The 57,671-nt window shown below is 69.5% G+C and carries 48 protein-coding genes and 1 pseudogene (1 of these 49 running past the window's edge); 19 read left to right on the forward strand and 30 right to left on the reverse strand.

All coding sequences use genetic code 11. From position 1 onward, the window contains the following. Window positions 1–11: 11 nt before the first annotated feature. The 3 genes from HBK84_RS11550 to HBK84_RS11560 are packed head-to-tail and all read right to left on the reverse strand — an operon-like array spanning window position 12 to window position 1,036. The gene (locus tag HBK84_RS11550) at window positions 12–233 is read right to left on the reverse strand and encodes a hypothetical protein (protein ID WP_370520543.1); all 222 of its coding nucleotides are present in this window, start codon (window positions 231–233) and stop codon (window positions 12–14) included. A gap of 16 nt (window positions 234–249) precedes the next feature. Continuing rightward, on the reverse strand, window positions 250–456 hold the full coding sequence (locus tag HBK84_RS11555; protein WP_121544373.1) for a hypothetical protein: 207 nt from the start codon (window positions 454–456) through the stop codon (window positions 250–252). A gap of 4 nt (window positions 457–460) precedes the next feature. After that, window positions 461–1,036 (reverse strand): hypothetical protein, encoded by a 576-nt coding sequence (locus HBK84_RS11560; RefSeq protein ID WP_167318957.1) that lies wholly within the window; start codon window positions 1,034–1,036, stop codon window positions 461–463. A 128-nt stretch (window positions 1,037–1,164) separates the two neighbouring features. Here HBK84_RS11560 and HBK84_RS12715 point away from each other — a divergent pair, with 128 nt between their 5' ends. After that, on the forward strand, window positions 1,165–3,681 hold the full coding sequence (locus HBK84_RS12715) for an alpha/beta fold hydrolase (protein WP_206069157.1): 2,517 nt from the start codon (window positions 1,165–1,167) through the stop codon (window positions 3,679–3,681). A 177-nt stretch (window positions 3,682–3,858) separates the two neighbouring features. Here HBK84_RS12715 and HBK84_RS11570 read toward each other — a convergent pair whose 3' ends face one another. Beyond that, window positions 3,859–5,199, reverse strand: coding sequence for an acyltransferase (locus HBK84_RS11570; protein WP_167318958.1), 1,341 nt, complete (start codon window positions 5,197–5,199; stop codon window positions 3,859–3,861). 266 nt (window positions 5,200–5,465) lie between these two features. Between HBK84_RS11570 and HBK84_RS11575 the strand changes: the two genes are divergently transcribed. The 6 genes from HBK84_RS11575 to HBK84_RS11600 all read left to right on the forward strand — a co-directional run bounded on the left by HBK84_RS11575 (window position 5,466) and on the right by HBK84_RS11600 (window position 11,078). Beyond that, a complete protein-coding gene (locus HBK84_RS11575; RefSeq protein WP_167318959.1) occupies window positions 5,466–7,130 on the forward strand; it encodes a sensor histidine kinase in 1,665 nt (554 codons plus the stop codon). Between the two features lies 1 nt (window position 7,131). Further along, window positions 7,132–7,788, forward strand: a complete 657-nt coding sequence (locus HBK84_RS11580) for a response regulator transcription factor (RefSeq protein ID WP_085108578.1) — start codon at window positions 7,132–7,134, stop codon at window positions 7,786–7,788. An 8-nt stretch (window positions 7,789–7,796) separates the two neighbouring features. Beyond that, window positions 7,797–8,966, forward strand: a complete 1,170-nt coding sequence (locus HBK84_RS11585) for a DUF4097 family beta strand repeat-containing protein (protein WP_240918999.1) — start codon at window positions 7,797–7,799, stop codon at window positions 8,964–8,966. A gap of 127 nt (window positions 8,967–9,093) precedes the next feature. Beyond that, window positions 9,094–9,405, forward strand: a complete 312-nt coding sequence (locus tag HBK84_RS11590) for a transposase family protein (protein ID WP_167318960.1) — start codon at window positions 9,094–9,096, stop codon at window positions 9,403–9,405. 304 nt (window positions 9,406–9,709) lie between these two features. After that, window positions 9,710–10,750, forward strand: coding sequence for a tryptophan--tRNA ligase (gene trpS, locus HBK84_RS11595; protein WP_095798781.1), 1,041 nt, complete (start codon window positions 9,710–9,712; stop codon window positions 10,748–10,750). A 160-nt stretch (window positions 10,751–10,910) separates the two neighbouring features. Continuing rightward, window positions 10,911–11,078: a hypothetical protein gene (locus HBK84_RS11600; protein ID WP_167318961.1), complete on the forward strand. Its 168-nt coding sequence runs from the start codon at window positions 10,911–10,913 to the stop codon at window positions 11,076–11,078. A 76-nt stretch (window positions 11,079–11,154) separates the two neighbouring features. On the opposite strand, the gene HBK84_RS11605 is transcribed toward HBK84_RS11600, so the two are convergent. The 5 genes and pseudogenes from HBK84_RS11605 to HBK84_RS11625 form a co-directional block, all read right to left on the reverse strand. Continuing rightward, entirely contained in the window at window positions 11,155–11,643 is a 489-nt protein-coding gene (locus HBK84_RS11605) for a GNAT family N-acetyltransferase (RefSeq protein WP_058874201.1), read from the reverse strand. 111 nt (window positions 11,644–11,754) lie between these two features. Then, window positions 11,755–13,314: pseudogene (gene argS, locus HBK84_RS11610) on the reverse strand (arginine--tRNA ligase); the annotation flags it as partial. Window positions 13,315–13,414: 100 nt separating this feature from the next. Then, complete coding sequence (locus tag HBK84_RS11615) at window positions 13,415–14,302, reverse strand: SDR family oxidoreductase (protein ID WP_109223188.1); 888 nt, start codon at window positions 14,300–14,302, stop codon at window positions 13,415–13,417. A 119-nt stretch (window positions 14,303–14,421) separates the two neighbouring features. After that, complete coding sequence (locus HBK84_RS11620) at window positions 14,422–15,150, reverse strand: aminoglycoside phosphotransferase family protein (RefSeq protein WP_167318963.1); 729 nt, start codon at window positions 15,148–15,150, stop codon at window positions 14,422–14,424. 23 nt (window positions 15,151–15,173) lie between these two features. Beyond that, complete coding sequence (locus HBK84_RS11625) at window positions 15,174–16,181, reverse strand: phosphotransferase family protein (protein ID WP_058874197.1); 1,008 nt, start codon at window positions 16,179–16,181, stop codon at window positions 15,174–15,176. 349 nt (window positions 16,182–16,530) lie between these two features. On the opposite strand from HBK84_RS11625, the gene HBK84_RS11630 reads away from it, so the two are divergent. Beyond that, on the forward strand, window positions 16,531–17,442 hold the full coding sequence (locus HBK84_RS11630; protein WP_167318964.1) for a hypothetical protein: 912 nt from the start codon (window positions 16,531–16,533) through the stop codon (window positions 17,440–17,442). Between the two features lie 188 nt (window positions 17,443–17,630). Here HBK84_RS11630 and galK read toward each other — a convergent pair whose 3' ends face one another. Genes galK through HBK84_RS11645 form a run of 3 tightly spaced genes read right to left on the reverse strand, consistent with a single transcriptional unit; the run spans window position 17,631 to window position 20,814 of the window. Then, window positions 17,631–18,899, reverse strand: coding sequence for a galactokinase (galK, locus tag HBK84_RS11635; protein WP_167318965.1), 1,269 nt, complete (start codon window positions 18,897–18,899; stop codon window positions 17,631–17,633). Then, window positions 18,896–20,032: a galactose-1-phosphate uridylyltransferase gene (galT, locus tag HBK84_RS11640; RefSeq protein WP_167318966.1), complete on the reverse strand. Its 1,137-nt coding sequence runs from the start codon at window positions 20,030–20,032 to the stop codon at window positions 18,896–18,898. Before galT ends, galK begins: the two co-directional genes overlap by 4 nt. Next, the gene (locus HBK84_RS11645; protein ID WP_206069158.1) at window positions 20,029–20,814 is read right to left on the reverse strand and encodes a DeoR/GlpR family DNA-binding transcription regulator; all 786 of its coding nucleotides are present in this window, start codon (window positions 20,812–20,814) and stop codon (window positions 20,029–20,031) included. The genes galT and HBK84_RS11645 overlap by 4 nt, the downstream gene beginning before the upstream one ends. 193 nt (window positions 20,815–21,007) lie before the next feature. Between HBK84_RS11645 and HBK84_RS11650 the strand changes: the two genes are divergently transcribed. The 6 genes from HBK84_RS11650 to HBK84_RS11675 all read left to right on the forward strand — a co-directional run bounded on the left by HBK84_RS11650 (window position 21,008) and on the right by HBK84_RS11675 (window position 31,008). Then, window positions 21,008–23,263 (forward strand): alpha-galactosidase, encoded by a 2,256-nt coding sequence (locus HBK84_RS11650; RefSeq protein WP_240919000.1) that lies wholly within the window; start codon window positions 21,008–21,010, stop codon window positions 23,261–23,263. A 9-nt stretch (window positions 23,264–23,272) separates the two neighbouring features. Next, on the forward strand, window positions 23,273–24,214 hold the full coding sequence (locus HBK84_RS11655) for a carbohydrate ABC transporter permease (RefSeq protein ID WP_167318968.1): 942 nt from the start codon (window positions 23,273–23,275) through the stop codon (window positions 24,212–24,214). 15 nt (window positions 24,215–24,229) lie between these two features. After that, on the forward strand, window positions 24,230–25,225 hold the full coding sequence (locus HBK84_RS11660; RefSeq protein WP_167318969.1) for a carbohydrate ABC transporter permease: 996 nt from the start codon (window positions 24,230–24,232) through the stop codon (window positions 25,223–25,225). A 9-nt stretch (window positions 25,226–25,234) separates the two neighbouring features. Further along, window positions 25,235–26,647, forward strand: coding sequence for a sugar ABC transporter substrate-binding protein (locus HBK84_RS11665; protein WP_167318970.1), 1,413 nt, complete (start codon window positions 25,235–25,237; stop codon window positions 26,645–26,647). 118 nt (window positions 26,648–26,765) lie between these two features. Continuing rightward, window positions 26,766–27,902, forward strand: coding sequence for an ABC transporter ATP-binding protein (locus tag HBK84_RS11670; protein ID WP_167318971.1), 1,137 nt, complete (start codon window positions 26,766–26,768; stop codon window positions 27,900–27,902). Between the two features lie 67 nt (window positions 27,903–27,969). Continuing rightward, entirely contained in the window at window positions 27,970–31,008 is a 3,039-nt protein-coding gene (locus HBK84_RS11675) for a glycoside hydrolase family 2 TIM barrel-domain containing protein (protein ID WP_167318972.1), read from the forward strand. 75 nt (window positions 31,009–31,083) lie between these two features. Here HBK84_RS11675 and HBK84_RS11680 read toward each other — a convergent pair whose 3' ends face one another. Then, the gene (locus HBK84_RS11680; protein ID WP_167318973.1) at window positions 31,084–31,677 is read right to left on the reverse strand and encodes a recombinase family protein; all 594 of its coding nucleotides are present in this window, start codon (window positions 31,675–31,677) and stop codon (window positions 31,084–31,086) included. A gap of 200 nt (window positions 31,678–31,877) precedes the next feature. Here HBK84_RS11680 and HBK84_RS11685 point away from each other — a divergent pair, with 200 nt between their 5' ends. After that, complete coding sequence (locus tag HBK84_RS11685; RefSeq protein WP_167318974.1) at window positions 31,878–32,246, forward strand: hypothetical protein; 369 nt, start codon at window positions 31,878–31,880, stop codon at window positions 32,244–32,246. 650 nt (window positions 32,247–32,896) lie between these two features. Here HBK84_RS11685 and HBK84_RS11690 read toward each other — a convergent pair. Further along, entirely contained in the window at window positions 32,897–34,087 is a 1,191-nt protein-coding gene (locus HBK84_RS11690; RefSeq protein WP_095798957.1) for an alcohol dehydrogenase catalytic domain-containing protein, read from the reverse strand. A gap of 399 nt (window positions 34,088–34,486) precedes the next feature. On the opposite strand from HBK84_RS11690, the gene HBK84_RS11695 reads away from it, so the two are divergent. Together HBK84_RS11695 and HBK84_RS11700 are read left to right on the forward strand one after the other, a co-directional pair. Beyond that, window positions 34,487–35,710 (forward strand): MFS transporter, encoded by a 1,224-nt coding sequence (locus HBK84_RS11695; protein WP_370520544.1) that lies wholly within the window; start codon window positions 34,487–34,489, stop codon window positions 35,708–35,710. 43 nt (window positions 35,711–35,753) lie between these two features. Then, complete coding sequence (locus HBK84_RS11700) at window positions 35,754–37,040, forward strand: cytochrome P450 (protein WP_167318975.1); 1,287 nt, start codon at window positions 35,754–35,756, stop codon at window positions 37,038–37,040. A 163-nt stretch (window positions 37,041–37,203) separates the two neighbouring features. Here HBK84_RS11700 and HBK84_RS13075 read toward each other — a convergent pair whose 3' ends face one another. The 3 genes from HBK84_RS13075 to HBK84_RS11715 form a co-directional block, all read right to left on the reverse strand. Beyond that, window positions 37,204–39,198, reverse strand: a complete 1,995-nt coding sequence (locus HBK84_RS13075) for a M23 family metallopeptidase (RefSeq protein ID WP_305047372.1) — start codon at window positions 39,196–39,198, stop codon at window positions 37,204–37,206. A gap of 125 nt (window positions 39,199–39,323) precedes the next feature. Further along, window positions 39,324–39,848, reverse strand: a complete 525-nt coding sequence (locus HBK84_RS11710; RefSeq protein WP_144933087.1) for a DUF664 domain-containing protein — start codon at window positions 39,846–39,848, stop codon at window positions 39,324–39,326. A 196-nt stretch (window positions 39,849–40,044) separates the two neighbouring features. Continuing rightward, a complete protein-coding gene (locus tag HBK84_RS11715) occupies window positions 40,045–40,971 on the reverse strand; it encodes a DMT family transporter (RefSeq protein ID WP_167318976.1) in 927 nt (308 codons plus the stop codon). Between HBK84_RS11715 and HBK84_RS11720 the strand changes: the two genes are divergently transcribed. Further along, window positions 40,970–42,397: a PLP-dependent aminotransferase family protein gene (locus HBK84_RS11720; RefSeq protein WP_167318977.1), complete on the forward strand. Its 1,428-nt coding sequence runs from the start codon at window positions 40,970–40,972 to the stop codon at window positions 42,395–42,397. The genes HBK84_RS11715 and HBK84_RS11720 overlap by 2 nt on opposite strands. 28 nt (window positions 42,398–42,425) lie before the next feature. Here HBK84_RS11720 and HBK84_RS11725 read toward each other — a convergent pair whose 3' ends face one another. After that, window positions 42,426–43,940, reverse strand: a complete 1,515-nt coding sequence (locus HBK84_RS11725; protein ID WP_167319217.1) for an MFS transporter — start codon at window positions 43,938–43,940, stop codon at window positions 42,426–42,428. Window positions 43,941–44,113: 173 nt separating this feature from the next. Between HBK84_RS11725 and HBK84_RS11730 the strand changes: the two genes are divergently transcribed. Then, on the forward strand, window positions 44,114–44,659 hold the full coding sequence (locus HBK84_RS11730) for a TetR/AcrR family transcriptional regulator (RefSeq protein WP_144933104.1): 546 nt from the start codon (window positions 44,114–44,116) through the stop codon (window positions 44,657–44,659). Between the two features lie 86 nt (window positions 44,660–44,745). Here the strand turns inward: HBK84_RS11730 and HBK84_RS11735 are convergent, their stop codons facing one another. The 12 genes from HBK84_RS11735 to HBK84_RS11790 all read right to left on the reverse strand — a co-directional run. Beyond that, window positions 44,746–46,980 (reverse strand): FtsX-like permease family protein, encoded by a 2,235-nt coding sequence (locus tag HBK84_RS11735; protein WP_167318978.1) that lies wholly within the window; start codon window positions 46,978–46,980, stop codon window positions 44,746–44,748. Further along, a complete protein-coding gene (locus HBK84_RS11740) occupies window positions 46,980–47,900 on the reverse strand; it encodes an ABC transporter ATP-binding protein (RefSeq protein WP_240919001.1) in 921 nt (306 codons plus the stop codon). The genes HBK84_RS11735 and HBK84_RS11740 overlap by 1 nt, the downstream gene beginning before the upstream one ends. A gap of 127 nt (window positions 47,901–48,027) precedes the next feature. Beyond that, the gene (locus HBK84_RS11745; RefSeq protein ID WP_167318979.1) at window positions 48,028–48,894 is read right to left on the reverse strand and encodes a response regulator transcription factor; all 867 of its coding nucleotides are present in this window, start codon (window positions 48,892–48,894) and stop codon (window positions 48,028–48,030) included. After that, entirely contained in the window at window positions 48,891–50,093 is a 1,203-nt protein-coding gene (locus HBK84_RS11750) for a sensor histidine kinase (RefSeq protein WP_167318980.1), read from the reverse strand. Before HBK84_RS11750 ends, HBK84_RS11745 begins: the two co-directional genes overlap by 4 nt. Window positions 50,094–50,168: 75 nt before the next feature. Continuing rightward, entirely contained in the window at window positions 50,169–50,735 is a 567-nt protein-coding gene (locus HBK84_RS11755) for a DUF3817 domain-containing protein (protein ID WP_167318981.1), read from the reverse strand. Continuing rightward, complete coding sequence (locus HBK84_RS11760) at window positions 50,732–51,811, reverse strand: hemolysin family protein (RefSeq protein ID WP_167318982.1); 1,080 nt, start codon at window positions 51,809–51,811, stop codon at window positions 50,732–50,734. Before HBK84_RS11760 ends, HBK84_RS11755 begins: the two co-directional genes overlap by 4 nt. After that, a complete protein-coding gene (locus HBK84_RS11765) occupies window positions 51,808–53,355 on the reverse strand; it encodes a hemolysin family protein (protein WP_167318983.1) in 1,548 nt (515 codons plus the stop codon). The genes HBK84_RS11760 and HBK84_RS11765 overlap by 4 nt, the downstream gene beginning before the upstream one ends. Continuing rightward, on the reverse strand, window positions 53,349–53,519 hold the full coding sequence (locus HBK84_RS11770) for a hypothetical protein (RefSeq protein WP_167318984.1): 171 nt from the start codon (window positions 53,517–53,519) through the stop codon (window positions 53,349–53,351). Before HBK84_RS11770 ends, HBK84_RS11765 begins: the two co-directional genes overlap by 7 nt. Before the next feature lie 108 nt (window positions 53,520–53,627). Beyond that, entirely contained in the window at window positions 53,628–55,040 is a 1,413-nt protein-coding gene (locus HBK84_RS11775; protein ID WP_064847114.1) for a TIGR01777 family oxidoreductase, read from the reverse strand. 42 nt (window positions 55,041–55,082) lie between these two features. Then, the gene (locus HBK84_RS11780) at window positions 55,083–56,210 is read right to left on the reverse strand and encodes a Gfo/Idh/MocA family protein (RefSeq protein WP_167318985.1); all 1,128 of its coding nucleotides are present in this window, start codon (window positions 56,208–56,210) and stop codon (window positions 55,083–55,085) included. Between the two features lie 139 nt (window positions 56,211–56,349). Continuing rightward, the gene (locus HBK84_RS11785; RefSeq protein ID WP_167318986.1) at window positions 56,350–57,147 is read right to left on the reverse strand and encodes a carbon-nitrogen hydrolase family protein; all 798 of its coding nucleotides are present in this window, start codon (window positions 57,145–57,147) and stop codon (window positions 56,350–56,352) included. Window positions 57,148–57,282: 135 nt separating this feature from the next. After that, window positions 57,283–57,671: the 3' portion of a hypothetical protein gene (locus HBK84_RS11790; protein WP_085106837.1), read on the reverse strand. Its footprint extends 4 nt past the window's final position; 389 of the gene's 393 nt are visible here — the last part of the coding sequence; the start codon falls outside the window, past its right edge; the stop codon is at window positions 57,283–57,285.

The raw sequence follows: 57,671 nt of genomic DNA on the forward strand, positions 1-57,671 counted from the left end.
CGCGCTCGGCGTCACGGGACGCGAGCACCACGGACGCCCAGGGACAGCAGCACCGGCGCGGCCATCTCCTGCTGCACCGGGTGCAGTTGACCGGGACCGCGGGGGCCGGGAGCGGTGCCCAACCCCTCGGACGTGACGACCTCCTGGCCGTCGAACGCCACGGCGGGCGGAAGGCACGCGTTGATGGAGGTCCACCGGGTGCGGTCGGTGCCGTCCGGGCGGGCCACGAGCACGGCGCACGCCCCGCCCTCAGTCTTTGTTGATGAGCTTTCCGATCCCGCTGGCGGCGCACAACACGAACACGGTGCCGGCCAGGATCAGCAGGAAGAAGGGGACGGCCGGGGACGACAGGGTGGCCTCCGGGAACCAGGAAGCGCTCACGTAGGACACCCAGGCACACAGAATCAAGACTGCGCCACTGACGGCGAGGATGATTTCTCCCTTGAATTTCTTCATGGTCCTATCCCTTGAAATAGGGTGCGCCGAATGCCCTGACCATCCAGTAGTAATAACTGGCGGTGCCGATGCAGCGTTTGTGTTCGATGTCCGTGCTCACGTAGGTGCGTGTGCAGGTGACATTCATGGCATTGCGGAATTCGCTGTCGCATTGCGCACGGGAGCGGCCAGCGTCACCCTCGGCCAAGTAGCACACGTCGTGGGCGTTGCAGTCGGCGTTGAACAGCGCGTTTTGGTAGCCATGGCCGGGCACGGGGTTCGAACAGCCGTTGACCTGGGCCGATGCGCTCATGCTCACCACCCCGGGGAAACGGTGGGGTGTCGTGGTCCGGGTCGCGTAGTCGATGTCCGCGGCGACCTGCGTCTCGCTGATGCCCGCGGCGTTGGCTGCTCGCACGATCCGGGCGTATTCGGATGCGGATATCCCCATCGATTCCGCCGTTGTCGTGGTCACCGGTTGCGCACTCGTCGTGGACACCGGCTCCGACGCGAAGGAATTCGTCACGAACAGGGCGAGGAACAGCAGGGCAAGGAGCGTGATTCCCGCTGTCCTGCGGACCATCCCACCTACGGCATCCATGTCAATTCTTTCGCGTGGGCGATGATGTGGACCCCAGCCTAGGAACCCCATGGTCCACGGACAATGGCCATCCGGCCACTTTCCCGGGGTAGCGCGTGCGGTGCCCGCGAGGACCATACGATGAATCCATGAGCGAGCACGCCGGCGCAGCGCTGCCCGAGCACACCGACATCCTGATCATCGGGGCCGGCCTCAGCGGGATCGGGGCGGCCTGCAAACTCCGCCACGAACATCCCGGCAAGAGCATCACGGTGCTCGAGTCCCGCGGGAACTCCGGTGGCACGTGGGATCTCTTCCGCTACCCGGGGGTCCGCTCCGACTCGGACCTCTACACCTACGGCTACGACTTCCGCCCATGGACCCGACAGAACCCCATCGCGGAGGGCTCCGCGATCCTGGACTACATCCGCGACACCGCTCGCGCCTCCGGGGTTGACAAGCTCATCCACTACCATCGGCGCGTCACCGCCGCGGATTGGTCCTCCGGGACCAGCCACTGGACCGTGACGGTCGAGCGCACCGCGCCACCCGAACCCCGCGCGGGGGCGGCTCCGAGCGACGTCGGCGGCGGCGCACCCGAGCACTCGGTTGATGGGCCGCGGCCCGAACCCATCGGCACCGGCGAGACCCAGCCGATCACCGCCACGTGGGTGTTCGTGGCCACCGGGTACTACGGCTACGACCGTCCCCACATCCCGGACTTCGCGGGGGTCGACGGGTTCAGGGGCCAGCTCGTGCATCCCCAGTTCTGGCCCGAGGACCTGGACGTCCGGGGCAAGAGAGTCGCTGTGATCGGCAGCGGGGCCACCGCGGTGACCCTGCTGCCCGAGCTCGTCACGCGGGGTGCCGAGACCACGATGGTGCAGCGGACGCCGTCGTACATCCTGCCCCTACCCTCCCCCGGCGTGGCCGAGAAGGTGCTGTTCATGGCGCTCGGCAGGGCACGGGCGGCGCGAGTGCTGCGCCCGCTCATGGCCGCGGGGCAGAGAGCACTGTGGGTGGCGAGCAAGGCCGCGCCGCGCGTGGTGCGGGCGGGAATCGCGGCCGTGAACCGCCGTCACCTCCCTGCGGACGTCTCCGTCCGGGAGCACTTCACCCCGCCGTACAACCCGTGGGACCAACGGCTGTGCGTGGCGCCCAACGGGGATTTCTTCGCCGCGTTGCACGAACCCAACGCCCATATCGTGACCGCGGGCATCGACCGTTTCGACGCGGACGGCCTCGTCCTGACGGACGGGCGGCGGGTGGCGGCGGACGTCGTCGTGAGCGCCACGGGCTTCGACCTGCTCATGTTCGGTGGCGCGCGCTTGAGCGTGGACGGGCGACCCGTGAACCTCCCCGAGCGGATCGCCTACCGCGGCGCCATGCTGAGCGACGTGCCCAACCTAGCCTTCGCGATTGGGTACACGAACGGGTCGTGGACGCTGAAGATCGGACTCGTGGTGGACTGGCTGTCCCGGTTGATCGCGCACACGGATTCCGTGGGCGCGGCGTCCGTGCGCCCGGTCGCACCCGAGGGTCTGCGCACGCGCCCGTTGCTGGACTTCGACGCCGGCTACGTCCAACGCTCCCTCGACCAGCTTCCCCGCCAGGGGGACACGGCGCCGTGGCGGATGGCCATGAACTACTTCGATGACCGGCGTCAGTTGGTGGCTAAGCCGGTCGTGGATCGATTCCTGCGGTTCGACGACGCCGCCGCTCCCGTTCCCGAGCAGCTGCCCGCCCTGCTCACGGGCCCCGGTGAGAGCGGTGAGGAACGCACGGTGCAGTTGGATGATGACCACTTCATCTGCGTGCGCCTGGACGGGCCGTCCGACGGTGCGCCGCTCGTGTTGATCACCGGGCTCGCGTTCGACCTGGCCACGTGGCCCATGTCCTTCGTCCATGCCCTCGCGGATCGCGGGTACCGGGTGATCCGCCTGGACAACCGGGACGTGGGCCGTTCCTTCCGGGTGACCTCCACGCCCCCTTCGGCCCGCCGGTTGCTGCGCGGGCCCCTGCCGGAGGGGCAGTACTCCGTGGAGGACATGTCCGAGGACGTCGCGGACACCCTGCGGGCGCTGGGGGTCGAGCGAGCGGATGTCATGGGGTTCTCACTCGGTGGGATGATCGCCCAGTCGTTGGCGGGCCACCACCCCGAGCTGGTGCGGCGACTCATTTCCCTGTGCTCCACCACGGGCGATCCGTCCGTGGGGACGGCCGCGACCTCCACCGCGGCGTTGCTTATGTTCCCCGGGGCGAAGACCCGGGACATGTACATCCGGGGGCGACTGGTCATGTCCCACCACCTGGCCGGTCCGGGGTTCCCCGTGGACGTGGCGTACGAACGTCAACTCGCCGCAACCCACTGGGACCGCAGCCTGGATCCGCGAGGTGAGGCTGAGGCGATGCGCCGTCAGATCGGGGCGATCCGCTCATCCGGGGACCGCACGGAGGTGCTGTCCCGGATCACCGCCCCCACGCTGGTGATCCACGGGGACAAGGACAAGATCGTGCGCCCGGACGGCGGCCCCGCCACGGCCGAGATCATCCCCCATGCTCGCTTCGTCCGGATCCCCGGGATGGGCCACCAGGTGCACCCCATGGTGGTCCCGCGGTTGTTCGAACTGGTCATCGACCACCTGGGGGATCCGCGGGAGGGGTGAGCCTCTTCCCGCGGGGCTCCCGTGCCGAGGCGTAACTCTCAGGCACTCCGAGGCCATGGCGTAATTTCTGGTCGCGTGGAAGCCACTTCACTCCACCCCATGTGGCCTCCGCCTGCCCACAATTCGCCGCGTGGCCTCAGCGTGCCTCACAGTGTCCAGCGCTAAAGCCGTGTGGCCTCAGCGGGCCTGGGAAGTGGGCGCTGTCTCGGCCCGCTCGGCCCGCGAGGGGACGCGGCCACTGCGCAGCAGCACCACCGCGGCCACCGCTCCCACGGCGCCGGCCACCGTCAACGGCACCGTGAGCAGTGTGACGATCTCCCACAACGGCGGCACCACGGCACACACGAGTGCCACGACCACGGCGGTATTGGACAACCGGATGGGGTGGGCGCCCCACGGTGCCGTGGATGAGGACTCGAGCCGCCGCAACACCGTGGCCACCACGAGCACCACCGCCCAACACAGGACGGTCAAGGGGATCCGCAGCCACCACCAGTCGGTGGAACCGGGGACGGGGTCGTAGCCCACGGCGAAGAACCACACCGCCATGACCGCCACCACCACGGGCAGGTGCCACAGGTAGATGGTCAACGCACGAGTGCCCACCACATACACCACCGCGCGGACCACCCGGGAGTGCATGGCCCGCCGCAACAGAGGGGAGAACACCTCCAGCAGACACGCCTGAGCGAAGCCCAGCAGCACCATGCACACGGTGGGCGGATTGAGGTTGGTGAGCATGTCCGGGGCGTAGGACCCGGAGGCCACGCACACCCCGGACACGGCGTAGCATCCCGCGGCAAGCGCCACGAGCACCGGTCGACGCCGCGCCCCGAACCACCCGTCCGCCCGGAAGAAGCCGAACTGCTGGATGAGCGGCCACACGAACACCATGTTGAGCAGCCCCAGCCACTGCCAATCGGTGGCCAGACGCAGCAGGTCCACGGCCACCGCGCACGAGAACAGGAACCAGCACCACACCCACCCCATGCGTTCGTGCAGGTCCACGAACAGCGGTGCCAATCCCTGGCAGACGAGGTAGGCCGCCAGGAACCACAACGCCATCCCCACACCGGACAGCGCGAACGTCACGAGTTCGATCCCGGCTCCCGCCACCACCGCGATCCCCGCACCGAGGGCGAGCACACACCACAGCACCGCCGCGGGTTGGATCAGCCGCAGCGTGCGTTCCCGCACGTACTCGCCCCGTGCCATTCCCCGGGCCCGACGACGCCGCCACGCCCCAGCCGTGGCCGTCCCACCCACCACGAAGAACAGGGGCATGATCTGCAGGAGCCACGTGGCCCACCAGTACCAGGGCTGCTGAGTCGGGACCAGGACAGAGCGGATCTCCCCGGTGGCGGGATCCGCCGTGAGGGTGACCATGAGGATGTGACTGCACACCACGGTGATCACGCACCCCACGCGGGCGACGTCCACGGCGGGGTCGCGTTCGACGTCCCCCGCGGGGATGGAAACGGCAGTGGGCCGCCCGAGGGCGCGGACGTCGTCGTTCATGGCACACACTGTAGGGCGCGCGAACACGGAACCCCGGGCGGGCGCGCGCATGTGGATCATCCGCGCCGCCGCGGCACCCGGATGGGACGCACCTGGCGCCTCACAAGACGCGCGCTCGTGGAGCGGACGCCGCAGCACGCACCCCGCACCACGTAGCAGGCGCCCCGCAGACCACATTCCGCAGCCCGGGGGTGCGGAAAACCCCACCCCGACTCGGTGGCCAGCTCTGGCGCGGGATCCACGGGGGTGTCCGTAGCGTGGAGGCCATGAGCACCACAGCCTCGAATCCCACGCCACCGTGGGACGCCACAGAGCCCATCTCCTCGGACACCGAACGCACCCGGCCGATGCCCTCGGCCGGTTCCTCACCTGCAGACGCTGAGACCACCCGGACCCTGCCGCCTCCCGGGCACCCGGAACCCCCGCGGGCCGCCTCCGTGGCACGCCCGGCACCGGAAGGGCCGCACATCGCTCCCCGCGAGTGGCGGACCTTCTCCCTCAAGACCCTGTTCTTCGGGGCCCTGGACCTCGTGGTGGACTCGGTGCTCAACACCGTGCTGCTCGTCGTGATCCTCACGTTCCTCGCGGTGGGAGCCGCAACCGTTCCGGTGCTGGGCCTGGGCGTGTTGATCCTCGCCGCGACCGTGTACGTGATGATGGGGGCGGTGTGGCTGGAACGCAGGCGTTCAGCGTCGTCGTTCGGCCTGGACATCCGGGACCCCCAGCGCCGCCGCAGCCCGCATACCGACTGGGTGCGGGTCCCGCACCAGTGGTGGCTGGACGCGAGCGACGGGTCCCTGTGGCTCGGCATGCTCCACGTGGCGCTCACGTGCGCGCTGGGCTGGCTCATGCTGTTGCCCTTCGTGGTGGGTAGCGCGGCCCTCGTGCTGACCTTCGCGCCGTGGTTCGCCCCCGAATCCTCGGTGCTGTGGCCCGCGCTGCAGAGCACCCCGCGCTGGACGCTCCCGATGCTGGGTGTCGCGGGCGTGCTGCTGAGCATCGTGCTCGCGGTGCTGCTCACCTTGGCTCACCGCGGTCTGTCCGCGGGGCTGTTGCGGCTGAGCGAGGCCGCGCGACTGCGCCGTGAAGCGGACGAGCTGCAGCGCCTCGCCGAGTACGAGACCGCCGCCAAGGAGTCCGCGGTACGCGGTGCGGAGACCGAGCGCTCGCGCATCGAACGCGATCTGCACGACGGCGTTCAGCCCCAGTTGGTCTCGGTCGCCATGAACCTCTCGATGGCCGGTTCGCGCATCGACACGGATCCCGCCGCGGCCAAGGAGCTCGTGGCGGAGGCGCACGGCACCACCAAGGCCGCGATCACCGAGCTGCGCCGGCTCGCCCGCGGGTTCCACCCCGCCGTGCTGGAGGATCGGGGGCTCGACGCCGCTCTGTCCGCCGTCGCCGCCCAGGCACCCTTCCCCGTGGACGTCTCCGTGAACGTCCCCCGGTTGCAGCCGCGCACGGAGGCGGCCATTTACTTCGCGGTCTCCGAGAGCCTCAGCAACGCGATCAAGTACTCGGGGGCGCGCTCTGCGGACGTCGCAGTGTCCATCCAGGACGGCGCCGCACCGGGCGCGAACATCGTGGTCGCCGGTGTGCGCGACTTCGGCCGCGGCGGCGCCCGTGTGGTCCCCGGGGGCGGGCTCTCCGGGATCCAGGACCGGATCCGCTCGGCCGGGGGCAGGTTCTTCGTGAACTCGCCCGCAGGCGGGCCCACCGAGGTCATCGTGGAGCTGCCCCTCACGGGTGTTCCTCCGACGACGACGCACAGCGCCTCGCGCGCGTCCGGCACCGCCTACACCCCTCACCCCGGTCACGTTGGCGGGGTCCACACCGCGCCCGGAACCGGTCCGACCGCGCACGGTGCGGCGGGGGCGGGAACGGGCGGAGCGGCGTCGTCGTCCGCCGGGCAGCATGGACGGGGGAACTGAGATGCGCATCGTGATCGCCGAGGACGCCGTGCTGCTGCGCGCCGGACTGGTCCGCCTGCTCACGGACGCGGGGCACGAGATCGTGGCCGAGACGGATACCGCCGAGGGACTCGTGCGGGCCGTGGAGGAGCACCGGCCGGACTTCGCGCTCGTGGACGTACGACTGCCACCCACCTTCACCGACGAGGGGATCCGCGCCGCGGTGCTGATCCGCTCAAGCCACCCCGGCGTGGCCGTGCTGGTGCTGTCCCAGTACGTGGAGGAGCGCTACGCGTCCGAGCTCATCGCGTCCCGCCGGGAGGGACTGGGCTACCTGCTCAAGGACCGCGTGGCGGACGTGGACCAGTTCCTGGAATCCGTGCAAACCGTGGGCTCGGGCGGGACCGTGCTGGACCCGGAGGTGCTCACCCAGATCCTGGTGCGCTCGCGGCGCCGGGAGGACATGGAACTGCTGTCACCGCGCGAACGTGAGGTCCTGGCGCTCATGGCGCAGGGGCTGTCCAACGCATCCATTGCCGCGAATCTCTACCTCACCGAATCGGCCGTGGAGAAACACATCGGCTCGATCTTCGCCAAGTTGGGCGTCACCTCCGAGACCGGCAACCGCAGGGTTCTGGCCGTTCTCAAGTACCTGGGCTACTCGGACCACTCTCTTTAGGACATCTCATGAGCAATCAGAATCCCTCGCATCCCACGCCCGATCCTCACAGCGCAGCCAGCCCCCGGGACCTGCCTGATCCTCGGAACGACCGTCCCGTGGGGCGCGGTGAGCGCCGCGCCTGGAACACCGCGACCGCCGTGGTGGGCGGTGTGGGTGCCCTCGCCCTGCTGCTCGGCGGGGCCGGAACCGCCGCCGCGGTGGCCATGACGCAGGAGCGGGACGGTTCGTGGACGGCGTCGTCGGACGTGGAACGGATCCGGATCGACGCCCCCTCGGGCATGGTCAGCGTGAACACGAGCCCGACCGTTGATCGTGTCCAAGTGCAGTGGCACGAATCCGGATGGTCCTTGTCCGAGCGCGGCGTCATCCCGTCCGTTCGCGACGGCGTGCTGCAGCTGGATGTGCCCGGCCGGCCCTCTCAATGGGGTTCCGGCATGCAGAGCGTCAGTATCACCGTTCCTCAGGACGGCCCGCACACCTCGCTCGACCTCAAGAGCGGCACGGGAGCGGTGCACGTGAACGGCACGTACCGGGACGTGCGGGCGAGGACCGATCTGGGGTCCATCAGCGCCACGGACGTGGAGGCCGCTGTGTTCGACGCCCACGCCACCACGGGTCAGGTGCTGCTGGACGGGGTCAGCGTGAAGAACCGGTTGGACGCACACACCAACCAGGGCGGGGCGCTCGTGAACGTGCGGGGCACGGCTCCTCAGCGTACCTCGGTCACCGCGACCAGCGGGGTTTACGGGATCTCGATGCCCGCCGCCGACTACTGGTACCCGCAGGACAGCCAGCGCGACGTCGCGGACCCGCGGCACCCCGTGACCACGACGCCGGGGTCCAACGAACGGCCGGGTGGGGCTCGTTCCTCGGGTGCGCCCACCTCTCCGGACTATACGGGCGACGACGCCGCGCAGCCGTCCGAGGTCAGCGCGGACACGGTGTGCGCCGCAGCCCCCGAGGGCCAGCCGTGCTTGTTCGTGTCGGGTACGCCGGTGGGCGTCAATGACTACTCCTACATGCGGGAGTGGAGCCAGGGGTGGGACGAAATGGCCCGCGAGTACGGGGAGGCGCCTCTGTCTTCCGAGCGGGCGGCGGAGTCGAAACAGCCCATCGACCGTGCAACGGATGCGGCCACGGCATCCCCCACACCGTCCCCCGCCGACGGGAACTGAGACTCCCGCTCCCGGGCATACGGGTCCGGGAGCGGGCGCCCCGCGTCACCGCTGACCAGGTGGGCGCGGGGTTTTTCATGAATGTTTCCACGCGCCGGCGCGGTAGTGGTTGGTTACGTCCTGCTGGGTGAAGGCGGCCGCCCAGGCTGTCGAGCTGCACGAGGCTCTGGCCAAGGCACAGGACGATCATCTGCCCTACGTGACGCTTGAGGGGGGCACGTTGATTCCCACCGATCGGGTCGCCGAACGGACGGAGGCCGGTAATCACGCCTGGTACTCGGGCAAGCACATGAGATTCGGCAATAGTGTCCCAGTCATCGCCGACCCCACCGGCTTCCCGCTGTGGACCTCCCCGGTAGAACCCGGCTCCACCCACGACATCACCGCAGCCCGGGCCCACTGCTTGAACGCCCCGTACCCGATCGCCGCCAAGGGTTAGCCGACCCTAATCAACAAGGGTTACCAAGGGGCTGGGATCGGGGTGCACACCCCCCTTCAAAGGCTCCCGCCTCGGGGCCGATAACCGGCCATATGTAAAGCGAGTGGTGGCGATGAGCCACCTGCCCTTGATCCCCACGGTGGTTGGTGCGCCGTGTGCGTAGAGTATGGGCATGATCTTCAACCGTCTGGCGTGGTGGTGGCTGCGATAGCAGCCGGTTGAAGCATGACCACGGGCTGCACAGCAGCCCGTGCCCCACCGCCACGGCCTTGCGTGCAGCTCCTTGTCTGACAGGAGCACGCACATGGACTCGTTCGCCGTTGCCGAGCAGCGCTCAGCCGAACTGACCCGCACCATCGACCAGGCCCCGGAGAACTTCCGGGTGCTCACCGGGGAACGCCCTACCGGGGCTCTGCACCTGGGTCACTACTTCGGCAGCATCGTTGAACGCCTCCGGTTGCAGCAGGCCGGGGTGGAGACGTTCTTGGTGCTGGCCGATTACCAGGTCATCACCGACCGCGACACCACCGCCCGCGTGCAGGAGAACGTGCACAGTGCAGTGCTGGACTACCTGGCCGCCGGGCTGGACCCGCAGCGCACCACGATCTTCACCCACTCGGCGATACCGGCGCTGAACCAGCTGCTGCTGCCCTTCCTGAGTTTGGTCACCGAGGCCGAGCTGCACCGCAATCCCACGGTCAAGGCCGAGGCCGCCGCCTCCGGCCGGGCGTTGAGCGGGCTGCTGCTGACCTATCCGGTGCACCAGGCCGCTGACATCCTCTTCTGCAAGGGCAATCTCGTGCCCGTGGGCAAGGACAACCTGCCCCACGTGGAAATCACCCGGGTCATCGCCCGGCGCTTCAACGACCGCTACGGGCCCGTTTTCCCCGTGCCCGATGCCCTGCTCACCGCCGCCCCGGAAGTACCGGGACTGGACGGGCGGAAGATGTCCAAGAGCTACGGCAACACCATCGCCCTGTCGATGACCGCCGAGGAGACCGCGGCGGTGATCCGGCGTACCGTCACCGACGCCGAGCGTCGGATCACCTTCGACCCAGCAACCCGCCCCGGGGTCTCCGCGCTGCTGTCCACCGCGGCCCTGTGCCGGGGCACCACCCCGGAACAGGTCGCCGAGCAGGTCGGCGACGCCGGGGCCGGGCGCCTGAAACAGCTCACCACCGGGGCCGTCAACGACTTCCTCACCGACCACCGGCGACGCCGTCAGGAACTGGGCCGGGACCCGCACCTGGTTCGCGACGTCCTGGGCCGCGGCAATGCACGAGCCCACGAGATCGCCGAGGCCACCCTCGCCGAAGTCCGCGAGGCCATGGGCACCACCTACTGAGCCTCCACACCCACCCAGTCCTGCCGCCGGGCCGGGATGTGAAGCCAACGCACGAGGCGCGGAACACGGGAGGAACGGCCGACACGCACAGCAGGGGCGGGGTGGAGAGGAACACGGCAATCCTCTATAGCGTGGAAAGACCTACCCCAGGAGGTTCCTCATGATGGACGTCGCTGGCTTCGGAGCGTTCCTCGGCCTATTCATCTGGCTGCTCATGGTCGCCATCACCTTGTGGCTGCTGTATTGGGTGGTACGCAAGGGCGTCACCGCCGGCATCAAGGACTACGTGCACAAGCACGGCGACCGTGCCGACAGTTTGCGGCCATAGACGAAGCCCCATCGCGACGCCGCATTCCCGCGACGGCTCGGGCACCGGGGGAAAGGATCGGCGCCCATGGGCGGGGTCAGCTGGGTCGTCGCCGCTGCATCTCCAGGGCGTGCCAGGGTTGGCCGCCCACCTCGGTGCTGCGCACCCGCCCAGTCTCCTGGAACCCCAGGCTCTCGTACACGCGCCGGGCGGAGACATTGTGCGCGTAGACACCGAGCTTCATGACCGGCAGCCCCGTGACCTCGAAGCCCGTGCGCACCGCTGTGCCAATCAGTTCCCGCCCCAGACCGCGCCCTCGAGCGTCCGGGTCGAGGAGGATGCACCCGAGCCGCATCATGTGTGCGTCGACATCGACGAGCAACGAGGCGTGACCGACTGGATCCCCGGAGGAGGGGTCCAACCCGGTCCAATACCGGCGCTGATCATGCTGCAGATAAGTCTCCAGCTGCCCCCGATCCAGAGGCCATCTGAAGGTCCGCCCGGACCAGAGCACCATGTCGGCCTCAGAGGGCACCCAACTCAGGAAGACGTCCAAATCGGCTGAGCTGGTCTCTCGCAGGCGCATGCCCCAATGCTAGGGACGCCCCACCGGCGACCGGCGCTGCCGCTGACCAGGCCGCAGGTTCGAAGACGAACCTCTCCTGAACAGTCACGGGACAGATTGCTACGTACTTGGTTACATCCTCGTGGGTGCGGAAACGCCGAGGAGGTCGAGGCCGTTGGCCAGGACCTGTTGCGTGGCGTTGTTCAGCCACAGGCGCGATTTGTGCACGTCCTGGATCGGTGCGTCGCCCTGGGGAGCGATGCGGCAGGCGTCATACCAGCGGTGGTAGGTGCCGGCGATGACTTCGAGGTGGCGGGCGACGCGGTGGGGTTCCCGGAAGGTCGCCGATTGGGCGACCACGCCGGGGAACTGCCCGAGCGCTGCCAGCAGGTCGCTCTCGGTGGGATGGTTCAGCGTCGCCGCGTCGAAGCTGCTGGTGTCCACGCCGGTCGACTCCGCATTGCGGGCGACGGCGTGGGTCCTGGCATGGGCGTACTGGACGTAGAACACCGGGTTCTCGTTGGTGTTCTTCTGCAGCAGCTGCGGGTCGATGGACATCGCCGAGTCCGCCGAGGATCGGCCCAGGGAGTATCGCAGCGCGTCCTTGCCGAGCCACTGCAACAGATCCCGCAGCTCGATGATGTTCCCGGCCCGCTTCGACAGGCGGGCTCCGTTCACGGACACCATCTGGCCGATGAGCACCTGGATGTTGTGCTCCATGTCGTCCCCGGCGCAGGCGGCAATGGCTTGCAACCGGCCGATGTAGCCGTGGTGGTCGGCGCCGAGCAGATAGATCTTCTGCTCAAACCCGCGGTCCTTCTTCGACAGGTAGTACGCCGCGTCTGCGGCGAAGTACGTGGGCTCACCGTTGGCCCGGATGAGGACCCGGTCCTTGTCGTCGCCGAAGTCGGTGGTGCGCAGCCAGACGGCACCATCGAGGTCGAAGACGTGTCCCTGCTCCCGCAGGCGGTCCACCGCCTGCCCCACCGCTGCGCCCTCGTGCAGGGCTGACTCGGAGAAGAACACGTCGAAGTGCACCCCGAAGTCGGCCAGGGTCTCCTCGATGTCGGCCATCTGCGCTCGATAGGCCAGTTCCCGGACGATTGGCAGCGCCTCCTCATCATCCATGTCCGCCAGCTCCGGCCGGGCGGTGAGAGCCTGGCGGCCAAGGTCGGCGATGTACTGCCCCGGATAGCCGCCTTCCGGGATCGGTCGGCCCTTGATGGTTGCCAGGACGGAGGCGGCGAAGGTGTTCATCTGCGTTCCGGCGTCATTGATGTAGTACTCCGCCGTCACCGCCGCGCCGCTGGCGCGCAGCACACGGGCGATCGAGTCGCCCAGTGCGGCCCAGCGGGTGTGGGCCAGGTGCAATGGCCCGGTGGGATTGGCCGAGACGAACTCCATGTTGATGGTGTGGCCCGCCAGGGCGTCATTGGTGCCGTAGGCGGACCCTGCCTCGACGATGGTGCGGGCGAGCTCCCCCGCCGCGCCGGCGTCCAGGGTGATGTTGAGGAAGCCCGGTCCGGCGATGTCGACGCTCTTGACGCCGTCGATGCCGGCCAGCCGGTCGCGGAGGATCTGGGCGAGCTCGCGCGGGTTCATTCCCGCTTTCTTGCCCAATTGCAGGGCGATGTTCGTGGCCCAGTCACCGTGCTCCCGGTTCTTCGGTCGCTCCACACGCACCTCCGACGGGAACCCTCACCGTAACGCCGTGGGCGGAGTAGTCAGCCGAAGCTTCAGCAGTGGGACGGCTGTTCTCGTCAGGGTGGAGTTGTCGGGCCTCATGGTGCGTTCAGGTCAGGCTCATGCCTCCGTCGGTGGTGATGACCTGCCCGGCGACCCACACGCCCTGGTCGGTGGCCAGCCACCCGATCAGCCGCGCGGGATCTCTCGGGTGCCCCCAGCGGCCGAAGGGGGTGGCCTGTCGCCATGTCTCGATCTCCTCCAGGGAGCGGTCGGTGGTCCCGGGGTCGAGGTAGCCGGTGTTGACCGGGCCCGGGTTGATGGTGTTCAACACGATTCCGAGCTCGAGCAGTTCCGCGGCCACCGTGGGAGTTGCCCCGGCCAGAGCGGCCTTGCTGGTGGCGTAGGCGACCTCACCGCGCATCGGCCCCTGGCCCTGGCCCGAGGTCATCCAGAACACCCGGCCCGCCGCCCGTTCATCGACGGGCCCGGCTTTCTCGATGCGGTCGCCGGGCCGCGCTGAGGCGGATCGAGCAGTCGTGGCGGCGTGGCGGTGGGCGAAGTGCCGGGTCAGCAGCAGGGTGGAGCGGGTGTTGGTGTCCCAGAAGGCGTTCAGGTTCTCGGCGGTCATGTCCAGGATGGACCCGTCGCCGCCGCTGCGGGCGTGGTTGCAGACGAGGATGTCCAGGCGCCCGGTCAGGGCGTGGGCCTGCTCGACGAGGTTTTCAGCGGTGTCCGGGTCCCTCAAGTCCGTGGAGACGTCGCCGGCGAGGGCCCCGTCGTGCAGAGCGGCCCGGATGCCGGCGCGTACCGCATCGAGGTCATCGGCGCCCCAGGGCTGGTCCGCGTCATGGGGGCTGTAGTGGTGGAAGAACACGCTCGCCCCCAGGGAAGCGAGCTCCACGGCCACCGCGTAGCCGATGCCGCGGCGGCGGGAGACCCCGGTGACCAGGGCGGTCCTGCCCTGCAGCGGGCGTGCGGAAGAGGGATGAGACATGGTGGTGCTCCTGACGTATTCGGGGATTCCTCGTTTACAGGGCAGACACTCACACCGTCTTCATGATGGGGAACCTATCAGTGACCGCCGCTCCAAGCGGTGCGCCACCAGGAAGAGAGTCAACCGGTGGCCAGCACCCGGTCACGATCGCGGCGATACATCGCGGCGTGCTCGGCGAAGTCGTCCCGGCCGGTCTCGGCGGCTCGTGCGTCGGTGAACGCCGCGAGTTCCTCCAGACGTGCCGCCACCGCAGCCAGCAACTCTGCGGGCTCGTAGGGCATTTCGTAGGAGTCGATCAGCAACCGGAGGCGACCCGCACGCTCGGGTGCGCGCGGGCCGCCGTCGTGCGCGTCATCGGTCAGAGGCACCAACCGGTAGGCCAGGTAGGCGAGGTCCCAGATCCTGGGGCCCGGGGAGGCCGTGTCGAAGTCGATCACCCCGCGCAGCCGACCGTTGCGGAACACCAGGTTGTACGGGGCAAAGTCGTTGTGGCAGATCACCTCAACCGGGTGGTGGGTGGGCAGCTGCCAGACCAGGTCCTCCCCTACCAGCGCGGTGGACGCGTCGTGGATCCGGCGCAGCAACCTCCCGGCCGCCGCCAGGACCGTTTCCGCCCACACCCACTCGGGCAGCGGATAGCCGGGAACCACCCCGACGATGTAGGACAGGACCTCCCGGCCGTCCTCGTCCACCCCGCGAGGCTCCGGGACCTCGGTGATCCCTTCCGCCCGCAACCGACTCAACAGTGCATGCACCGCCGGGGTCCAGGGTCCGACAGTGCGGTGGACACTGTCGTCGACCCGCACGACGGTGGTGGAGTTGCCGCCGGTCAACATCTCCTCTGCCATGGAACGACCCTATCCGGAGGACCTCAGCCGAACCGGCGGCCCAACTCCCGGGTAACGTGGGCAGCCGCACTGGCGTACAAGTTCCGCTCCTGTTCGGTCAGGTCGGGGCGGCCGGCCAGGAGGCTGCGGTGATGCAGAGACGTGAGGAACCGTTCGTAGACCTCCCAAGCATCACAGCGGATCATCATTTCCTCCACGGTGCCCGTGGCCGCTCGGTGCTCGCTGGCCGCCAGGTAGACCTCGATCAGGTCCCGGGTCTGGGCCCGGGTCATGGGTAGATGCCACGGCTCCACCGTGATCCGCCCACCGAGGTAAGCGAGGTCTTGGGCGGGGTCCCCGATCTCCGACCACTCCCAATCGATGTACCGCACCCCGGTCTCCCCCTCGACGAGGATGTTGGGCAGCAACAGATCCCCGTGGATCAGCGCGAAGGACTCCAACCGATTGAAAACCTTCTGTGCGTCCTGCAGATACGCCCCCACCTTCCGCGCCAGGCGTGTCACGTCGGGCTCGTTCATCACCCCCGGGTGGTTGTCCGACCACCACTCCAGCCCGGCGGCGAACTGACCGGCGATATCCACCGTCTCTCGGCGTTCCTCCTCCGGTGTGGTCAGTTCACCGCAGCGGTCGAAGCGCTGGGCATGCAGACGAGCCATCTGCTGGGCGTGGGCCTGGACCAGCCCCGGGGTCCACTGCCCCGGTGGAAGGACACGGCCGGGCACGAAACCGACCACCATGTACGGAGCACCCAACGGATTGTCCACCGACTCCTCCAGCACCAGCGCCTGCGGGCCGATGCCCTCAGGCACCAGGCTCAGCCCGTGGAACTCCTCCTGCATCGGCCGCGGCAGCTCCTCCACCGGACGCCGGGCGATCCGCACCACCACCCGTTGCTCGCCGGCCTCCAGTAACCACGCCGCGAAGCTCTCCCCATGCCCCAGCAGACGCACCTCGTCTCCGTCGCCCGGTGAGGAGCCCAGGCCGAGCGCAGCCGGGGCCTGGCCGGCCAGATGAACCAGTCGGTCGGCCATGGACGGATGCTCAGGACGGGCAGGAGTCATGAGCACAGTCTGCCCGCAATCACACCTGGCTCGACAACCAATGTCATGCCCCCGCTGCACCGGGGAAACGCCTTTAGTGCTCACACCGGAACCCCAACTGCAACGGTGCATATCTCGCCGTTGATGCGAATGTCAGCGGTTCTGGCCACGGCGCCCATGACCGTCCGAACGCCTGAGTGCGTCCTACGCTGAGCAGGTGCCACCCTTCGTCGACGTCTCCGCGCGCCACCGCGCCGTGAGGCGCACCGTTCTCGCCCTGGTGGGGGTGTTCCTCTTCTGTGCTGTGGCCGGCACAGTATTCCTCTGGAGTCAGATGAGCGTGACCACCCCATTCGACCCCTGGTGGCGCAGCCTCAAGAGCGTGGAGCGGCAGCTGGATCGGCTCGAGGGCGTGGATCGGGCGGTGCTGACGGTGGACACCCCGTATTGGGTCAACCGCTCGTTGCACGAAGCCTGGCCGCCCAGGTCCGGAACCCTGGAACTGGACCTGGACGAGAACACGGACCAGGCCTGGCTGCTGGAACTTCTTCCTGAGGCTCACCGGATCATCACGGAGCACGACTGGCCGGTGGAGCAGGGCCACCGCGTCGGTCCCGAGGAGGGCCCCGAGGCGGTGACCTTCCCGGTGGAGCCGGCCACCTGGAAAGTCCTCGTCACCTCCGGCTCCAATCGCCTCGAGGCTGGGAAGGGGCCCGTGTCGGTGCTGCCGCTGGCCCGCCAGTGGACCGACGCGGCCCGGGCCGCCGCGGACCGCCTGGTGACCGGAGATGCGCCCGGACCCGGCCCGGCGATCACTTTGATTGGCTACCGCGAGGTGGATTTCACCTCGGAGGCCTCGGTCCAGGGGTTCCTGGACGCCCGCCAGGTGATGCCCGATGACGTTCAGCTCATCGGTCAGGAGGGCAACACCACCGTGCTGGCCGAGAAGCCCACGGGCATGGGCCAGGTCACCGCCGCGGACATCGTCGCCGGCGCACGCCTGGGGGACGCCCAAGGTATCCGCACCCTGGACATCGGCTACGGAGGCGAGGACGGCCGCCTGAGCTTCTGGGCAGAAACCCGGGACGACTTCGGGGCGCTTCCGGATGGTCCTCTCCCGGAGTCCACGCTCACCACCGCCGCCGAGCTGCACGACCGGCTCGCCCGACAAGAGATCAAGCACACCATCATCGTCGCCGTCCCCGGCCACGCATACACCTGGCCCGCCGAGATCGAAGAAGTCAGCGAGTAACCGCTACCGCAGCACGGTCCGCCGCTAACCGGCCATATGTAAAGCGAAGGGGAACCGAGTCACGATCAGGTGACCCATTGCAGGCCCACCGTGAGCACGACAAGTGTGTCCACGACCCCGACGTTCATGCCGGTTGCCGGAAAATACGCAGGTTATGGGATCCGATGCGCCGGCGGCGACCGGCCAGCTCACACCCGCTGCGCCCCGTCGGCCGGAAGAACGGTGAAAATTTCAGGAGTCTGCAGGCCGGCGTCGACGAAATTTCGCAGCACAGCCTCGCGGACTTGGTCTTCTTGAGTCGCCGGTGTCAGCGCGATCGCGGAGCCGCCGAAGCCGCCGCCGGTCATCCGCGCCCCGATCGCCCCGGCGGCCAGGGCGGTGTCCACGGCGAGGTCCAGCTCGGGGCAGGAGACCTCGTAGTCCTCGCGCAACGAGGTGTGGGAGGCGACCAGCAGCTCCCCGATGCCGTCCACGTCACCGGCGCGCAGCCGTTCGACGGTGGCCAGCACCCGGGCGTTCTCGGTGAGCACGTGCCGCACCCGCCGGGCGGTCACCGCGTCGAGGGCGCTCAGGTCGGCGTCGGCGGGGACCTCGCGCAGGGAGGCGGCCCCGAGGGTGGCGGCCCCGGCCCCGCAGGAGGCCCGCCGGGCGCCGTAGCCGCCGTCGGCGTGGGAGTGGGCGACCCTGGTGTCGATCACCAGCACCGCCAGCCCGTGCTCGGCCAGCGGCAGCGGCACGGTCTCGGCGGCCAGGGTCCGGCAGTCCAGGAACAGGGCGGCCCCGGTGCGTCCCATCAGCGAGGCGGACTGGTCCATGATCCCGGTCGGTGCCCCGACGAACTCGTTCTCCGCCCGCTGGGTCAGCCGCGCCATGGCCGGGGCGTCGAGGCCCAGGCCCAGCAGGTCGTTCAGCGCCACGATCGTGGCGACCTCCACGGCGTGGGAGGAGGACAGGCCCGCGCCCACCGGCACGGTGGAGTCCAGCAGCAGCTCGAGCCCGGGCACCTGCACCGCCTCCAGCCCGCCGAGCACGTGCACGACCCCGGCCGGATAGGCCCCCCAGTCCCCGACCGCCCCCGGGGCGAGGCCGGGGATGCGGAAGCGGGCCCGGGACAGCCGGCCCCCGTCCGGGGCGTAGGTGGAGGCCAGCTCCACCACCTCCGGGTCCGGCTCCGAGGCCCGGCGCAGCCGCACCGCCACCATCGCGGAGCGGTCGATGGCGAAGGGCAGCACGAACCCGTCGTTGTAGTCGGTGTGCTCCCCGATCAGGTTCACCCTCCCGGGGGCCCGCCACACCCCGTCCGGGGCATGGCCGTACACCTCGGCGAAGCGGCCGGCGAGCTCGACGGCCCGGGCGGCGTCCTGCCCCCCGGCGCCCTGGCCCCCGGTGAGCCGGCCGGCCCCCGGCCGGGCCGTCGACGGGGAGGTGGTCTGCTGGTGGGTGCGCGGTGCGGTCATCGTGCGGCCTCCCTCAGGCGTGCGGCGGTCTGCTCGGCGGTGACGTCGTTGATGAACGCGCCCATCGCCGCCTCCGAACCGGCCAGGAACTTCAGCTTGTCCTCGGCCCGGCGCGGGCTGGTCAGCTGCAGGTGCAACCACCCGGCCTCGCGGTCGGCCGCATTCACGGGGGTCTGGTGCCAGGCGGCGATGTAGGGGGTCGGGGTGGTGTAGAGCCGGTCCACCCGTTGCACCAGGTCCTGGTAGAGCACCGCCAGCTCATCGCGCTCGGGACCGGTCAGCGCCGCCAGGTCCGGGACCTGCCGGTGCGGGAGCAGGTGGACCTCCAGCGGCCAGCGGGCGGCGTAGGGCACGTAGGCGGAGAAGTGCTCCCCGGCCAGGACCATCCGGTCCCCGGCGGCGGTCTCGTCGGCGAGCACCTCGCCCATCAGCGCCCGTCCGGTCTCCTGCAGGTGCGCCCGCGAGCGGGCGGCCAGGCGGGCGGCGTGCGGGGCCGGATACGGGTAGGCGTAGATCTGCCCGTGCGGGTGGTGCAGGGTCACCCCGATCTGCTCCCCGCGGTTCTCGAAGGGGAACACGTGCCGGATCCCGGCCGTCCCCGAGAGCGCTTCGGTGCGCTGGGCCCAGGCCTCCACCACCGTGCGCGCCCGCTCGGGGGCCAGGTCCGCGAAGGAGCCCCGGTGCTCGGGGGTGAACACCACGACCTCGCACCGGCCGTAGGCCGGGGACGGCATCCCCCAGAGCGACCGCTCCGCCGCCGGGGGCGGCACGGGCAGCGACCCCAGGTCCGGCCCCAGGGACGGGAAGCGGTTCTCGAAGACGACGACGTCGAAGTCCTCGGCGGGGATCTCGGACTCCCGCCCGCCCACGGATGGACACAGCGGGCACTGGTCGGCCGGGGGCAGGTAGGTGCGGGTCTGCCGGTGGGCGGCCACCGCCACCCACTCCCCGGTCAGCCGGTCGAAGCGCACCTCGCCGTGTCCGGCCCGCTCCCCCAGCGGACGACGGTCACTGACCTGCGCGACCGGCTCCGTGCCGCGGTCGGCGAAGAACACCGCCTCCCGCCCGTCGGCCAGATGATGGACCCGGTGCGCGATGGACCCGGCGTGTTCGGTGGGCAGTGGAAGTGTCATCGGACGGGCTCCAGTCGCAGGTCGGGGACGTGCTGGTTGAGGATGTCTCTGGCGGTCGCCTCGAGGCCGTCGTCGGTGACGACCGTGTCGATCTCGTCGAGGTCGGCGATGCGGTACAGGCCCGCCAGGTCCCATTTGGTGGAGTCGGCCAGGACCACGCTGCGGTTGCAGCGTTCCAGGAAGAGGCGGTTGATCTCGGCTTCCATCATGTTCGGGGTGGTCAGTCCGTGCCGTTCGCTGATCCCGTGGACGCCCAGGAAACATAGGTCCACGTGCAGGGTGCGCAGGGCCGCGGTGGCCAGCGGGCCCACCAGGGCATCGGAGGGGGTGCGCACCCCGCCGAGCAGGACCACGGTCTGTCCGGTGGCGGGGGCGTCCTGAAGCACGTCGGCGATGCGCGGGGAGTTGGTCACCACGGTGATGTCCGCGGTGCCGCGCAGCCGGCGGGCCAGGGCGTAGGTGGTGGTCCCGGAGTTCAGGGAGACCGACATCCCCGGTTCCACCAGGGTTTCCGCGGCGGCGGCGATGGCCGCCTTCTCCGGCAGCTGCAGGTCGGACTTGTGGGTGAAGCCCGGTTCGGCCGCCGAGGATCCTGTGGGCAACTTCGCCCCGCCGTGGACCTTCTGCAGCTCCCCGTCTTGGGCCAGGCGGTTCAGGTCCCGGCGCACCGTCATGTCGGAGACGCCGAGGTCGGCGACCAGCTCGGCCACCCGCACCGCGCCGGCCGCCCGGACACGGTCGAGGATCTCCCGCCGCCGGCGGTCGGGCAGCATCTCGGACATCGCATCTCCTGACTCGGTGAGGGGTTGGTGCAGCCACTCGGAGTGACCTCGACCACAATACAAACACGGAAGTGTTTTTTCAACAGGCTTGATGTTCGGTTTTGTCGGTTCTAGTATGACGTGGAACACATCGATTGCCCGCTTGGATCGAGTGCCCGGATCCACTACTCCCGATGACCACCCAGGAGCCGACGTGACTGCTGTGACCCTCGAGCCGACGACCGTTCTCGACCCGACCGGACCGTGCCGCGTGCACCTGAGCGCCGGAGACGTGTCGCTGCTAGTCGACCTCTCCGAAACCCTGCTTCCCTCAGTGGTGCACTGGGGTGCCGCGTTGCCCGGCCTGGACGCGGCTGAGGCCGCTGAGCTAGTGGAGGCCGCAGTGGCCCACCGCACGGCCAACGGGCAGGACCTCCCCATGCGCCCTGACGTGTTGGGAAGTCAGCACACCGGATGGAGTGGCCGGCCGGGACTCGTCGGGGATCGCAACGGCGCCGCGTGGACCCCGTTCCTGCGGGTGACGCAGGCCCACGTGGAGCCGCTGGACGCCCAGGGAGTCGACACCGAAGGCGCTTTGGTCAATGGCGGAGCGGCCCGCCTGCTCGTGGCAGCGGAGGACGCCGGAGCAGGCCTGCGCGTGACGATCGAGCTAGAACTGACGCCTTCGGGCTTGCTGCGGGCCCGGGCCAAGCTGACGAACACCGCCGCGGGCTCCTACCGCGTTCAGGAGCTGGGCCTGCTCCTCCCGCTGCCCACTCACGCGAAGGAGATCCTGGACTTCGCCGGGCACTGGGGCAAGGAACGCACCCCGCAGCGCCGCGAGCTGACCGTGGGCACGCACCTGCGGGAGGGCCGCAAGGGGCGCACCGGCGCCGACGCCGCCTACGTGCTGACCGTCGGGGAGCCCGGCTTCGGCTTTGCCGACGGTGAGGTCTGGGGCCTGCACACCGGGTTCTCCGGCAACCATCGCACGTGGGCGGAACGGCTCTACGACGGCCAGCAGGTCCTGGGCGGCTCCGAGCTGCTGCTGCCGGGCGAGGTCACGCTGGAACAGGACGAGAGTTACTCCAGCCCGTGGCTGTACGGCGTGCACGGGCGGGGACTCGACGAGCAGGCCGGGCGGTTCCACGACTGGCTCCGGGCCCGCCCCCAGCACCCTGCCCGGCCCCGTCCAGTGACGCTGAACGTGTGGGAGGCCGTCTACTTCGACCACCGCCTCGAGAAGCTGACCGCCCTGGCCGACCGGGCGGCCGCCGCCGGCGTGGAGCGCTACGTGCTCGACGACGGCTGGTTCGGCGCCCGCCGTGACGACAACGCCGGCCTGGGTGACTGGGTGGTCTCCCCCGAGGTGTGGCCGGACGGCCTGTCCCCGCTGATCGACCACGTCAACGGTCTCGGCATGGAATTCGGCCTGTGGTTCGAGCCCGAGATGGTCAACCCCGACTCCGACGTGGCCCGCGCCCACCCCGAGTGGATCATGGGTCCCGGCGGGCGCCTGCCGACCGAGTCCCGCCGACAGCAGGTGCTGAACCTGGGCATCCCGGAGACCTACGAGCACGTGCGCGACCAGATGGTCGCCCTGCTGGAGGAGTACCCGATCGCCTACATCAAGTGGGACCACAACCGCGACCTGCTCGAGGCCGGCACCCACCCCGACGGACGACCTGGGGTGCACGCCCAGACCTTGGCAACCTACCGGCTGATGGCTGAGCTGAAAGAGCGGTTCCCGGACCTGGAGATCGAGTCCTGCTCCTCCGGCGGCGCCCGGGTCGACCTCGGGGTGCTGGAGCACACGGACCGGGTGTGGACCTCCGACGACATCGACCCCTTCGAGCGCCAGCAGATGCACCGGTGGACCCAGCAGCTCATCCCGGCGGAGATGATGGGCGCCCACATCGCCTCCGGCGCCTCGCACACCACCGGGCGGATGCACACCCTGCACTTCCGCGCCGGCACCGCCGTGTGGGGCCACCTGGGCATCGAGTGGGACCTGACCCAGGCCACCGAGCAGGAGACGGCCGAGCTCGCCGAGTGGGTGGCCTTCCACAAGGACCACCGCCGGCTGCTCCACACGGGCCACCTGGTGCGCCTGGACGCCTTCGACCCGGCCCTGCAGATCCACGGGGTCGTCAGCGTCGACCGCACGGAAGCGCTGTTCGCTGTCGTCGCGGCCGCCCTGCCCGATGTCGAACCGGTGGGCCGGTTCCGACTGCGCGGCCTGGACCCGGAGCGCCGCTACCGGGTGCGCGACGTGACCCCCGGCGCCGAGCCGCACGGGTTCCGCCGCCCGCCGTGGTGGCCGGCCGACGAGGGCGTGGTCGTCTCCGGTCGCGCGCTGCAGACCGTGGGCGTCCACGCGCCGTGGCTGGCCCCGGACACCTTGCGCATTCTGCGCCTCGAGGCCCAGGACACCGACCAGTTCCCCGCCCAGCTCACGCCCCAGGATTGAGGTCATCCCATGTCCAGCAGCACCCTATCCCGCCGACGGGAAACCTCCACCGGCTCCGGACCCAACGGGCGACCGCGTCGCACCGGCCGGCAGGACACCCGGATCGCGATGCTGTTCATCGCCCCGGCGGCCCTGGGCTTCCTCGTCTTCCTCGCCTGGCCCACCCTGCGCGGCATCTGGTTGAGCTTCACCAGCTTCAACCTGCTGACCCCTTCCGAATTCGTCGGCCTGGCGAACTATCGGCGTCTCGTGCAGGACCCGATCTTCTGGGACTCTCTGCTGGTCACGGTCCAGTACGTGCTGCTCAACATCGGCATCCAAACGGTCCTGGCCCTGCTCATCGCGTTGATGATGCACCACCTGACCCAATCCACCTTCCTGCGCGGGGTGGTGCTCGCCCCGTACCTGGTCTCCAACGTGGTCGCGGCGATCGTATGGCTGTGGATTCTCGACACCCAGTTCGGGGTGGCCAATCAGGTCATCTCCTGGATCGGGCTGGACCGGATCGGCTTCCTCTCCGATGAGACCTGGGCGATCCCCACGATCGCACTGATCAACGTCTGGCGGCACATGGGCTACACCGCGCTGCTGATCTTCGCCGGTCTGCAGACGTTGCCGCAGTCCGTGTACGAGGCCGCGCGCATCGACGGGGCGAGCGAGGTCCGGACCTTCTTCACCATCACCTTGCCCCTGCTGCGCCCGATCCTGGCGCTGGTGCTGATCATGACCGTGATCGGGTCCTTTCAGGTTTTCGACACCGTCGCGGTGACAACCGCCGGCGGGCCGGCCAACGCCACCAACGTGCTCCAGCTCTACATCTACGACATGGCCTTCGGCCGCTTCCAGTTCGGCTACGCCTCGGCGATGTCCGTCGCCCTGCTCGTGGTGCTGGCCGTCATCACCTTCATCCAGTTCCGTCTGACCCGCGCCGGGTCCACGGACCTGGCCTGAGCCCGAGGAGTTCCGATGAACCCGACACCTGCTCCCGCCCAGCCCGGAAGTGCCGCTCCCAGTCCCGCCGGCGCCGCAGCCCCGGTGGTCGCGGACCCGACGGGAACCAGCCCCGCCCGCCCGGGCGCCTCTCGACGCCGGATCACCCCCGGCAAGATCCTTGCCTGGGCCTTTCTGCTCGCCGTCGTGCTGGTGACGCTGTTCCCGTTCTACTGGATGCTGCGCACCGCGCTGTCCACGAACCAGGGCCTGCAGACCGACCCCACCTCCTGGGTGCCACCGGAATTCACCTTCGGCGCCTTCGAGCGCGTGCTCGGCATGCAGTCCACCGAGGAGGCCCTGGCCGAGGGCGGGTCCGGTACGGCCCTGAACTTCTGGCGCTACCTGCTGAACTCCGTCCTGGTGGCCACGCTCATCACCGCCGGCCAGCTGCTCTTCTCGGCCATGGCCGCCTACGCCTTCTCCCGGCTCAAGTGGCCCGGGCGGGACAAGGTGTTTGCCCTGTTCCTGGCCGGACTGATGGTGCCCACTATCTTCACCCTGTTGCCCAACTTCGTGCTCATCAAAGAGCTCGGTCTGGTCGACAACCTGCTCGGCATCGCCCTGCCGACGATGTTCATGACTCCGTTCGCGGTGTTCTTCCTGCGACAGTTCTTCATGAATGTCCCGCCGGAGATCGAGGAGGCCGCCCTGCTGGACGGCGTCTCCAAGGTCGGGGTGTTCTTCCGGGTGATCCTGCCCATGTCGGCCGCCCCGATGGCCACTCTGGGGATCCTCACCTACATGACCGCCTGGAACGACTACTTCTGGCCGTTGATGGTCTCCTACACCGACGCCTCCCGCGTTCTCACAGTGGCCCTGGGCGTCTTCCGGGCGCAGTCGCCCCAGACCGGCACTGACTGGGCCGGTCTGATGGCCGCCACCCTCATCGCCGCGCTGCCGATGATGCTGCTCTTCGCAGTCTTCGCCAAGCGCGTCGTCAACTCCATCGGCTTCAGCGGCATCAAGTAGGAGCTCACCATGACACGCACCCCTGCACGCCATCACCGCCCCCGCCACGTCACTGGCTCCCGGGCGCGCCTGGCCCTGGCCGTCTTCACTGTCCCGCTGCTCGCCCTCACCGGGTGCGGGGCTGATGCCGAGGCGGAGGCCTCGGCCACCGGGGTCATCGACTACTGGATGTGGGACACCAACCAGCTGCCCGCCTACCAGAAGTGCGCCGAGATGTTCGAGGCCGAGCACCCCGACCAGGACGTGCGCATCACCCAGACCGGGTGGGGCGACTACTGGACGAAGCTCACGGCCGGGTTCATCGCCGGCACCGGCCCGGACGTGTTCACCAACCACGTGTCCAAGTACCCGCAGTTCGCCGAGCTCGACGTCCTCGCCCCGCTGGAGGAACACCCCGCCACCGCGGCACTGGACCCCGACGACTACCAGGACGGCCTCGTGGACCTGTGGACCGGCCCGGACGGGCACCAGTACGGCGTGCCCAAGGACTGGGACACCGTCGCGGTGCTCTACAACGAAGAGCTGGTGGCCGAGGCCGGCCTCTCACCGGAGGACCTCGAGGGCTGGCGCTGGAACCCCGAGGACGGCGGCAGCTTCGAAGACCTCGTCGCGCACCTGACCATCGATGAGAACGGGGTGCGCGGCGACGAACCGGGCTTCGACAAGGACCACATCGCCGTCTACGGCCTGGGCATCTCCGAGGCAGGCGGGAGCACCGCCGGGCAGGGACAGTGGTCGGCCTTCGCCGCCTCCAACGGCTGGCAGGTCACCAACGAGCCGCTGTGGGGCGACCACTACAACCTGGATGACCCCGCCCTGCACGAGACCCTCGACTGGTACTTCGGGCTCACCGACAAGGGATACATGCCCGACTACGGGCAGTTCAACGCCGCCGAAGGCGTCAACGCCCAACTGGCCTCGGGATCAGCGGCCATGGTCCTGGACGGGGCCTGGATGATCAGCACTTACGCCGGCATCGAGGACTTCCCCGTGGGCACCGCCCGCACCCCGGTGGGCCCCGACGGTACCGCCAAGACCATGATGAACGGCCTGGCCGACTCGATCGTCAAGGACACCGACAACCCCGAGGGGGCGGCCCAGTGGGCGGCGTTCATGGGCTCGGCCCAGTGCCAGCAGGAGGTCGCCCGCGCCGGCGTGGTTTTCCCCTCCCGCCAGGACGCCACCCCCATCGCCGCCGACGCCTACCGGGAGATGGGCATCGACCCCGGACCGTTCATCGCCCCGGTCGAGGAAGGCAACACCGTCTACTTCCCCGTCACCAAGTTCGGCGCGGACGTGTCAGCCCTGATGACCCCGGCCTTGGAAGACATCTACGCCAACCGGGTACCGGCCTCCACCCTGGTGGAGACGAACGACGCCATCAACGTCCTCTTCGAAACTGACGAGACCGACGACTCCTGACCCGCCCAGGGCGCCGGGATCAAGCATCCCGGCGCCACGCCTCCTCCGGCACCATCCGGTGCCGCCCCACCCTCGCCGGCAGCAGTTCCTGCGGGCACTCCGAAAGGAACCACCCACCATGTCCTCTGTGCGCTACGCCAACGTGACCTGCCAGTACCCCGGGGCCGAACGACCCTCGGTCACCGACCTGAATCTGGACATCGCCGACGGGGAGTTCCTGGTGCTGGTGGGCCCTTCCGGGTGCGGGAAGTCCACCACCCTGCGGATGCTCGCCGGCCTCGAAGAGGTCACCGGCGGCAACATCTACATCGGCGACCGCGACGTCACCGACGTCCCCTCCCGGGACCGCGACATCGCCATGGTCTTCCAGAACTACGCCCTCTACCCGCACATGACCGTGGCCGAGAACATGGGCTTCGCCCTGAAGATCGCCAAGATCTCCGCCGAGGAGCGCCGCCGCAGGGTCGAGGAGGCCGCCAAGATCCTGGACCTGACCGACTACCTGGACCGCAAGCCCAAGGCGCTGTCCGGCGGGCAGCGCCAGCGCGTGGCCATGGGCCGGGCCATCGTGCGCTCCCCGCAGGTGTTCCTGATGGACGAGCCGCTGTCGAACCTCGACGCGAAGCTGCGCGTGCAGACCCGCACCCAGATCGCCTCCCTCACCCGCCGGCTCGGGGTCACCACCGTCTACGTCACCCACGACCAGGTCGAGGCGATGACCATGGGCGACCGCGTGGCGGTCCTGAAGGACGGGCACCTCATGCAGGTCGACACCCCCCGGGCCCTCTACGACCGGCCCGCCACCGAGTTCGTGGCCGGGTTCATCGGGTCCCCGGCGATGAACCTGTTCCGGGTGCCCGTCACCGAGGCCGGGGCCCAGCTGGGCACGGTGCGGGTCCCGTTGAGCCCCGCCCAGCGTTCCGCCCTGAGGGGGTCCCAGGTCACGGTCGGGATCCGCCCCGAGGACCTCGCCCCGGCCGCCGAGGGCACGGGACTGCCGATCGTGGCCGACGTGGTCGAGGAACTCGGCGCGGACGCCTTCGTCTACGGCCACCTCGCCCCGGTCACCGCCGCCAACACCATCGTGCCGGTGGACCCCACCACCGGTGCCGCCGACGATCCGGGCACGCACGAGTTCATCGTCCGGGTCGAGGGCCGCACCCCGCCCCGGGCCGGATCCACCATCTGGGTCACCCCGAACCTAGACCACGTCCACCTCTTCGACACTGCCACCGGCAACCGCCTGCCCGACTGACCTGCAGGGCCCCGTCGCCCCGCACCACCCCGCCCGACACCTCATCCCACCCGGAGCGCCCAGACCCATGCATCCCAGCACCACCGGCAGTACCACCGATCTGCGAGCCGACCCCTGGTGGTTCACCCGTATCGACGGATCCTGTAAGTCGCTTCCCCCACGGGCGCACCTGGACTCCGACCGGCTGGAGCTCTCCCTGGCTGGCGCATGGGACTTCCGCTGGTTCCCCTCCGCAGCAGAGGCTCTCGAGCAGTGCCCCGACCCGACGGCACTGGACGCCGACTGGCCGGAGCAGATCCCCGTGCCCGGGCACTGGGTGCTCGAGCACCTCGACGGCGACCGCCGATTTGGCACCCCCTGGTACACCAACGTCGTCTACCCCTTCCCCGTAGACCCACCGCACGTGCCGGACGCCAACCCCACCGCCGACCACCGGACCACCTTCGACCTGGGCGACCTCACGCACCAGGGCGAGGCCGAAGGACTGCGCGCTGTGCTGCTGCGCTTCGAGGGTGTTGAGTCCGCCTTCCGGGTGTGGGTGAACGGGCGGTGGGCCGGCCAGGCGATGGGCTCCCGGCTCACCCACGAGTTCGACGTCACCGATCTCGTGCACGAGGGCGAGAACACGGTGGTGGTGCGGGTCCACCAGTTCAGCGCGGGGTCCTACCTCGAGGACCAGGACCAGTGGTGGCTGCCTGGGATCTTCCGCGACGTCCGCGTGCTCGGCGAGGTGCACGACGGGATCGACGACGTCCACCTCACCGCGGACCGGGACCCGGCCACCGGTGAGGGCGTCCTGGGCTGCCGGATCACGGCCCCCAGGGACGCGTTCCCCGTGCGCGTGGAGATCCCGGCGCTCGGCCTAGCCACCACCGTGGACGGCCCCGACCGGGTGGAGTTGCCCGTCGGGGTCGTGCGTGCCTGGACCGCCGAGGACCCGCACCTCTACGACGTCGCCCTGCGCGCCCAGGGACAGCTCGTCACCCACCGCACCGGATTCCGCCGCGTCGTCATCTCCACCGACGGCGTCCTTCAGGTCGACGGCGCCCCGGTGCGCTTCCGCGGCGTCAACCGGCACGAGTTCCACCCGCGCCGGGGCCGCGCGGTGGACGCCGACTTCACCCGCGGGGAGTACGAGCTCATGCAACGCCACCACATCAACGCGGTCCGCACCAGCCACTACCCGCCGGCCCACCACGCCCTCGACCTGGCCGACGAGATGGGACTGTGGGTCGTGCTCGAGGGTGACCTCGAGACCCACGGATTCGTCCACCAGGGCTGGACGCGCAACCCCTCCGACGACCCCGCCTGGCGGAAGGCCTACCTGGACCGCACGGCCCGGATGTGGCACCGGGACAAGAACCACGCCAGCGTCGTGATGCTGTCCCTGGGCAACGAATCCGGCACCGGGGCGAACCTGGCCGCGGCCGCCCAGTGGCTGCGCCGCCACGACGACCGCCCGGTGCACTACGAGGGCGACCACGACGCCGCCTACACCGACGTCTATTCCCGGATGTACCCCACCCCGAGGGAGACCCGCAGCATCGCAGCCGGTGAACCGGTGCCTTCCACGGACGCCGCCGGCTCGGACCGGATCTCCCGGATGCCGTTCGTGCTGTGCGAGTATGCCCACGCCATGGGCACCGGTCCCGGCGGACTGGCCGAGTATGAGGAGATCTTCCGCGCTCACCCGAGGATTTGCGGGGGCTTCGTGTGGGAGTGGAAGGACCACGGCATCGCCACCGTCACCCCGGACGGCACCCCCCTGCTGGCCTACGGCGGGGACTTCGGCGAACCCCTGCACGACGGCACCTTCGTGCTCGACGGGCTGTGCACCGCCGATGGCGCCCCCGGGCCCGGCCTGCTGGAGTACGCCGCCGTCATCGACCCGCTGCGTATCGACCTCGGCTCCGGACACGCGCTGGTGGGCAACGGCCACGACCACACCGCACTCACCGGGCTGCAACTGTGCTGGGCACTGCACACCACCGACCGGGCCACGGTGCGTACGGGCACCATCGAACTGGAGGACCTCCCACCCCGGGGCACCCGCCAGGTGGCTATGCCCCAGGAACCGGGAGTGGGCGAGTACCTCCAGGTGTCGGTGGAGGCCCGCGGGCCCGCCGGCCGCACGATGCGGCACGAGGCTCAGCACTTGGGCCCGATGCCCCTGGTCCCGGATAAGTCTCCGGGAGCGGTCGCCGAGGCGCCCGCCGGGGTCCACGGCCCCGAGCTCTCCGTCTTCCGGGCGCCCACGGACAACGACGCCGGCACCATCGAACCCACCCGCGAACTGTGGCCCACCTCGCCCACCAGGGACACCACGGACTGGCACGACTACACCGGCACGGATCCCCGCGACGCCACCGGCACACCAGGCATCGTGGTCTCCACCGCACAACGTTGGCTGGACCACGGCCTGCACCGCCTCCAGCCGCGCACGCTGCCGGTGGAGCCCGGGGCGCCAGCAGGCACCGTCCGCACCTTGTGGGCCGCGCCAGGCACCGATCTGCGCACCGCGCCGTTCCTACTCACCCACCGCTGGAGCACCACGGACCTCCCCGATGCCCGGCGACTCGAAGTGACCTGGCAGCTGCCGGAACTGGATTTCCTCCTCGCGCGAGTAGGCTGCGTTCTATCCCTGCCCGTCGATCCGGACGGGGACGTAGAATTCGACGGCGACGGCCCGCACCAGTCCTATCCCGATGCCTGCGCCGCCGCACGCTACGGCACCCACCGAGTTCCGGCCCGATCCCTGGCCACACCCGGCGCCCACCCGCAAGCCTCCGGCAACCGCACCCAGGCGCGCCGCCTGCACATCCCGCTCACCGACGGCACCCATCTCGAACTGCGCACGGTGCACGCCGAACTCGACGGGACCCCGGCACCGCAGGGCCTGCACTGGACGCTCACTCCATACCGGGACCTAGAACTCATGGCCGCCCCGCACCCCCACGAGCTGCCCGACGTCACCGGACGGAACTGGTACCTGCACCTGGACGTCGGCCACCACGGACTCGGCAGCCGCTCCTGCGGTGTCGACGTCACCCCAGCCGCCCGACTCCACGCCCGCACTGCCCAACTCGAGGTAATCCTCGAGCGGTAGCCCTGGGTCCCGACCGGTTGGCCATGACTATGCCTCACCATGCGTCGATTCGGAATTTGGAGAGTGCCAGCGCATTCAGATGGTCGTCGCTTGCGGCAGCTCCCGGATCCGCCGGTACAGGGTCGCCCGCGACATCCCCAGGTCGCGGGCCACCTGGGTGGCCGGCTCCCCGGACTCAATGAGGCGGACGGCATTGCGGATCTGGGAGTCGGTGAAGGTCTGGCGGCGCCCGCCGAGGTCCTTGCCGGCGGCCCGGCGTTTGGCCACCGAGTTGGTGATCCGCTCCCGCTTGATCTCCAACTCCATCTGCGCCAAGGCGACCATGACCGTGAAGACCATCGAACCCATCGGGGTCGCGGTATTCACGTCTCCCCCACCGAGGTTCAGCACCCGCAGACCGGCACCTCTGCCCCGCAGCGCTTCGGCGAAGGTCAGCATGTTCTGCGTCGACCGGCCCAGACGGTCCAGCGTGGTGATCACCAGCGTGTCTCCCTCTTGGAGAGCGGCCACCGCCTCGTCAAAGGCGGGACGGGAGGCACGGCTTCCAGACACCCCGCTGTCGACATACACATCATCGCGCCGCACGCCGGCGGCCAGCAGGTCAGACACTTGACGGTCCGCGTCCTGCTGCCGAGTCGATACCCGGGCGTACCCGATCAGCTTCCCCATGTCTACCCCCATCTGTCTCGCAACCAACGTTGAGTATCCGATTCTAGGGGCATAGATAAAGCACAAGGATGCGAGACACATCGAACCCCGGAAACATGCGGGAGCAAATTTATCGGACGAGACGTCTCGCATCCCATGGGTTTCGAGGAGCACCCGTGGGTGATGGTCCGCCACGCCGATGACCATGTGCATGTGGTGGTGTGCCGGTCAGCGACGAGGGGACGGTGTGGCACGGGCGCAACGACCGGCGTGCGGCCCAGAGCGCGTGCACCCGCCTGGAGTTAGAGCACGGGTCGCAGACCGCGCCGCGGCGTCGTAAGGCGGGACGGGGTAAGCGTTCGGTGCTCGCGGTGCGTCAGCAGCAGGAGCAGCAGGCTCAGGTGGTGGCGGCCCGCCGCGCGGAGTGGGAGCAGATCCGCAAGGTCGTGGAGCTGGACACCCCAGCACCTCGGAAGCAACCCCCGGCGCCCCAGCAGCAACAGCGGGTAGCCCCGCTTCACCCGTTGGAACAGGCGCAGCACCTTCGTCGCCCCGCTCCTGGCCGGGAGGACCACGGGCGAGGCCTGTAGCTGGGCTTAGGCCGAGAAGATGCGGGGAAGAACCCGCGGAGCGGCTCGGGCGGTGCCACAGGGGCTGCGGGTTCCGGTGACGTTTCCGGCTCTGCCGTCAGGGTGGGGCGAACAGGTTCTGGAGTAGCAGGAGCCTGCGTGATGTGGGAGCTCTGCCCGGTGAGCATGCGCAGCGCCATGCGCTCGGTTTCGTTGGCGATTTGCAGGGCGTCGAGAGCTCGGCGGCGTTCTTCGGCTCGTGCTTCAGCAACTTCGGCGCGCCGTCGCCATTCCTGGACCTCGGTTTCCAGCTCGCGGACGCGCTCGAGCAGCCGACCGGTGCTCTCCGATGCCTCAGGGGTTTGAACGGAAGGTGCCAAGGGACTGGTCTGGGGGGTGGTATGGAAACCTTCGCCGTGGATGAGGCCCACAGCGATGAGTGCGGTCATGGGCACCCGCCGCCCGGCGGAGGTGATGGTGGCCCCCGCTTCCTCCAGCTCGACGCGCCGTCAACGGAGGGTGCTGTGGAACCCCTGGCACCGGGTTCACGGCCAGCTGTTTTTCCTGACCGGCCATAGGAGAGAACGAAAAGGCGCCCTCAGCTTGGGGCGCGTCCTGGCGGTAGTGAGGCCCTGGCAAATTGCCAGGGCCTCGCTACCGGGTGAGCAAGATCAGGAGGCGATCATGCCGTGGGGGTCGATGATGTACTTCTCCTGCGAGCTGTTGTCGAAGTCCGCGTAGGCCTGAGGAGCATCGTCAAGGCCGATGACCTTGGTCTGCAGCATGTCCGACAGGTACGGCATGCGGTCCCACAGGATCGCCTGCATCAACTCGTAGTTGTAATGCATGATCGGCGCCTGGCCAGCGGTGATCTTCGGGGACTTGATCCAGGCGTTGCCGAATTCAATCGGGTAGATGCCGTTCTGCTCGTCCTTGGAATCCGCCAGGGGGTCAGGCCCGTAGATGCCAATGATGCCGGTGGCGCCTCCCGCGCGGGTAACGTCGATCACCTGGTTGATCGCATAGGCCGGATCCTCTTTGTCCGCGTCCTTGCCGATGCCGTGAGCTTCGGTGCCGACGTAGTCCACGGCGCAGTCGACCATCGGCTCGCCAAGGATCTTTTCAATCTGGTCCTGCAGCGGGACATCCTCGTTGAGGTCAATGGTTTCGCAACCGTTGCGCTTCATCAGGGCCAAGCGATCCTTGTCATGGTCGCCGACGATGATGCAGGACGCCCCCAGCAGGCGCGCAGCTGCGGCGCCGCAACGGCCCACGGGGCCGGCCCCCGCGATGTAGACAGTGGACCCGGGCTTGGCGCCGGCCTCCATGAGGCCGTGGAAGGCGGTCGGGAGGATGTCAGAGAGAAGCGCCAGATCGCGGATCTTCTCCATGGCCTGGTCACGGTCCGGGAACTTCAGCAGCTGGAAGTCCGCATAGGGAACAAACAGATACTCGGCCTGTCCGCCATCCCAGCCGCCCAGGTTGAAGCCGTAGGCAGCGGAATCGGCGTCCGGGTTGCAGGTCTGGCAGACCTCGGTACGACCGTTGCGGCAGTTGCGGCAGCGGCCGCAAGCCACGTTGAAGGGAACCGAGACCAGGTCGCCTTCCTTCAGGAACTCGACGTCAGAGCCGATTTCCACGACTTCCCCGGTCATCTCATGCCCCATGACCATGCCTTCCGGGGCGGGGAAGGACCCGCGGTAGATGTGGAGGTCACTACCGCAGATGTTGGAAGCCACGATCTTCAGGACAACACCGTGGGGTGCCTTCTTGCCGTTGGGCATCTGGAGCTTCGGAAAGTCCAGATCCTCAACCTGCATGTTCTTCACGCCGCGGAAGACGACGGAACGGTTGCCTGCCATGTTCTTCACTCCTTCTTGAGTTCTCACACCGGGGCCCGGGGAGACTCGGTCCAGCCCCAGTCCTGAGGCTTCTCTCAGTGAACCATAGGCCTCGCACAACCTAAATTGACCCCCAGGGGCGTCGTGGGGAGGGAGGCGTCCTGGACGAATCCACGTTCTGCATGACGCAAAATGTCGATATTGACGATGCCTTGGCTTGGTGAGAGATTCCGATTATTTCGGGCGAATGGCTCAATGCGCGCCTTTGACATACATGTCAAACACTCCTATGGGTGTACTTTTCACGCATTTCTCACCCAAAATGTTCATGTTACGAACCCCGCGGATTCAGGCCCTGCGGACTCACGCACACACCACCCCCGAGTGTGCTCCACCCTCCCCGGCCCGTAGCCTGACGGGGTGACGCCAGCTTCCCCACCACCGGCCATGGACCGCCTGCGGATCACCCGAGCGCGCATCGCGGTGTCCCTGCTGTTCCTCACCAACGGCGCGATCTTCTCCAACCTGTTGCCTCGCTTGCCCGAGATCAAGGACATGTACGACCTGTCCAACGCCCTGTACGGGTTCGCGCTAATCGCGTTCCCCATCGGAGGTGTGGTGGCGGGCCCCCTGCCAGCCCCCATCCTGCGGAGGTTCGGAACGGCGCGCGTCGCCGTGGTGGGTTCGATCCTGCTCGCCACCGCAGTGTTCGTGGCCGGATCCGTTCCCCTCGTGGCCGTGTTCTGGATCGGATTGTTCGTGGCGGGCATGCTGGACGCCCTCGTGGACACAGCGCAGAACGCGCAAGGACTGCGAGTACAACGCCTCGCCGGAACCTCCATCATCAACTCCATGCACGCACTGTGGAGCGTGGGTGCCGTGATCGGCGGCCTCATGGGCACCGCCGCCGCGGCCATGAACCTACCCCTGCCTTGGCACTTCCTGATCAGCGGTGTCATCTTCGCGGCCGTGGCGGCCTTCGCCATGCGCTGGGCCGTCCCCGACGACCACGCGGAACACGCCGCCACCCAGGCCGAGAACGCCCCCCTGGACACCGCCGGGATGCCTAAGCTCCCGCGTAGCGCGGGAGTGGCCGCGCTCGCGCTGCTGCCGATCGCCGTCGTCGCCATGTCCGGGGTGCTCGTGGAAGACGTGGGCTCCAACTGGTCCGCCGTCTACCTGCGGGACGCCCTGGGCGCACCCGTGGGCATGGTGGGGCTCGGCTACGTCAGCCTGGTGGGCGCGCAGTTCGTGGGTCGCCTTTTAGGGGACAGGCTGATCGACGCGTTGGGCGCTGTGCTGGTCACGCGCATCGGGGGCGTACTGATCTTCGTGGGCCTGGGCGCCGTGGCGCTCGCGCCGACACCGTGGGTGGCCCTGGCTGGTTTCGCCCTCGCGGGCTTTGGCTGCGCGACCATGGTCCCCAACGCCTACGCCGCCGCAGACCGTGCCCCCGGCCTGAAACCCGGCACGGGACTCACCCTGGTGAGCTGGTGCATGCGCATCGTGTTCGTGCTCTCGCCCCCGCTGATCGGCCTCTTCGCCGATGCCGCCGGGTTGCGGACCGCGCTGTTCGTCTTCCCGCTCATGGGCCTGTTCGCGTTCCTCTTCGCGGGCGCCCTGCGGGTGCGTGCCCGGCGTTGAAACCTCCCAGTCGGCGAAAGGTCAGTACCCGTACGATCGGAGCATGACTTCCACCGCGGGACGCACCCGCCCCGACCAAGTCCTCTCCTTCCTGCGCTCGGGCTACCTCTTTGCCTCGCGCGTACGACGTCGCACGGGCGTCTCCCCGGAGTCCGGCGCCCCGGTGAGCATGAACCTGCTGGGCAAGCGCTCGGTCCTGGTGCGCGGGGAAGAAGGGGTGGACCTCTTCTACGACACCTCCCGCATGAAGCGCCACGGCGCCATGCCCCTGTTCATCCGCGGCCCGCTCTTCGGGTCGGCTGCCGTCCACGCCCTGGACGGGGACGCCCACGCCGCACGTAAGAACCAGATGGCGGACATGGCCTATGAGGACGAGCGGGTGGCCCAGTACAAGCCGTTCGTGGCCGAGGAACTCGAGATGCTCATCCGTGAATGGACCTCCCCCGGCAACGTCTACGACGGCACGGCCCTGGCCTTCGGCCGTGCGTCCTTCCGCTGGGCCGGGATCCCGTGGAGCCGCCAGGAGATGGACCGGCAGGCCCGCCGCATGAGCCGTCTGCTGGACACCTTTGGGCGCCCCGCCACGCACCCGATCTCATGGTTCGAGCGCTTCCGCCTGGATCGCACGTTCACGCAGCTGATCCACGGTGTGCGTTCGGGCACCGTGGCCGCCGACCCGGATTCGGTGCTCGCCCACATGGCGCGTCTCGTGGACGAGAACGGTGGCCTCGTGGACGAGAAGACCGCCGCGGTGGAGTTGCAGAACCTCACCCGCCCCAACGTGGCGGTGGCTCGCTTCGCGGCCTTCGCCGGGGCAGCACTCGTGGAGCACCCGGAATGGGCCGCCCGTATCCACGAGGCGTCCCAGGCACGGGGTGGTTCTCTGCTCGACATCCCGGAGGCCGTGGCCTTCGCCCAAGAGGTCCGCCGCGTCTACCCGTTCGTCCCGATGCTCCCCGCCGAGGCCACCGCGGACACTGAGATCAAGGGCTGCCCCATCCACAAGGGTCAGCGCGTGCTGATCGACATCCTGGGCACCAACAACGATCCCGCCTCGTGGGAGCGCGCCGGCACCTTCGACCCCGAACGCTTCATGGGGGTCGATGACGCCGAGGCCATCCGCACGTTCATCCCCCAGGGCGGTGCCGAGGTCCGTACGGGCCACCGCTGCCCCGGTGAGAAGATCGCGGTGACATCCCTGTCCGCGGCCGTGGTGGCACTGGCCCGCCCGAACGTGGAACTGGGCACCGACCCGGACGACCTCACGTTCTCGTGGACCCACATGCTGACCCGCCCCGCTACGGGCATGCGGGTGCGTGCCGCCCACTGATCCACCCGAGCGACCCGAAGGGCCACCCCGCGTGCGAGCGGGGTGGCCCTTCGGGTAAGCACCTCTATGTCCGGAACACCGGGGTGTCACCCGCCGCTGTGGGCGGGATCGCCGGTCCACGGGTACCCACCGCCGTTACGGGCGGGAGGTGGAACCCCGATCCTCACCCGTCCTTGGCAGAGGGAGCCGGGGGCTGATACGGCGGGGCATCGGCCACCAGCTTCTGCAGCGTGGTCAGCTCGGCCGTGGCCGCCGCGGTGAGTTTCTTGTCCGCCGGTTTCGCCGACGCCGCCGCCACCGCGTGCTGGGTCTTGTTCAGCTGCGCGGTGAACGACGGATCCGCGGCGGCCAGCTTGGAACCCGTGAGCCGCTGGGACAGCAAGGTCAACTCGGTGTTCAGTAGCGTGGCGGGTCCGAACTGCTGAGCCGGGGTCAGCACCAACTGCGTGGCCAGCAGGTGCTGCGTGCGCTGCTGCACCTGCTCCAGCGTGGTCAGCTGATTCACGGGCGCGGTGTACGGGTTCACGGCCGGAGTGACCGGCCCGTCCCCGGGCTTGCCCGGTTCGGGCGGCACCGGCTTATCCGACTTGCCCGGTTCAGGTTGTACCGGCTTATCCGACTTGCCCGGTTCAGGCTGTACCGGCTTGCCCGACTTGCCCGGTTCAGGCTGCACGGGCTTGCCCGACTTGCCCGGCTCAGGCTGCACGGGCTTGCCCGACTTATCCGGCTCAGGCTGCACGGGCTTGCCCGACTTATCCGGCTCAGGCTGCACCGGCTTACCCGTGGGACCACCGGACTTCGACGGGATCGGCGTGGGAGTCTTGTCCCCCGGCTTCTTGGCGCCGGAGTCGTGTCCTCCCGGTGTCGCCCCGCCCGGGGTCTGCTCGGACGTGCCCGGCGTGGAAGGCGCGGACGGGGTCGTGTTCGGGCGCAGCGTCGTCGTCGACCCTGGCTCGTGAGCGGGCCCCTTCTCGGCAGGGGCCTTCGTGGCCGGTGCAGCCTGGGGCGCGGACTTCTTGGCATCGTTCCCGGCCTTCTCGCCGGACGCCTGCTTTGCGGCGGCCGGTTTTCCGGTGTTCGACGACGCCGCTGCCGGCGGCGGGGTCTTCCGGCCCAGTGCCATCACGCGTTCGTGATCTGCATCGGGAACGTGGGACGGCGCGGGACCGGAATCGGTGCCGGGTTCCGCGTGCGGATCCACGGGAGGCTGCGTCGCGGCCTGGTCCTCCGTGGAATACGGCGCACGCGACGCGGGGATCACACCCTTGCCGGTCTCCCAGTCGAAGGATTCCGGGTCCGCGACCTTGCCGTGCACCCAGATCTCGAAGTGCAGGTGAGGGCCGGTGACACGCAGACCCGTCTGCCCCACGGTGCCCAGTTGCTCGGAGGCACGCAGGGTGTCCCCCACGCGCACCATGACGTCCTTGAGGTGGTTGTACGTGGTCTTGATGCCGTTCGCGTGCGTGACCTCCACCCGGTTGCCACCCCACACGTCCCAGAAGACCGCGGTGACGGTGCCGTCCAGGGCGGCCACCACGGGCGTCCCCTCCGGTACGGAGATGTCCGTGCCGTTGTGGAAGTCCTTCTGCTTGGTGTCCGGGGCGATCCGCCATCCGAACCGGCCGCCGTCCAGCACGACCACCGGTTGGGCCGGGGCGATGATGGTGTTGACGGGTAGCTCACCCTCGAACGTGGCCGGAGCGCGCGTGCTCGGTGCCACGGGGGACGTGTCCCCCGCGCCGCTCCCGGAGCCGCTCGAGCCCGAACCGCTTCCGGATCCGGCAGCGCCCGGGCCTCCGGAGCCACCCGGACCGAGAGCCCCGGGACCGGAACCCCCGGGAGCGATGTCCACCGCATTGCGCACGAACATGCCCGGCGCGGTCACGGGAACATCGTGGGACGCGGCGATCGCCGCCTGGTCCGGCACCACGGCGAACAGGGACGCCTGAGCCGGCTGCGCGGCGTCATCGGCGGGAGCGGGAACGCCCGGGCGCTGGGGGCCTTGCGCGTCGTGGGCCACGGCGGGCTGCCAAGGGGCGGTTTCTGTGCCGTTGCTGAGCGCGACGCTCACGGCCACGAGCATGGAGAAGGACGTGAAGGCGGTCAGCGCCATGGACGGCTTCCTGGCCGCCGCGGCGTGTGAGCGTGAACGAGTCATGAGGCGATCGTGTCTCCCGGGATGGACTTCGGCACCGTTAGCCCGCGGCCCGATAGTCAGTACAGCCAGTGTAGGTGAACCGGTGGTGTCCATGTAGTTGCATGAAGACTAAGATCCCCGCGTGTTCAGTACTTCCCGGACCAGCCGTGCTCGACCAGCCCGCGGACGTAGGCGGCCTGCCCCACGTGCTGGGCGGCGTCGTCGATCGCGGACACGATCCGCACACCCCGCGTGACGGGCGGATCCCAGGAATCGTCGATGACCTCGTCCAGCTCGGCCTCCGAGAGGGAACGGACGTACTCGGCCGTGGTATTCGTGACGGCTTCGAGGTAGCCCAGCGGCAACTCGGGATCGTCCACGCGTACGCTCGCCACGGCCTGCGGATCGTCCCCGAAGCCGAAGTCCTCACACGGGCGGTCCAGCCCGAACCTCTCGCACCACCCGCCGGAACGCCACACCTGCTCCGCTCCGCGCAGCTCGGCAACCTGGGCGTCCTGCTGCCGCGCCGCATGCCACACGAGCCAGGACATGGAGTTCAGTTCACCGCGCGGCATCTCGTTGAGGGTGTCCGCGGAGGCCCCCTCCACGGCGGCCCGCGCCGCCTCCAGGGGCCGCTGCGCGGCGTCCGTGATCAGTTCCAGTGCGCTCATGCCCGCGCCTCACTTCCTCGTGCCGACGATCCACGTCGCCCGCCCGGTCCGGTCCGGTCCGGTCCGACGACGCCGCTCCCTGTCACTCTACGGGCGCCCCGCCGGATCCGGGAGGGGTGGGGCCTGATCGGCCCCACCCTGCAGAAGGTCTTCACGGGGCTGTGCTTTCGAGGACGTGGACCCACGGGGCAGGACGTCACGCCCTGGTGCGCTGTGTCAGGGCCACGCACGCGAGGACGAGCACCGCGGCCACCACGACATCCGGAGAGAACGGTTCGCCGAGCAACAGGACGGCCCAGACAAGGGTCAGGAGCGGTTGCATCAGCTGCAGTTGACTCGCCCGGGTGACGCCCATCAGCGCCATACCGCGATACCAGACCACGAATCCCAGGAACTGGGAGACCGCCGCGATGTAGAGAAGCCCCGATATACCGCGCGCGGAGAGGTGGACGGGCTCCATGGGCAGAGCGGCGATCGTCACGACCAGGTTCACGGGAGCGGCCAGGAGCACACCCCATGCGATCACCTGCCAGCCGGGGATGCGGGAGGACAATCTCCCGCCCTCCGCGTAGCCCGCGGCACACACCACGAGGGCGGCCACGAGATAGAGATCCCCGATGCCGGGTACCCCATTGCTCTGCAACAGGGCGAATCCCACGACCACCGCCCCTCCCGCGGCGGCCGCACACCAGAACGCCCACGACGGCCGGTTCCCGGTGCGCAGCGTGGAGATGACGGCGGTAGCCATGGGCAGGGCACCGATGACCGCCGCGGAGTGCGAAGCGGACGTGGTCTGCAGCGCCAGAGTGGTCAGGAGGGGGAAGCCCAGGGCGCAGCCGAGGGCCACGACGGTGATCCCCGCCCAGTCGTGACGGGCGGGCACGGGCGGATGGGCCCACAGGAGGGCGGTCCCGGCCAGGGCCGCCGCGATGACGCCCCGCAGCCCGGTGGCCGTCCAGGGCCCGAACCCGTCCAGGGCGAAGACCGTGCCGGGGAAGCTCAGAGAGAAGGCGACGACGCCCAGGGACGCGAGAAGGGGGCCATTTCCCCATACACCGTCGGCCCGTCCCGGGCCCCGAACCGATACTCTCGTGGGAACAGTAGCGCTATTCTTGGTTTTCATGAATCACAGTAGCAGTTCCGAGGACATTGCCCGGGAACTGACGCGGGACATCACGCCGCTTGCCACGGGAACGCGGCTACCGTCCCACCGGGCCCTCGTGACCCGCTTCGGCGCGAGCGCCTCCACCGTATCCCGGGCACTCGCGCTACTCGCCCAGCGTGGCCTGGTGGTGTCCCGACCCGGGGCGGGGACGTTCCGGGCCGCACAGGAGCCGGCGTCGTCGTCGAGGGACACGACGTGGCAGGAAGCGGCCCTGGCACTGAACCCGGGGCTCGCGGACGGCAATCCGGGAGCGCGACGCCTGCACTCGCCCGGCCTGTCCAACACCCTGGCCACACCGAGCCCCGGGGTGATCGACCTCAACAGCGGCTACGCCCATCACAGCCTGCTTCCCATGACGGCGCTGCGTGCGGCGCTGACCCGTGCGGCGCGCAGTCCGCACGCGTGGGAGCGCCCTCCCGCGGGAGGCCTCTCGGACCTGCGGATGTGGTTCGCGGAGGACATCGGGGCGGGGCTGGGGCGCGAGGACGTGTTGGTCGTGGGTGGCGGACAGGCCGCCCTGTCCACCGCGATGCGGGCAGTGGCCCAACCGGGTGACCCCGTGCTCCTAGAGGCGCCCACGTATCCGGGGACCCTCGCCGCTGCTCGCGCCGCGGGTTTGCGCACGGTGTCGCTCCCCGTGGACGCGCACGGGATGCGCCCGGACTACCTCGACGACGCCCTGGGCCGCACCGGGGCCCGTCTCGTGGTGCTCCAGCCCCTGTACCAGAACCCCACCGGGGTGAGCCTCACCGAGGGACGCGCCCGTGAACTGCTCACGGTCGCCCGCAGCCACGACGCGTTCGTCCTGGAGGACGATTACGCGCGGCACATGACGCACGACGACGGCATCCCGCCGGCGAAGCCGTTGATCCTGCTCGAATCGGACGGCACGGTGATCCATATCCGCTCCCTGACCAAGGTAACTTCTCCCAATCTCAGGATCGGCGCACTCGCGGCTCGCGGGCCCGTGCTCGAGAGACTGCGCACGGTCCACATGATCGACACCTTGGTGGTGCCCGCACCCTTGCAACACACCGCGCTCGAAGTACTGACCTCGTCCGCGTGGAAGCGGTCCGTGGCCCGGTTGCAGACGGCGCTCACGCAGCGCAGGCGGCTGGCGATCCGCGCGGTCGTCGAGACCCTGGGAGCAGACGTCCTCCCCGATCACCCCCGCGGGGGTTATCACCTGTGGCTGCGCCTTCCCCGGGGTACCGACGAGAGCGAGTTCCTCTCGGCAGCCCTCGCGCGCGGCACCGCGCTGGCCCCCGGCACCTACTTCCACGCCGACCAGCCCGACGTCCCGCGCGTTCGCCTGAGCTACGCAGCAGCGCCCACGACAGCGGACCTGGTCACGGGCATCCATCGACTCGAAGGACTCGTGTGAGGAGGACCGCTACAGCACCGCGGTCCGGTCAGTGGGTGCGGGGCATGCGACGGTCCGCGCGGAGCACGCGCACCAGGACCATGGCTACGACCAGCACCATGAGACCGCCCACGAGCGAGCTCCACTGCATGCCGGAGGAGAAGGCGGCCGTGGCGGCGTCGACGATCGAAGCCTGCAACGGCGACTGAGCGGCCACCTCCAGGGCGCCACCCAGCGTCTCGTGCGCGGTCTGCGCGCTCGCGGGATCCAGGGCCGCGGGCAGGTCCAAGTGGGCCTGGTAGAACGCGGTGGTCACACCACCCAGCACGGCGGTGCCGAGCACGGCGCCCACCTCGTACCCGGTTTCGGACACGGCCGACGCCGCTCCGGCCTTGCGTTCCGACACGGACGAGACCACGAGGTCGGTGGACAGTGTAGTCGCGATACCCACACCCGCGCTCATCACGGTGAACCCGCCCAGGACCGGCAGCGCCGAGGCCTGTTGATCGGTGAAGAACACCAGGAGGAAGCCCAGGGCAACGAGCAACAGACCCAGCACCACGGCGTTGCGCAATCCGATCGTGTAGGCCAGCTTCGCGGCGGTGAGCCCGGCGACGATCGCGAGCAGCAGCCCGGGGACCATGAACAGACCGGAGGTCATGGGGTCCATGCCACTGACCAGCTGCAGGTGCTGGGTGAGGAAGAACAGGAACCCGAACATCGCCACGTTGGACACCACGTTCACGGACAACCCGCCCGAGAACCGGGGGCTGCGGAAGAAGCGCAGGTCCAGCATGGGGTAGTCCTTGACCACCTGGCGGCGCGCGAACAACAACCCGGACAGCGCACCCACGGCGATGAACAGCACACCGTGCAGAGCGGAGCCACCCGTGGCCATGGTCTTGATGCCGTACACGATCGGGGCCATGGTCAGGATCGCGAGCACGATGGACGCGGGGTCCACCGGTCCCGGGTGGGGGTCACGGGACTCGGGCAGCAGCAACGGGGCCGCGATCAGGAACGCGATCAGCACCGGGACAGCCAGCAAGAATACCGAGCCCCACCAGAAGTGGTTGAGCAGGAAGCCCCCGGCGATGGGACCCAGGGCGGCGCCGGCGCTGAACCCGGCCGTCCAGATCGCGATGGCAAGGCTGCGCTGGCGATCGTCCTGGAACACGGTGCGCAACAGGGACAGCGTGGTGGGCAAGAGCATGGAACCGAACACGGCGATCCCCACGCGGGCGGCCAACAGCCATTCGGCGCTCGGGGCGAAGGCCGCGCCCAGGGAGACCAGGCCGAAGCCCGAGGAACCGATGATGAGCATCTTCCGCCGCCCGATCCGGTCCCCCAGGCTCCCCATGGGGATCAGCAGGGCGGCCAGGACCAGGGGGTAGATGTCCACGATCCACAGCAGCTGCGCTGCGGTGGGACGCAGCCCCGCGGAGATCGCGGGCAGGGCGAAGCTCAGGGCGGTGTTGTTCACGGAGACCAGGAGCACCGGGAACATGAGGGCGCCCAGGGCGGCCCAGCCACGGGCATCGGCCTTGCGGTGTTGATCGACCATCACGGACACGTGGAACCTCCTGGGAGAAGAGCTGCGGATTCGGGTGTGCGAGCCGTACACGGTTGTACCGAGCTCCTTCACAGGAGCCTCTCGCCAAGTCTTTACCGTCTAGACGGTACAGTTAACATGGTTAGGCTGGCAATGATTCCCACCCCGTGAGGTTCACTACACCCATGCCCCGCAAACCCGTGGCCCGCGAGAAACTACTCACCGCGTTCGAACACCTCGTGCTGTCGGAGGGCGAACGTGCCGCGACCCTGGACGCCGTCGCCGCCCGGGCGGGGGTGTCCAAGGGCGGGTTGCTCTACCACTTCCCCCACCGGCAAGCGCTCGTGGACGCCGCCCTGGCCCGGTGCGAGGAGATGGCCCGCGAGGACCTGACCCGCCTCACGCAATCCCCCCGGGGTGCCGCACGGGAGTTCCTGGCCACCTCCCTCTACGAGGACAGCCCCCTGGACCGCAGCCTCATGGTGGCCTTCCGCATGGTGCAGTCCGGCGAGCCCGGCGCCCGCGAGACGTGCGAGCGCGTGACCCGGGAGTGGTACCGCGTGGTCCTCGAGGACGTGGGGGACCCGATGATCGCCACGGCCGTGCAGTGCATGGGGGACGGGCTCTACCAACGGGCGTCCATGGGTCTGCTGCCGGAGGACCCGGAGGAGAAGCAGCAGATCCTGCAGCGCCTGCTGGACACCGCGGATCGGTTGACGCGGGACTCGTGACGAAGCCCCGGCCGAGCACCTCGCGGTACTCAACCGGGGCTTTGTGGCGGGGCCGTTCAGGGCGCCGCCGTGCCGGAGCGAACGGGTCAGTCGACCCGCGCCATCCCCTCCACCGGATTGAGCTTCGTGGCCCGTCGCACCGGCAGCGCGGAGGCGATGACCGCCACCACCACCGCACCGGCCAAAATGAGCAGAAAACCACCCCACGGCACCACGGGCCGGACGGTCATCCCCTCCACGACCAGGGACATCACCCCCAGCATCCCGAAGAGCCAGCCCACCACCAGGCCCACCACGGTGGCCACGAGTGAGATCACGAGGGCTTCCCGCCGGATGAGCGCCCCGAGTTGCCGCTTGGACAACCCCAGCGCGCGCAACAGGGAGTTCTCCCGGGAGCGTTCCAGCACGGACAGGGACGTGGTGGACGCGATCCCCAGGACGGAGACCACCACGGCCACCGCGAGCAGTGCCAGCACCACCGCAAGCAGGATGTCCAGGAGGTTCACGTAGCCGGCCTTCTCGAGCAAAGCACCACCCAGCTGATCCGTGCCCACGTGCAGGATCTTCGCGACGGACTCCTCCAGCTTGGTGGCTTCCTGCACGTCGAGGCGCTGAGCGGCGTCGACCGTCGCGCTCACCCCGTACGGCAGGTCCCCGGACGTCTGGACGCCCAGGACGTCCGGGAGGGCCCGCAACTCGGTGAGTTGCTGCTCGCTGAGGGGTCCGGCCGTCATGGGAACGGCGATATCCACCGGACGCTCCCGGTCCAGCTGGTCCAGCAGGTTCACCCGGGCCACGTGCTGACCCGTGAGCACCGTGGCCACGAGCAGCACCCCGATCAGCAGGGCCGTGGCGGTCGTGCTCGTGCGCCCCGGGTACCGCGCCGCGTTGGTCGCAGCCAACTTCGAGGCGATCCCACCGGGCAGCACGCTGCCCGCGCCGCGCACGAGCGCCGGGACGTACGCCCGCGACGTCATGACCACGCCCAGGAAGGACGCGAGTCCGCCCGCGATACCCAGTCCCGGGTTGTGGGTCAGCGCACCGAACACGAGGGTTCCTGCACCGACTACGAGGATCACGGCGCCGGAGATCACGCGCAGCATCGGAATACCGTCGGCGGCGCGGGAGCCGCGCAGACCGTCGAGTGCCGCCGCACCGCGAGCGCGGCGCGCCGGGCCCAGGGAGGCCACGAGGGTCAGGAGCACGCCGGTGACCAGTCCCGCGATCACGTCCCGCGGGGCCAGCGTCAGCGAGACCGACCCCAGGGACACCACGGCCCGCAGCAATGCCACGAGGCCCACCACGCCCGCGACCCCCAGCGCGGAGGCGACGACGCCGATCACCAGGCCCTCGAGCATGACCGCCCGACGCAGCTGCGTCCCGGTGGCCCCCACGCAGCACAACAGCGCGAGCTCACGGGCCCGTTGCGTGGTGAGCACGGACAGGGTGTTGGTCACCACGAGCAGCGCGACCAGGACGGAAAGTCCCGCGAACAGCCCCAGGAACACCGCGAGCACGTTGGTCCCCTGCGCGATGTTCTTGACGTTCTGGGTGGCCACCTCCTCCGGGGTCTGCACCGTCAGGGCGGGCGTCCCGCCGGCGCCCGTCTTGAGGATCCGGTTCACCTCGGGCGCCAGCGAGTCCAGTCGGCCCTGATCGGGCGTCCCATTCATCCGCAGCAGCACGGCCGAGCCCTGGAACGTGGACGGGATGGAGGTCCCGCCTACGCGCTCGATGCCCTGCGCCGTCGCGTACACGTGGGGCAGCCCCGGGGGCGTGCCCCGCGCGGTGATCCCGCTGACGGTGTACTGCGCCGATCCGCCCGAGGGGTTGTCCGGCTGCGCCAGGCGCAGCGTGTCCCCGACCCCCACACCGAATTTCTCGGCCGTGGCGCCCGAGACAAGGACTTGGGTGGGCGACGTCGGGAACGCGCCCTGCTCCGGAGCCACCGGCGCGAGGGACGTGTCCCGGGGCACGTCACCGAGCCACGTGGTCCCGGCGCCGTCCGGGCCGGCCTTGGTGCCCGCCGGCACGGTGGCCTTGATGTGCGGGGCCCACGCGTGCTCCACCCCGGGCAGGGTCTCTATCTCCCGCAGTTGCTGCGGGGACGCCTCGGCCCGCGCCTGTTCCTCGTTGGGACTGAGCACCACGGCGTCCGCGTTGCGGAACGGTGCCGCCGCGGTCGCGGCCATGCTCGCCGAGAGCGTGCTCGCGAGCCCGAGGGCCGCGGTCACGAACGCCGCGGACACCGCCACGCACACGACTACGAGCGCGTAACGGGTCCACTGCAACCGCAACCGGGACGTTACCACCCGCAGCATCAGAGCTCACCCGCCGGGGCGTCGTCGGCCACGATGCGGCCGTCCCGCACGCGCACCACGCGGTCCGCGGCCTCGGCCACAGTGGCGTCGTGCGAGACGACGACGACGGTCTGGTGCAGTTCGTCCACGCAGCGACGCAGCAGCGCGAGCACCTCGGCGGACGTGGCCGAGTCCAGGGCCCCGGTGGGTTCGTCCGCGATCACGACGTCCGGCTGGGACAGCAGCGCCCGCGCGATCGCCACGCGCTGTTGCTGACCACCGGACATCTCGTCCGGGCGGTGCTCGAGGCGCTCGGTGATCCCGAGGGTCTCGCACAGTGCCCGCAGCATCTCGGGGTCCGCGTCCTTGCCCGCGAGGGACAGCGGCAGTTCGATATTCTGCCGAGCGGTGAGGGTCGGGACCAGGTTGAACGCCTGGAACACGAATCCCACGTGGTCGCGCCGGAAGCGGGTCAGTTGGTCGTCGGACAGCCCCGTGATGTCCTGGCCGCCCACCACGATCGAGGTCTCGGGGTTGCTGTCGGGGACGTCCAGCCCGGCCAGGCAGTGCACGAGCGTGGACTTGCCGGATCCGGACGGGCCCATGACCGCGACGAACGTGCCCACCGGGATCTGCAGGCTCACGTCCCGCAACGCGGACACCCGCGCACCACCGGAACCGTACGTGCGGGACACATGAGCCGCGTTCACAGCCAACGGCGCGGGGCGGATCCCCACGGAGGACTCGCCGCGCGCACCACCGACCGTGGCCACGCCACCCCACGGGGCATCGGATGAGGTAACGCCGCCCGCGTGCTGCGCACCGGACGAGGGGATGCCCATGGAGGAGCTCATGGCCATGAGACCGGGCGTGGCCCGCCGGGGCGGTTCCACCCACGGCGGGGCGTTGAAACGTTCGAGGGACGAGTGTGAAGAGGTCATGCTCCCACTGTGCTCGGATCCGGTTCCGGACACATCGGGCCGGGGTAGGAACGCTGGGCCGCCCCGCCTCAGACCCGGGTGTGACCCCGGTCCACCGGGGCCAGCGGGTCATCCCAGGGTGTGAGACTCAACCCGGTAGGACCACGCCCGTCTCGTACGCGATGACGACCGCTTGCACCCGGTCCCGCGCGCCGAGCTTGGCCAGGATGTGGGACACGTGCGTCTTGACGGTGGGTTCGGACAGGAACAGCTCCGCCATGATCTCCCCGTTCGACAGACCATTGCCGATCAGCTCGAACACCTCCCGTTCGCGCGCGGTGAGGGTGCGCAACCGGGGGTCCCGCCACGGGTCCCGGGGGCACGTGTGGAGCACCTCCGGAACGGGTCCGCCCGCACCGGCCGCGCCGTTCCGAGCGGGGTCGGTCCGGGGGGCGTCAGCCCGGGAGGCATCCGCCTGAGGGACACCGGTCTGGCCGATACCGGCCCGGGCGACACCCGTCACGGCGGGGTCGTCACGCACCGCATCGGCCCCCGCGGCACCGGCCACGAGGTGCGACAGCAACCTGCGCGTGGTGGACGGCGCGATCACGGCGTCCCCGCGCGCGACCGTGCGGATCGCCTCCAGGAGCTCCTCGGGCCGGGCGTCCTTGAGCAGGAAGCCACTGGCCCCGGCATGGATGCCCTCGAGGGCGTATTCATCGAGGTCGAACGTGGTCAGCACGATGACCCGCACTCGCGGGTCCAGGTGCAGGACGGACCGGGTCGCATCGATCCCGTTCGTGCCGGGCATCCGCACGTCCATGAGGACCACGTCCGGGGCCAGGGCCGAACCCGCGTGGGTGCGCACGAAGTCGACGGCCGCGGCGCCGTCGTCCGCTTCCCCCACGACCGCGAGGTCCGGCTGGGAGGCCACGAGCATGCGGAACCCGCCGCGCACGAGGGGTTGGTCGTCCGCGATCAGGACACGGACGGCGTCGGAAGCGGTTGCTGTCATCGTTCCTCCGTGGGAAGGGTCGCTCGGACCATGAACACGTCCTGCCGGTCGGGGTGCGGGCCGGCCGTGAGGCGACCGCCGTAGAGGCTCACGCGTTCGCGCAACCCCTGCAGGCCCTGCCCCGCACCGGGCGCCCGGCACGCGCCCTTCACGCCGTTGTTGGTGATCTCGACCCACGAGAACTCGGGCCGGTGCTCGATCACGATCCGCACGGACGAGGCCTGCCACGCGTGTTTGAGTACGTTGGTCAGGGCCTCCTGCACCACGCGGTAGAGCGTTAGTTCGGCCCCCGTGCTCAACCGGGCCTCCCCGCTCACGTGGTACTCCACGGGCAGCCCCGCCCCGCGCACCGATTCCACGAGGTGACCGATCTGTCCGAGTTGCGGGATCGGCGCGGTGCCCGTCCCGTCCTCGGTGCGCAGCACGCCCAGCAGTTTGCGCATCTCCGTCAGGGACCCGCGGGCGGTGTCCGCGATGGTGCCCAGGGTCTTCGTGGCGACCTTCGGGTCCGACGCCGCCGCGTAGCGCGCGCCGTCCGCCTGCGCGATCACCACGGACAGCGAGTGCGCCACGACGTCGTGCATCTCGCGCGCGATCCGCGCCCGCTCGTCCTGCGCGGCCAGGCGGACCTCCTGCTCGCGTTCGATCTGCAGCCGTCGCGCCCGGTCCTCGAGCTGTTCCCGACGACGACGCCGCTCGCGCGCCAGGTCTCCCATCAGGAACGAGACCATGACGAACGCCGCGGCGATGAGCGCGAACATGGTGCCCGCCGCGATCCACTGGGGGGTCGTGTACTCCCCCAGCACGCCCAGGAACCAGTCCCGGCTGGTGAACCCGAAGACCGCGCTGCCCACGAGGGCCGCGACGAGCACGCTGCGGCGCGCTCCCGTGGGGGAGCGCATGGCCACGGTGTACATCACGCACGGGACGGCCCAGATGCACAGCGCGATCGTCGCCACGTTGAACGCGAGCAGGGACACGACGGCCAGCGCACCCAGGGCGTACGCCGTGGCCACGGGCGCGGCGCGGCGGAAGTACAGCGGCACGGCGCACGCCAGCGTGGACCACCACGAGAAGGGGTCGTTCAGCGCGATCAGGAACAAGAACACCGTGAGCATGAGCCCCATGGTCATGAGCACGGCGTTGCTCGTGTGGGGGTGGTCCTCCGCCCAGCGGGCCAACCGGATGTGTGCAGCCATTACCGCAGCACACTATCCGCGGGGCCTGCGGTGTGCATCATGTGAGGGGATGAGCGGGCCACCGTGAGGCTCCCCTCAGGAGAACCACTCGGTGGGCGGGCCCGCGGTGAGCAGCACCGAGAACAGCGCCACCACGAACACCAGCAGGGCCAGGGCGGAGAGCACGGGCCACCGCAGGATGACCGCGAGCAGCCGCTCCGCGGGAGTGCGGGCGGGCTCACGCAGCCCGCTCGGGACCCCGCCAGGGGTGGCGGAGGTGGCGCGGGCGTCGTCGTCCCCCGCAACCCGTCCGTCCGACGTGGTGCCGGCCCCGGTGCGCGCGTGACCCGCGGGGGCCACGCGCCACGCGTCCGCGAGCAGGCCCTTGCGCTCCACGTGCCGTTCGAACGGCACCGTGGCGAACGGAACCACGGAGAGCACGAGGCCCAGCACGCCCGTGGCGGCCGGCCAGCGCCGGTCCGTCCAGACCACCACGGTGGAGACGCAGTAGCTCAGGAACACGAACCCGTGGATCCCCCCGGCCAGGCGCACGGGGAAGTCACCGGCACCGAATCCGTACTTGGCGATCATGCCCAGGATCAGCAGCGCCCACGTGACGGCCTCGGCGGTCGCGGCGATCCGGTACAGCTTCCGCGGGCTCATGCGGCGGAGTCCTGATCGGCCTTGGAGGTGGCGTCGCGGACCTCGCCCACGAGCTCCTCCAGCACGTCCTCGAGCGCCACGATGTACACGGACTCGTCCGTGGTGCGCGAGTCCCGGGCCACCTGGCCCAGCAGCGCGAAGTGCGCGCCGTTGGCCTGCATGGTGCGGGTGACCTTGCGCAGCTTGTCCTCCGGGGCCACGCGCGCGAAGCGGCGGATGATGGCCGCGGGGATCGGTTGCTCCCGAGCGGTCTCCGGCAGCCCCAGCACGTCCTTCGTGTGGACGTAGCCCATGAGCCGCTCGTTCACGTCCCGCACGGGGAAGCGCGAGAAGCCCGTCTCCGCGCACAACTGCTCGACCCCGGCCACGGTGATGTCGGACGGGACGGTGCGCATGCCCGCGAGGGGCAGGGCGACGTCGGCGGCAGTCTTGTTCTCGAAGTTCAGCGCGCCCGTGAGCAAGCGGATCTCGTCGTTGTCGAGCAGGCCCTCACGGCCGGACTCGGCCACGAAACCGCGGACGTCATCGGACGTGAAAGCCGAGGCGACCTCGTCCTTGGGTTCCACCTTGAACAGCCAGCGCACCAGGTGGTTGGCCGTCTCGTTCATGACCCAGATGGTGGGGCGGAAGACCACCACGAAGCCGTGCAACACGGGGCCGAGCACCTGGGCCACGCGGCTGGGGATCGCGATGGCGATGTTCTTGGGCACCATCTCGCCCAGGACCATGTGCAGGAAGGTCACGATCAGCAGCGCGATCGCCAGGGCGATCGGGTGCAGCAGAGCGGACGGCACGCCCGCGGCCTCGAGGGGCATCTCAATAAGGTGTGCGATCGCGGGTTCACCCACGGCACCGATCAGCAGGGAGCACGCGGTGATCCCCAGCTGGGTGGCGGCCAGGGACACGGACACGTTCTCGATGCCCTTGAGGGCGTACTTCGCGGACTTGGATCCGTCCGAGGCGCGGGGTTCGAGCTGGTCGCGGCGGGCCGAGACCATCGCGAACTCGCTGGCCACGAAGAAGGCGTTGCCCGCCAGAAGCAGGACCAGGACGATGATGGCGGTACTCGTGGTCATCGCTGCTGCTCCTCACGCGGGTCCTCCACGGACACGTCCTCGTCCCGGTGGAAACCGGCGGCGCCCACACGGTCGCCGTGCGAGACCCGGAATTCCTCCGCGGTCTCGGGGTCGCGGTTCTCACCGCCCAGCGGGTCCGGTCGCCCGGGTGGGCGCCAGGACGTGGACGATGTCGAACCGCCCCGTTCGTCCGGATTACCGCCTTCGCGGTGCACCATGATGCGGTCCACGCGGTGCTGGTCCATGCGCACCACGGCCAGGTGGATCTGCGCTTTGGTGGGCAGGTCGTCGTCGTCGCGGTGGATGTGGTCGATCGCTTCCAGGGTGAGCTTGTCGCCCACGCTGGGCAGCCGGTCCAGTTCCTCGGCGATGAGACCGCCCAGGGTGTCGGACTCCTCGCCCTCGGGCATGTCCACGCGCAGCACGTCGCCCAGTTCGTCCGGGCGCAGCAGTCCGGAGACCACCAGGCCACCGTCGCGGGTGCGGCGGAAGCGCTGCACCCGGGTGTCCTGCTCGTCGTCGATCTCCCCCACGATCTCCTCGATGAGATCCTCCAGGGTCACGATGCCCGCGGTGCCGCCGTACTCGTCCACGACCACGGCCAGTTGCAGACCCTTGTTGCGCAGTTGACGCATGAGCGGGTCCAGGGTCATGGATTCGGAGACCACGTCCGCGGGGACGCACACGTCCGCGACGCGCACCACCGCGCGTTCCTCGAACGGAACCGCGAGCGCGTGGGTGTAGTGCACCACGCCCACGATGTCGTCCACCGATTCCCCTGTGACGGGGAACCGGGAGTGACCGGACTCGGACGCGGTGAGCAGCATGTGCTCCACGGTGTCGTCCGCGTCCAGGAAGGTGACCCGGGGGCGGGGACGCATCACGTCCGCGGCCGTGCGGTCACCGAACTCGATGGACCGGGCCACGAGTTCCGCGGTGCCCGCATCCAACGTGCCCTCACGCCCGGAGCGGCTCACCACGGACGCGAGTTCCTCCGCGGTGCGCGCGTTGGCCACTTCCTCCGTGGGCGTGAAACCGAGCATGCGCAGCACCGCGTTCGCGGAGCTGTTGAGCATGGTGACGAGCCAGCCGAAGACCACCATGAAGATCTTCTGCGGCAGCACGACCACGTGGGTGACCCGCAGGGGGTCCGCGATGGCCCAGTTCTTGGGGACGAGTTCACCGAACACCATCTGCGTGAAGGTCGCGACGATGAACGCGGCGGTGGTCGCGATACCCACCGCAGCGGCGTCGGGCACGCCGGTCCACCCGAGGCCCTCGGTGAACAGGGTGCCCAGACTGGGACCGGTGAGGAAGCCCGCCATGAGGCTCGTGACGGTGATGCCCAATTGGGCACCGGAAAGGTTGGTGGAGGTCTTCTTGAGGCTCTGCTCGATGGTCTTGGCGCGCTTGTCGCCTTCGGCCTCCGCGCGTTGGACCGCTTGGCGGTCCACGGTGAGGAACGAGAACTCGACCGCCACGAACAGGGCGTTGGCGAGGACCAGCAGGAGAAAGACGAGGAGGAGCAGCCAGGCCGTCAGCACCAGCTCACCTCACTGCACACCGCATTGGCGCGGGAAGGGAACGGGGAACCGAACGAGCGGATGTCAGGGGAGCAGCGGCGCTGCCCGGGACTGTCCGACTCCTTGTCATCGGCCGAGGGGAGCGCACCGAAGTACGCTGCGGGCCGGTTGTGTTGAGATGTCACGGGAAAAGGATACCGAATCCGCTCCCGGGGAGGAGAGGGACACCGCCCGACCGGTGGAGCTCTGCCCCCGCGGCGTTCCGCGTTCACACCTGAGCGGCGGGCTCAGCGTCAGCGGGTGCGCCCCAGGATGTGCTCGGCGCAGCTGCGCAGGTCCTCGTTGCGGAACCGGTACCCGCTGGCCAGGAGCTTGCCGACGTCCACCCGGTGGCTCGCCGCCACGAGTTCCTCGGTGGCCTGCGCCCCCAGAACGGCCTTGGGACCGGCCAGGGGTGTGGGGACCACCGCGGGGCGGTGCAACACACCGGCCACGGTCTTGGCGAACTCCTTCTGCCGCACGGGTTCGGGGGCGGCCACGTTGAACGGGCCCTCGGCGTCGTCGCTCAGCGCAAGGTGGGCCACGGCGCCGGCCATGTCGTCCAGGCCGATCCAGCTCTGCCACTGCTTCCCGCCGCCCATGGGCCCGGACAGACCGGCCTCCATGAGGGGCAGTTGCGGTTTTAGCAGGCCACCCGTGGGTGAGAGCACCAGACCGGTGCGGACGTTGACCACGCGCATGCCGTACACGGCGGCCCCGTGCGCGGCACGTTCCCACTCCCGGCACACCTCCGCGAGGAAACCGTCCCCGGACGCGGAGTCCTCCGTGAGGATCTCGTCCCCCCGCCCGGTGCCGTAGTAACCGATCGCGGAGGCGACCACCAGCGCGCGCGGGCGCTTCTCGGCCGACACCTGGCCCAGCGCGCGCACGAGCAGGTTGGTGCTGTCCACGCGCGAGCGCATGATCTCGTGCTTCTTCGCGGGCGTGAAACGTGTAGCGATACTTTCGCCGCCCAGGTGGACGACGACGTCGACCCCCTCCAGATCGTGCGGGTTCAGCACCCCTTCGTCCGGGTCCCAGCCGATGACACCCTCACCGGTGGCGCCGCCGCGCTTGAGGCGGAGCACCGTGTGCCCGCCCGTTTCGAGTAGCGCGCACACCTGGGTGCCCACGAGCCCGGAGGAACCGGCCACCGCGATGGTGAGCCGGGGCCCGTCGTGCTGGTCGTGGAAGTCCAGGTCGGCACGCAGTTGGCGTTCCCGGTAGGCGAAGATCCGCTCGAGCTGCGGCGTCATCACGCGCTCACCCAGGTCGTTGAGCTTGCCCGCCCACTCCGGCAGTGGGCGCACCGTGACCTGGTCCCGGACCAGGGTCCCGCCGTTCTCCGTCTCCTCGAAGACGTGCCGGTGCTCCCACTCCCCCAACGGCCCGCTGACCATGCGATCCGTGAAGTACCGCGGCGGATCCCACTCACCGTGTTCGGCTGTCCAGGGCAGGTGCACCATGCCGAACGTCCCGGGCACGGAGATCCCCAGCTTGGCTTCTGAGCCCGGTTCGATCCCGTCCGACGGTGCTTGGCGCACCTGGTCGGGGCCCCCACCGAACGGCGGGGTCAGGCGGGGCAGGGCGCCGGGGCGCTCGTGCCACGCGAAGACCCGCTCCCGGGGTTGGGACAACCGTGTCTCATGGATGTACTGGTGTGTCATGGCAGCGCTGTCCGTTCGTCGAGGGGCCCGGGATGCGGGAGATCAGCCGTTCTGGGGAACCTGGTCCACGAGCTCGTCGTCCTCCGGTTCGTCCGCGGGGGTGACGCGGCGGACCTGCCCGGAGGTCACCGTCCGTTCTCGCTGATAGGGCTCGAGCGTGACGGGGCGGCCGGTCTCGAGCGATTCGAGGACGGCCTCGTTCACGCGCACGTCCAGTATGCCCTCCTCGCCGTCCGGTTCCGGGGCCTCGCCCCGGCGCAGGCAGTCCACGAAGTACTGGGTCTGGCCACCGAACTGTTCCACGGGGTCGTGGGCGAAGCTCTCGGAGGAGCCCTCCTGGGTGAGCGTGTACTCGATGCCCACGCCCGGACCGAAACCGAAGCACGGCTGCGCGCTGATCTCGCCCTTGGTCCCGGCCACGGTGAACTGCTCGGCGGACTCGGAGGCGTAGCTGATGGTGAACTGCGCCACCCGTTCACCCGGGAAGGTGAGGGTCACGGCCACGGTGTCGTCGAAGTTGAACTCGCGGCCCGGGGTGCGGACTCCCTTGGCGTAGACCTCCACGGGTTCGTCGTGGAAGAGGTTGCGGACCATGTTCTGGGGGTAGGTGCCCATGTCGGGGATGGGCCCACCCCAGAAGCCCGAGTGACCGCGGTGGTTCTCCTCCGTGATGTCCTGGGAGAAGGTCGCGGTGAAGAACCGCGGGTCACCGATGACCTGCTGGTCACGGACCTTCTCGATCATCTCCACGGTCGCGGGTTCCTGGTGCAGCCGGTAGGCGACCATGAGGGTGGCCCCGCTCTGCTTCGCGGCATCGGTGATGGCCTGGCAGTCCTCCACGGAGGTGGCCATGGGCTTCTCGAGCAGGGTGTGGATCCCGGCCTTCAGTGCGGGTTCCGCGAACTCGCGGTGGCGGAAGACGGGAGTGGCCACGTACACGGCGTCGATGTCACCGGACTCCAGCAGCGCCGGGTACTCCTCGTAGGAGTAGGTGGCCACACCGAATTCCTGACCCAGCGCCTCTGCCTTCTCCGGGCTCGAGGTCACCAAGGCCGCGAGCTCCGCGTCCTCGATCCGGGAGAGCCCGGGGATGAACGCCTGCTGGGAGATCTGTCCCACGCCCACCACGGCGAAGCGGACGGGGTGGTTGTTCTGAGTGGCATCAGCCATGATTTTGACCTCCGGACTGCTCGAGTATGACGGTCCACGCCCACAAGTCAGGGGCTTATGACGTGCTACTGCCCACTGTAGGCACGGGCCGCGAGCCTTGTCAGCGCTCGTTCACCCACCGCGCACAGCTTCCCGGGTCTCAGAGTTCGCGCGCGTTGCGCAGCACCGGGATGGCCTTGCGCGTCCACTCCACGAGCTCCGGGTCCAGGTCCACGACCGTGTAGTCCGGGGCGTCTCCCAGCCGCGCCACCACGGAACCGTCCGGCGCGGCCACCAGGCTGTGCCCCACACCGCGCGGCGCCTTGTCCGGGTTCTCCTCCCCCACCGACTCGGGGTTCGCCTGTCCCACGGCCACCACGTACGACGTCGTGTCCAGGGCTCGCGCGCGTGCCAGCAGTTCCCACTGCGCGACCTTGCCCGGCCCATCCCCCCAGGACGCGCCGAGAACGGTGACCACGGCGCCGTCGTGCGCCAATCGCGTGAACAGACGCGGGAAGCGGATGTCGTAGCACGTGGCGACGCCCACCGTGAGGCCGCCCGCGGAGAAGGTGACCGGTTCGTCGCCGGGGTCCACGGTGTCCGACTCCAGGAAGCCGAAGGCGTCGTACAAGTGGATCTTGGCGTAGCCGCGCACGGTGCCGTCCGGGAGGGCGATCACCGCGGTGTTGCGCACGCGATCACCGTCGCCGGGGGTGAACATGCCGGCGACGATCGCGACCGAGTGCTCACGCGCGAGCTCGGAGACCGCCGTGGCCCATGGCCCATCGAGAGGTTCGGCGACGTCCTTGAGGCTGCGACCGAACGCAAACATCGTGGCCTCGGGCAGCACGAGGAGATCCGCGCGGTCCTCCCCCGCGCGGCGCGCGAGCTCGCGGACGCGCTCGAGGTTGTGTTGCGAGTCGTGGGTGCTAAGCAACTGGCCGAGTGCGATACGCATATCAGTCACGGTAGCCGGGCGGCGCAGGGGTCCGGAAGTGCTGCCGGGGCGCAGGGGCCGTCTCCGTGCGGACGTCGACGGCGCGTCTCACGCGGAACCACCCGGCCGCCCGCGGGTGCGGGGCGGCCCCGGGACCTATGCGTTCTTGGCGATCTTGACCGCGCTCATGATCATGGGGATCTGCAGCGGGAGGCGGCCGAGGGAGATCGCCTGCTTCGCGGCGGACGCGTGGCGCCAGTCCCACGCCATCTTGAAGTTGCCGGGCCACACACCCACGAACAGGGCGGCCGCGGCCACCCCGCCGGCCTTGCGTGTGGCGGGGATGAGCAGCAGCGCGGCGGTCCCGAGTTCCGCGAATCCTGAGCCGATGGACCACTGCCGGGCGGTGCCGGGCAGCTGTTCGGGGATCAGGTGGTCGAACGGTTCCGGTTTCACGAGGTGCAGGGTCCCCATCCCCGTGAGTGCCAATCCGGTGAACAGCGCGGCGCGGTGGGCCCTGCGGCGGGCGGTCATCAGTTTTTTGG

The organism is Kocuria sp. KD4 (assembly GCF_011769905.1).
Taxonomy (GTDB): domain Bacteria; phylum Actinomycetota; class Actinomycetes; order Actinomycetales; family Micrococcaceae; genus Kocuria; species Kocuria marina.

Coding starts and splice junctions, on each gene's coding strand:
- HBK84_RS11740 (WP_240919001.1), bottom strand. CDS start 47,900: ATGACCTCTTCACACTCGTCCCTCGAACGTTTCAACGCCCCGCCGTGG.
- HBK84_RS13075 (WP_305047372.1), bottom strand. CDS start 39,198: ATGACTCGTTCACGCTCACACGCCGCGGCGGCCAGGAAGCCGTCCATG.
- HBK84_RS11720 (WP_167318977.1), top strand. CDS start 40,970: ATGAATCACAGTAGCAGTTCCGAGGACATTGCCCGGGAACTGACGCGG.
- HBK84_RS11730 (WP_144933104.1), top strand. CDS start 44,114: ATGCCCCGCAAACCCGTGGCCCGCGAGAAACTACTCACCGCGTTCGAA.
- HBK84_RS11750 (WP_167318980.1), bottom strand. CDS start 50,093: ATGGCTGCACACATCCGGTTGGCCCGCTGGGCGGAGGACCACCCCCAC.
- HBK84_RS11570 (WP_167318958.1), bottom strand. CDS start 5,199: ATGAACGACGACGTCCGCGCCCTCGGGCGGCCCACTGCCGTTTCCATC.
- HBK84_RS11745 (WP_167318979.1), bottom strand. CDS start 48,894: ATGACAGCAACCGCTTCCGACGCCGTCCGTGTCCTGATCGCGGACGAC.
- HBK84_RS11585 (WP_240918999.1), top strand. CDS start 7,797: ATGAGCAATCAGAATCCCTCGCATCCCACGCCCGATCCTCACAGCGCA.
- galK (WP_167318965.1), bottom strand. CDS start 18,899: ATGACCGCACCGCGCACCCACCAGCAGACCACCTCCCCGTCGACGGCC.
- HBK84_RS11615 (WP_109223188.1), bottom strand. CDS start 14,302: ATGTCTCATCCCTCTTCCGCACGCCCGCTGCAGGGCAGGACCGCCCTG.
- galT (WP_167318966.1), bottom strand. CDS start 20,032: ATGACACTTCCACTGCCCACCGAACACGCCGGGTCCATCGCGCACCGG.
- HBK84_RS11600 (WP_167318961.1), top strand. CDS start 10,911: ATGATGGACGTCGCTGGCTTCGGAGCGTTCCTCGGCCTATTCATCTGG.
- HBK84_RS11735 (WP_167318978.1), bottom strand. CDS start 46,980: ATGCTGCGGGTGGTAACGTCCCGGTTGCGGTTGCAGTGGACCCGTTAC.
- HBK84_RS11715 (WP_167318976.1), bottom strand. CDS start 40,971: ATGAAAACCAAGAATAGCGCTACTGTTCCCACGAGAGTATCGGTTCGG.
- HBK84_RS11655 (WP_167318968.1), top strand. CDS start 23,273: ATGTCCAGCAGCACCCTATCCCGCCGACGGGAAACCTCCACCGGCTCC.
- HBK84_RS11645 (WP_206069158.1), bottom strand. CDS start 20,814: ATGTCCGAGATGCTGCCCGACCGCCGGCGGCGGGAGATCCTCGACCGT.
- HBK84_RS11775 (WP_064847114.1), bottom strand. CDS start 55,040: ATGACACACCAGTACATCCATGAGACACGGTTGTCCCAACCCCGGGAG.
- HBK84_RS11710 (WP_144933087.1), bottom strand. CDS start 39,848: ATGAGCGCACTGGAACTGATCACGGACGCCGCGCAGCGGCCCCTGGAG.
- HBK84_RS11680 (WP_167318973.1), bottom strand. CDS start 31,677: ATGGGGAAGCTGATCGGGTACGCCCGGGTATCGACTCGGCAGCAGGAC.
- HBK84_RS11605 (WP_058874201.1), bottom strand. CDS start 11,643: ATGCGCCTGCGAGAGACCAGCTCAGCCGATTTGGACGTCTTCCTGAGT.
- HBK84_RS11670 (WP_167318971.1), top strand. CDS start 26,766: ATGTCCTCTGTGCGCTACGCCAACGTGACCTGCCAGTACCCCGGGGCC.
- HBK84_RS11755 (WP_167318981.1), bottom strand. CDS start 50,735: ATGAGCCCGCGGAAGCTGTACCGGATCGCCGCGACCGCCGAGGCCGTC.
- HBK84_RS11665 (WP_167318970.1), top strand. CDS start 25,235: ATGACACGCACCCCTGCACGCCATCACCGCCCCCGCCACGTCACTGGC.
- HBK84_RS11700 (WP_167318975.1), top strand. CDS start 35,754: ATGACTTCCACCGCGGGACGCACCCGCCCCGACCAAGTCCTCTCCTTC.
- HBK84_RS11760 (WP_167318982.1), bottom strand. CDS start 51,811: ATGACCACGAGTACCGCCATCATCGTCCTGGTCCTGCTTCTGGCGGGC.
- HBK84_RS11575 (WP_167318959.1), top strand. CDS start 5,466: ATGAGCACCACAGCCTCGAATCCCACGCCACCGTGGGACGCCACAGAG.
- trpS (WP_095798781.1), top strand. CDS start 9,710: ATGGACTCGTTCGCCGTTGCCGAGCAGCGCTCAGCCGAACTGACCCGC.
- HBK84_RS11675 (WP_167318972.1), top strand. CDS start 27,970: ATGCATCCCAGCACCACCGGCAGTACCACCGATCTGCGAGCCGACCCC.
- HBK84_RS11625 (WP_058874197.1), bottom strand. CDS start 16,181: ATGGCCGACCGACTGGTTCATCTGGCCGGCCAGGCCCCGGCTGCGCTC.
- HBK84_RS11660 (WP_167318969.1), top strand. CDS start 24,230: ATGAACCCGACACCTGCTCCCGCCCAGCCCGGAAGTGCCGCTCCCAGT.
- HBK84_RS11785 (WP_167318986.1), bottom strand. CDS start 57,147: ATGCGTATCGCACTCGGCCAGTTGCTTAGCACCCACGACTCGCAACAC.
- HBK84_RS11780 (WP_167318985.1), bottom strand. CDS start 56,210: ATGGCTGATGCCACTCAGAACAACCACCCCGTCCGCTTCGCCGTGGTG.
- HBK84_RS11580 (WP_085108578.1), top strand. CDS start 7,132: ATGCGCATCGTGATCGCCGAGGACGCCGTGCTGCTGCGCGCCGGACTG.
- HBK84_RS11560 (WP_167318957.1), bottom strand. CDS start 1,036: ATGGATGCCGTAGGTGGGATGGTCCGCAGGACAGCGGGAATCACGCTC.
- HBK84_RS11725 (WP_167319217.1), bottom strand. CDS start 43,940: ATGGTCGATCAACACCGCAAGGCCGATGCCCGTGGCTGGGCCGCCCTG.
- HBK84_RS12715 (WP_206069157.1), top strand. CDS start 1,165: ATGAGCGAGCACGCCGGCGCAGCGCTGCCCGAGCACACCGACATCCTG.
- HBK84_RS11620 (WP_167318963.1), bottom strand. CDS start 15,150: ATGGCAGAGGAGATGTTGACCGGCGGCAACTCCACCACCGTCGTGCGG.
- HBK84_RS11690 (WP_095798957.1), bottom strand. CDS start 34,087: ATGGCAGGCAACCGTTCCGTCGTCTTCCGCGGCGTGAAGAACATGCAG.
- HBK84_RS11555 (WP_121544373.1), bottom strand. CDS start 456: ATGAAGAAATTCAAGGGAGAAATCATCCTCGCCGTCAGTGGCGCAGTC.